The sequence below is a fragment of the Parabacteroides sp. ZJ-118 genome, from assembly GCF_011038785.1.
Lineage (GTDB): Bacteria > Bacteroidota > Bacteroidia > Bacteroidales > Tannerellaceae > Parabacteroides.
The window spans coordinates 1-43,715 of record NZ_JAAKDT010000029.1; the positions used below are offsets into that span (position 1 = coordinate 1).

Consider the following 43,715-nt stretch of genomic DNA (forward strand, 5'->3'; position numbering starts at 1 on the left):
TAAACAGGAGAACATGATCTGAATCCTGTCAAGGTCACCCTTGTGATATTTAATCTTTATCAATTATTAAAATAAGTGGTGCAGGCTGTTTGTGATACAAACAAGTCGGCTTTCACCGAACGCTTACAATATTTGTGGATCAGATAATTGATAACTTTTATTAACTCTTTAAAGTTGCCTGATTCGCGGAATTTCGGTATCTTTATACTATGAAAAAGGAAGATAACAGGGACATACAATTCCGCCATTTGGTGATGGAAAACGTCAGGCTCACGAACGAGAACGCGCGTTTGAGGGCCCATGTCGACTTCCTTACGGAGGAGAACAGGTCCGTCGAGGATGAAACCCGTGAAGAGTACAAGGCAGAGATCGAACATTGGAAATCCCTGTACGAATCCGCGCTGCAATCTGTCAAGGAGGCCAATGAGCGTGCGGACCGGTTCGAACAGTCTTCCAAGGGTAAGCAACGTGGATTACAAGAGCGTCATTGACTTGATACGTCACCGGCAGTTTAACCATAACAGTGACGCCTCCCGTTTCCTCAATGGCGAGCTTGACCCGGACATCCCTATCTGAAAGAGATGGGTTTTGAGGAAGTGATCCGGCAGATAATGAGGGAGACGGGGGACGTGCCCGATCCTTCCCGTGAATCCGGGGAGGGTACAGACGGAAAGAGGGAGAAAGCCGTGAATCTTCCTTCTGGATGGTCGCATCGAGATGCACAACAACGCCATAGAGCGTATGTTTCGGCACATCGCCATCGGCAGGCGCAACTGGTTGCATACCGGCAGCCACTTTGCGGTCGAAAACATAGCTTTCATGTATTCGTTGCTTGAAAGCTGCAAGCTCAACGCTGTAAATTTCGGAGAGTACATCGAGGATATACTCACCCGGCTGATGAAGGGTGAGAAAGCGGATGCATCTTTCCTTCCCAATAAATATGTTCCCCGTCCAAAACAGGGACAGGAGAAAGCTGCCTGACAGGGCAAAACATGAAATCAAAAAGTTTTTTTATTTTATCATGGACGTAACTTGTTGATTGACAAGAGTACGCTGTAGTGGTGGCTTACAGATGAAGAAGGTGGTTATAACTGTTGAGATTCTTTGCATGCCAGTCTCCTTTGTATTGCCTTGCAAGTTTATCTAACTGGTAACGCGGTATAAACTCGATGATCTGGGAGAACACATATTTACCCTGATTCATTATCTTGATGCTTTTGAACAGCAAGACTAATAAATCAATTTCAAATCAAAAAATCAATGTACTCTTGTATTTGACTAAATACTAATATTTTAATAACAGTGGATGGATTTTTATCGCACCACTGCTAAAACTTAAATAGAAATCGCCTCTTTAGATTCTTGACAGGTCTAAAGTGACTGCTTATATACAATAATCATTATGTCAGAGGAAATCAAAATAGCCGTAGCCGGAACAGGATATGTCGGTCTAAGTATTGCGACTTTGTTGGCACAGCACAACCATGTGACCGTTGTTGATGTCATCCCCGAAAAGGTGGAGAAGATCAACAAGCGGATTTCGCCGATTCAAGATGAGTATATCGAGAAATATCTTGCCGAAAAGGAACTTGACTTGACCGCAACGCTCGATGGCGCAGCGGCATATAAGGACGCCGATTTTGTAGTCATAGCTGCTCCAACCAACTATGACCCGGTAAAGAATTTCTTCGATACCCATTGCATCGAGGATGTGATTGACCTCGTGTTGAGCGTCAATCCCGATGCTGTTATGGTCATCAAATCGACCATTCCCGTCGGTTACTGCCGCAATCTCTACGTGAAGTATGCCGCCAAGGGAGTCAAGCAATTCAATCTGCTTTTCTTCCCGGAATTCCTGCGCGAAAGCAAGGCATTGTACGACAATCTATATCCGAGCCGCATTATTGCCGGCGTACCGAAAGTTATCGACAAGCCGGAGTTTGCCGATGAGAATGCTACAATACGATCAGTAACCGACATTGGAAAACTTGACGAAGCGGCGCGTACATTCGTCAGCCTGCTTCAACAAGGCGCAATCAAAGAGGATATACCGGTGCTATATATGGGTATAAAGGAGGCGGAGGCCGTGAAACTCTTTGCCAATACTTATCTTGCCCTGCGTGTCAGTTACTTCAATGAGCTGGATACCTACGCTGAAGTCAAAGGTCTGGATTCGCAGGCTATCATCGAGGGCGTAGGTCTTGACCCGCGCATCGGTACACATTACAATAATCCCTCTTTCGGTTACGGTGGTTATTGCTTGCCCAAAGATACAAAACAGCTCCTTGCCAATTATGCCGAAGTACCGCAGAATATGATGTCGGCTATTGTCGAGAGCAACCGCACCCGCAAGGACTTCATCGCCGACCAAATACTGCGCATAGCGGGCTGGTATGACTACTCTCGGCAGAACGCCTTTGCCTCCACACACGAAGGAGACTGCGTGATTGGCGTCTACCGACTGACGATGAAGAGCAACTCCGACAACTTCCGTCAGTCTTCAATCCAGGGCGTGATGAAGCGCATCAAGGCCAAGGGAGCCACCGTCATCATCTATGAGCCTACCCTCGAGGACGGCTCAACATTCTTCGGCTCGCGAGTGGTCAACGACCTCGCCGAATTCAAACGCCTTTCCAAGGCTATTCTTGCCAACCGCTATTCGGAGGAATTGAAAGACGTGGATGCCAAAGTATATACCCGCGACATTTTCTCCCGTGACTGAGCCGATGGTCGGTGCAACAAATTTGTCGCCTAAAATGTTAGGCTATAAATAATAATCATTATCTTTGCCGATATGACAAGCAAACAGAGTATAATCATACACGAGCTTACGCGCCTCGCCAGGCTGATGTTCAGCAATGGTGGCGGTACGGTGTATCTTTACGGCTCACAGGCCCGTGGCGACAGTTCGCTCCGTTCCGACTGGGACATACTTGTCATCACCGACGACTCGATAGCCACCGATGACGATTTCCTGCGTTTCGCTTTCCCCTATGCTGAGCTGGGATGGCGTTTCGGAGAGCAGATTACCCCCGTTCACTTCACGCGCAGCGAGTGGAATGCCGAACAAGGCACTGCATTTTACAGCAACGTACTCGCCGAAGCCATAAAGCTATGCCAATGAACTCTGAACTGCGAGACATAGCCGTGGAACAGCTTATAGAAAAGTCACGACGCAACATGGAACAGGCCGTTCGCAACTCTGAAATGGGATATTGGGACCTCGTAGCCAACAGACTTTACTATTCAGTGTTTCACGCAGTGACGGCTTTGATGCTTTTCGACGGCATAAGGACAGCTACCCATAAAGGCACATCGGCCATGTTCGGACAGCACTACGTACTGACCGGGAAGTTCAGCCGCGAAGACGGCGTACTCTACAGCCGACTACAGACCATGAGAGAAAAAGCCGACTATCAGAATACGTTTTCTCTCACTGCCGAACAAGGTGCGACGCTGATTGCCGATGCCCACGCTCTGCATACGCGCATCTGCCAGGCCATATCTATCAAAGCGTAACAACTCTCCGACAATCATACGACAAGCGATCTACGTCGACTTTTGTCCCACCGCAACGACGCGGCCCCCAAAGTCTATACCCGCGACCGACAACAACTATGCCGTCAGAAGACAATAAACGTATCGCAAAGAATACGATATATCTTTATATTCGCATGGCAGTCATTATGATTGTCAAGCTCTATACAGCTCGAGTCCTGTTACAAGTCCTTGGGATTATCGCAACCGGCACGATTCCTCGCTTGACGATGTGAAAGAGAAGGTTTATACACGTGATATTTTCCAAAGAGATTAAGGCCCTATGGTAACATATAATGTAAATCTCAATGACAAGGTCGTTCTCGTAACAGGAGCAGCTGGCTTTATCGGCGCGAACTTGGTCAAGCGGCTGCTGATTGATTTCGAGAGTATTAAGGTTATAGGTATAGACAGCCTTACAGACTATTACGATGTGCGTCTGAAGCATGAGCGTCTGGAGGAGCTGTATGCCTGTGGCGACAGGTTCGTTTTTGTAAAGGACAGCACTGCCGATAAGCAGACCGTTGACAGTCTCTTTGCAGAATATAAGCCGCAAGTTGTCGTAAACCTTGCGGCACAGGCGGGAGTACGCTATTCGATTACCAACCCTGATGCTTACATTGAGAGTAACCTGATTGGCTTCTATAACATATTGGAGGCCTGTCGCCATCATGAGGTCGAACATTTGGTATATGCTTCGTCATCAAGCGTATACGGCAGCAATAAAAAGGTGCCGTATTCTACAGATGACAAGGTGGATAGCCCTGTGTCGCTATACGCCGCCACAAAGAAAAGTAATGAACTGATGGCCCATGCATACAGCAAGTTGTACAACATTCCGAGCACAGGATTGCGGTTCTTCACAGTTTACGGTCCTTGCGGCCGTCCGGACATGGCGTACTTCGGATTTACAGACAAGTTGCTCAAAGGCGAGAAGATCCGGATTTTCAACTATGGCAATTGCAAACGCGATTTTACCTATGTTGACGATATCGTGGAAGGCGTTGTAAGGGTTATGCAACATGCCCCCGAAAAGAAGATTGGCGAGGATGGTCTGCCGATACCGCCATACAAAATATACAACATAGGAAATAACAGTCCCGAAAATTTGCTGGACTTTGTGCAGATACTCCAGGAGGAGCTGTTGGCAGCAGGTGTATTGCCTGCCGGTTATGACTTCGAGGCGCACAAGGAACTTGTTCCGATGCAGCCCGGAGACGTCCCTGTAACATTTGCGGATACGAGCGCATTGGAGCAAGACTTCGGATTTAAGCCCCACACTTCTTTGCGCGAAGGGCTCCGCAAGTTCGCTATATGGTATAAGCAGTTTTATTCTGATAAATAATTCTAAACAATATAAGTTATGAAGGGAATCAGTAAACAGTTAATGCCTATTTATGACAAACCGATGGTCTATTACCCCATCTCGGTGCTGATGCTGGCAGGGATTCGGTAGATATTAATTATCTCTACACCTTATGACTTGCCAGGCTTCAAACGCCTGCTGGGTGATGGCAGTGACTATGGTGTAAAATTCGAGTATGCTGAGCAACCTTCACCAGATGGTTTGGCACAGGCTTTTACTATCGGAGCGGATTTTATCGGAGATGATTGCGCGTGCTTGGTATTGGGTGATGACAACATTTTCCATGGTGTCGGTTTCACTGGCATGCTCAAAGAGGCGGTTCGCGCTGCAGAAGAGGACAAGAAGGCTACTGTCTTCGGTTATTGGTAAGTGTTCGGTGAAAGCCGACTTTCCCCATTAAATATCGTCCATTATTTTTGCTGCGAAATAGAAACCAATCAAAATTGCAGTAAAATGGAAACATCAAAGAAGACAAAGGAGCCGGGTTTTAGCAGGATGTCTGTGGGCCCCAAGCCACAAGTGACTCGCGAACGTGACACTCATCCCGAAGATATGCTTTACATGAAGAAGGGGCGGAATTAGAACAACTTTCTGATATCCATCGAAAGGAAGTCTTCTACATTGATACCGCCGTCACCTATGATGAACGAAGTCTGTGGTGCGAACCGTTCCCTGAATTTGTCCAGTCCGTCCGTCCTTTTCTCGGCATTGCTTTTTACCTCTATTGCTACTGTAATCCCTTTTTTGCGAAGTATGAAGTCTACTTCATCATTCCGCTCTCTCCAATAGAGCACCTCAATACGGTGTATAAATGCCTGGCTTACGAGGTAGGCTCCGATGCCCGATTCAAATATATGCCCCCATTCCTTGCGGTCAAGCAGTGTCTGTTTGAAAGATATGGGGTTATATACCGTCTTCAGCGCATTGTTGAATACCTGAAACTTCGGAATGCTTGCTTTTTTCCTCGCTGTGTCTATGCTGTACTTCTGGAGTCCGCAGAGCAGTCCGCTTTCCTCCAGCAGATGGATGTACCCGGCCAGTGTTGCCGTGTTTCCGGCATCCTGCAAGGAACCGAGCATCTTGTTCAGTGACAGAAGGTTTCCCGAGTAGGCCGCCCCCAGTTCGAACGTCTGACGCAGCAGTGCCGGCTTGCTTATAGGTGTGTCCATCAGGATATCTTTGTTGATGGTCGCTTCAATAATGGCCGATTGAATATATTGCTGGAAACGGTCTTCGTCACCGATAAGTGTGGCTGCCCCCGGATAACCTCCATAATAGAGATACTGGTCAACCGTAAAGCCGAAGCTCTCCCTCATTTCCCTATAGCTCCAGTGGCTCATGCGGATCTCTTCAAATCTTCCGGCAAGAGATTCCGACAGTCCCTTTTCCAGCAGTACACGGCTGCTGCCCAACAGCAGTACCATGATATTGCGGTCATGGAATGTATCATCGTCCCATTCCTTTTTCACTACCTCGCTCCAGTTGGCTATCTTCTGTATTTCATCTATTACCAGGATGGCCTTTTGCCATCCGTTATTCTCTTTCAGGCTGCGCACGGCACTCCAGCAGTTGGATATCCATGCGCTGTTTGTAGCCGGTACATTATCGGCGGAGAATAGTTGGAACGGTACGGATATATCCTTCAATACCTGTTTTACTACCGTAGATTTTCCAATCTGACGGGCACCCATTACGACCTGAATGAACTTCCTCTGCTCTTCAAGCCTGCTTTTAATTATTTGATATTCACCTCTTTTATACATGTTTCTACATTTTACGCAGTGGAGTGCGTACTTTTATGCAGTGCAAATATAATACATGCGCCGGATTATATCAATCTGTTGAAGAACAATATTTTGCACTTGCTTTATTTCCCCTTGCCTTCCTCCCGTTCGAGGAACTCCCGGATGTCTTCTTTCAACCATTGATAAAGATAAAGGTTCTTGTAGTCGCTGTTCTTTTTCAGCATCACGGACACACTGACTTGACTGTTCTCATATCCCGTCAGCTCGTTGCGAAACTGTTCTCTGTGCCCCGCCAGGCGCTTTATCTCCTGCTCCCGTTCGCGGCGCAACGCCGTGCACACCGGGACGAGGATTTTTAGTACCACACCATCCATGATGTGGTGCCCTTGGATGTAGAGGTAGGTCGTGTCCGGGGTCAGTCCCAGCCGTTCCAGCTCTGTTCCCAACCGCTCCACCCGCCCGACGTATTGCGGGAAACGGGCTCGCAGTCCGGACAACCTTGCCGACACCCTCTTTTGCATACCGTCCAGGCAGCGGTAAGGGTGGCGCAGGCTTATCTCCTGCAGGCGCACACACTCATTGAACGCGTGCATCGGAAAGGTATGCGTGTCATATTGGCAGTAGAACCAGACGTTCCACAGGAACAGCGGATAGGCAATCTGCGAATAGCGCTTTAGGAAAGTCGGGAAGTCCAGGATATGCCGGTCGTTCAGCGTGGCCTGCACACAGACCTCATGCAGGCTGTCGGCAAAGCAGTGGAAGTTCTCGATGGCATAGCCGTAAGTCTGGAAGATGTAAGGATTCCTGTTTATCATATGCGACACCTTGGTGGCGCCTTGCAGCAGGAAGTCATAGTCGCTGTCCACACACGCTATCAGGCTGCGCCCCAGCTCGGCGGTATTCAGCGTGTTCATCAGCACCATCTTCTTCCCTTTAGCCAGAGAGGTGGAGGATGGGAGCATCACCTGGAAATAGCGTTCCTCGTTCTCGAACTCGGAGAGCAGTGTCCGCCAGAAAGCGATGTCGTCATAGCTCTCCACATACGCCACGATGCGCCTGCGGGCCCTCTTCGGCGAAAGCTTGCGGGCGGCGTCCAGATAGGCGGAAGTCAAATTATGTCTCAAAGAAGTCGCCATAGTCATCCCTCCGGTCACTTTACCGCCTTGTCACCCTCGCCTATGCCGGTTGAAATATCGCTGACCTCCGTCACGGCATCCAGCCAGCCCTCCATGATGACCGCCGGAGAATGCGTCGTAAGAACTAGCTGGACGTTCGGATTCAGGCTGCGTATCATGCCTATCAGCTTCTGCTGCCATTCGATGTGCAGGGAGGCTTCCGGCTCGTCCATGAAAAGGACGCAGTGCTCGCCGTCGCGCACCAGCACGGTCAGCAGGATGACCAGCATCTGTTTCTCGCCGGATGAGAGTTTATAGGAAGAAAGGCGTTCGCCGTCCTGGTAGAAAACGATGTCATTGCTCTTGCGGTCTATCTTCTTGCGGGTATAGCCGAAAAGCTCGTCCACGATATCCTGGAACTTCCGCTTGGAAGCGGAGAGCGAGGGAGCCTGCCTCCGTTGCTCCTCATCACCGCTGAGCAGCTCTATCATCCTGTTGCCGACATTCACCTGATAATCCAGGTAACGGCGTTGGAGCAGGTAGAGCTGCCAGTCCAGCTCCGACCTCACCTCCGGATCGGCCATGCGTGCCGTAAAGTCGCCCATAATGAGCGGACGGTCATAGCTGTGAATCACATCGTAGGGGATGAAGGTAGCTTCCGGGTTATCAAAAAAGACATGTACCCCGTTCTTTTCACCGCTTTTCACCTCTCCGGAAGTCTGTTCCAGGTAGTTGACCGACCGGTTCAGGATGGTGGTCTTCCCTACACCGTTGATGCCGGAAAGTATGTTGACGTCGGGGCGCAGGTCCCAGGCGATGTCGTACCGGTGCCACAGCCCGTGTATCTCGATACGCTTGATGTAATTGGCTTGTACTTCCATGTTCTTTTGCTTTTATCAAGAGCAAATATACACGACAATCTCCTATTTCCGCACCCATAAGCTAAAAAATTCCACATCAAGTTCTTTTAGTTTTCGCGAAACTACTATCATACTATCCTAATTCCTCTTCAAGCGTTGATTTTTAACCTTTTGAGATATGATAGAGGCGGTTTTTATCTATCATGTGTTTGGTTTGATGTTTTTTCTTTCCTTATTTCTTGTCCTTTAAATGAAAAACGCTATCTTTGCGGTCGATTTTCCGCAGAGGGTAAACAAGTGGAGCCGGAGACGGAACCCACCCCCGGGACCTAACCTGTTTAAAAGATTTAAGACAGATGTACGTAATCGTAGAAATTAACGGACAACAATTCAAGGCTGAGCAAGGCAAGAAATTGTTCGTTCATCACATTCAGAACGCGGAAAGCGGTGCTGTTGTGGAGTTTGACAAGGTGTTGTTAGTGGATAACAACGGTGAGGTGACAGTGGGTGTTCCTACTGTAGAGGGCGCGAAGGTAGTATGCGAGGTGTTATCTCCGCTGGTAAAAGGTGACAAGGTGCTGGTGTTCCACAAGAAGAGAAGAAAAGGGTACCGGAAATTGAACGGTCACCGTCAGCAGTTCACTGAGGTAAGTATTAAAGAAATTATTGCTTAACGTTTAAAGGAGAAGAAAAGAAATGGCACATAAGAAAGGTGTGGGTAGTTCTAAGAACGGCCGTGAATCACAAAGTAAAAGATTAGGTGTTAAGCTTTTTGGCGGTGAGGTCGCTAAAGCCGGCAACATCATCGTTCGTCAAAGAGGTACGGTGCATCATCCGGGCAAGAACGTAGGTATCGGCAAGGATCATACGTTGTATGCGTTGATAGATGGAGTCGTTACTTTCCATAAGGGAAAAGAGAACAGGTCGTTCGTTTCCGTAAAAGAGATTGTCGCTGAGGCGTAAGCTTCCGCGACCGAAAAATAAGGAGAAGGATATCCCGTTGCCGGGGTATCCTTTTTTATTGCCGACGCGGATAAACGTTGTGAAGTAAATTTTGGAACATTTATAGATAAACTTATAACTTTGCGATCTCAAACATAAATACAAACAGAAGAAACAATGGGTGGCTTTTTCGGAACTATTTCTAATGGATCCTGTATCACGGATTTATTCTACGGTACGGACTACAATTCCCATCTGGGAACCCGCAGAGGCGGTATGGCTACGTACGATAAGGAGGAAGGATTCACGCGTTCAATCCACAATCTGGAGAATTCTTATTTCCGCACCAAGTTTGAGCCGGGGCTTCCTAAATTCAAGGGAAATGCCGGGGTCGGCATCATCAGCGATACGGATGCGCAGCCGATCGTTATCAACTCTCACTTAGGAAAATTCGCGATCGTGACGGTGGCGAAGATCAATAACTTGGACGAATTGGAGAATGAGTTGTTGGCGGCGAATATGCACTTCTCGGAATTGAGCTCGGGGAAAACGAATCAGACGGAGTTGGTCGCTTTGCTGATTACACAGGGCAAGGACTTCGTGGAGGGCATTGAGAATGTTTACAACAGGATAAAGGGCTCTTGCTCCCTGTTGCTCCTGACGGAGGATGGTATCATCGCCGCCCGCGATAAATGGGGGCGTACGCCGGTCGTGATCGGGAGGAAAGAGGGGGCTTACGCGGCGACCAGCGAGTCCAGCAGTCTTCCGAACCTGGATTATGAGATCGAGAGATTTATAGGCCCGGGCGAGATCGTCCGTTTGCGAGCCGATGGCGTGGAGCAGATGCGTAAACCGAATGAAGGGATGCAGATCTGCTCTTTTCTTTGGGTATATTATGGCTTCCCCGTCTCGTGCTATGAGGGCAAGAACGTGGAGGAGGTCCGCTTCATGAGCGGCTATAAGATGGGGCAGAAGGACGACTCGGTAGTGGACTGTGCCTGTGGCATTCCGGACTCCGGTGTGGGCATGGCCTTGGGATACGCGGAAGGGAAGGGGGTGCCTTACCACCGGGCGATCGCCAAGTACACGCCGACGTGGCCCCGTAGTTTCACCCCGGCCAACCAAGAGATACGTTCTTTGGTGGCCAAGATGAAATTGATACCGAACCGCGCGATGCTGGAGGGCAAACGTATCCTTTTCTGCGACGACTCGATCGTGCGCGGCACGCAGCTGCGCGATAACGTGAAGATCTTGTACGATTACGGCGCGCGCGAGGTCCATATGCGTATCGCTTGCCCTCCCTTGATTTACAGTTGTCCGTTTATCGGTTTCACCTCGTCCAAGAGCTCCCTGGAGCTGATAACCCGCCGGATTATCAAGGAGCTGGAGGGGGATGAGAATAAGAACCTGGATAAATACGCCACGACGGACTCTCCGGAATATAAGCGGATGGTCGGGATTATCGCCGGGCGTTTCGGGCTGACCTCCCTGAAGTTTAATACGCTGGAGACCCTGGTGGAGGCGATCGGCCTGCCCAAGTGTAAGGTTTGTACGCATTGCTTCGATGGTTCCAGCTGCTTTTGATGACATTTTTTTTGGCGAAACAGGAATAGCGAGACGATTTGTCTCGCCGTTTTTTTGCCATGTAACTTGCTTTGCCTACTTTTATGGCTGTTTTAAAAACGTGGGTTATGACAGTTTTAGATAGATTCTTAAAATACGTCACGTTCGATACCCGGTCGAGCGAGGAGACGGGGACGACTCCCAGTACGCCGGGACAACGTGTATTTGCCGAGGCTTTGGTGAAAGAGCTGGAAGCGATCGGACTGGAGGAGATCTCCTTGGATGAGAACAGTTACGTGATGGCGACCCTGCCGGCTAATACGGACGGGGAAATCCCCGCGATCGGGTTTATCGCCCATTTGGATACGAGCCCGGACCTGTCGGGCAAGGACGTGCGGCCCCGCGTCGTGACGTATACGGGTGGGGATATCGTCCTGGACGCGGAGGCGGGCATCGTGCTCTCCCAGGCGATGTTCCCGGAGCTTTCCGACTACAAGGGGCAGGAGATCGTCGTGACGGATGGCCGGACCTTGCTGGGCGCCGACGACAAGGCCGGAGTGGCCGCGATCGTCGCCGCCATGCGCTATCTGAGAGAGCATCCGCGGATCCGGCACGGCAAGGTCCGTATCGCCTTTACCCCGGATGAGGAGATCGGGCAGGGCGCCGATCATTTCGACGTGGAGAAATTCGGTTGTGATTGGGGCTATACGATCGACGGCGGGCAGATCGGCGAGCTGGAGTACGAGAACTTCAACGCCGCCGGCGCCAAGATCAGCTTCAAGGGCTTGAACGTACACCCGGGATACGCCAAGGACAAGATGCGAAACGCGGCCTTGCGCGCGATCGAGTTCGCCTCCTGGCTGCCGGCCGGGCAGCGTCCGGAGCATACGGCCGGCTATGAGGGCTTCTTCCACCTGACCGGCATGACCGGCTCGGTCGAGGAGGCGACGCTCTCTTACATCATCCGCGACCATGACCGGGAGCGGTTCGAGGAGAAGAAAGAGCTGCTTCGCACGCTGGTGGTCCGGATGAATGAGGCGTATCCCGGATGCGCGCGCCTGGAGCTCCGGGATCAATATTACAACATGCGCGAGGTCGTGGAGCCGCGGAAGCGGATCGTCGACCTGGCGTTCGAGGCGATGACCGCCGTCGGGGTAACGCCGGTCGTGCGGCCGATCCGGGGCGGCACGGATGGCGCCCGCCTGTCGTTCATGGGGCTGCCTTGCCCGAACCTGTTCGCGGGCGGCCTGAATTTCCACGGGCGCTATGAGTTCTTGCCCGTCCGGTCGCTGGAGAAGAGTATGGAGACAATTATCAAAATCATAGAGCTATCGGCTCGTAAATCTTTAATGCAATAATTACATGAAAACAACTCCGTTTACCGACGTGCATATCGCGTTGGGTGCAAAGATGCACGAATTCGCAGGTTTTAACATGCCTATCGAATACTCCGGAATTATCAAGGAACACATGGCTGTCGTGAGGAGCGTAGGCGTGTTCGATGTTTCCCACATGGGTGAGTTTTGGGTAAAAGGCCCGAACGCTTTGGCTTTCATCCAGAGCGTGACCTCCAACGATGCCTCGGTCTTGCCGGTCGGCAAGGCCCAGTATACGTGCTTCCCGAACGACAAGGGCGGCATCGTGGACGACCTGTTGGTATACCATTACGAGCCGGAGAAGTATCTGCTGGTCGTGAACGCCGGCAATATCGACAAGGACTGGGAGTGGTGCGTGAGCCACAACACGGTGGGCGCCGAGCTGGAGAATGCCTCCGACCGCATAGCCCAATTGGCCGTCCAGGGGCCGAACGCGCAGGACGTGCTCCAGCGCCTTACGCCGGTCGACCTCTCCGCGATCCCTTACTACGCATTCACGACGGGCGAGTTCGCCGGCTGTGAGCGCATGATTATCTCCAACACGGGGTATACCGGCGCGGGGGGCTTCGAGCTCTATTTCCGCCCGGACGATGCGCTGAAGATCTGGGACGCGATCTTCGAGGCCGGTAAGCCGGAAGGCATCAAGCCGGTCGGCCTAGGCGCACGCGACACGCTCCGGCTGGAGATGGGCTTCTGCCTGTATGGGAACGACCTGGACGATACGACCTCGCCGCTCGAGGCCGGACTGGGATGGATCACGAAGTTCACCGAGGGGAAGGACTTCCCGAGCCGCGCGGAACTGGAGCGCCAGAAGGAGAAGGGCGTGAGACGCAAGTTGTGCGCCTTCGAGCTGCGGGAAAAGGGAATCCCCCGCCGCGGCTACGAGATCGTCGACGGCGACGGGCACTACGTGATCGGGAAGGTTACCTCCGGTACGATATCGCCGGTATTGAAGCGGGGCATCGGCATGGGATACCTGAACCCCTCCTTCGCGAAAGTGGGCGAGGATATCTTTATCAAGGTGCGCGACAAGTACATGAGGGCGCGGCTGGTAAAGACGCCTTTCCGCAGATAAGGGAGCGGGTGGCGCGGCGCGCGTCCGGCGGAAATCGTACCTTCGCGGGCGAAGAACTTAATACGATAGCATATGGATAAAGTACGTTTTGGTATAGTCGGCACCCATTTCATAAGTGACTGGGTCGTCGCCGGTGCCCGGCAGGACGAGCGTTTCGAGCCGGTGGCCGTATGTTCGAGGGCGCGGGAGACGGCGGAAGCCTTTGCCGCGAGGCATCAGATTCCCTATACGTTTACCTCCCTGGAGGAGATGGCGAGAAGCCCGCTGATCGACGCCGTGTATATCGCCTCACCGAACTTCCTGCACGCCTCCCAGAGCATACGCTGCATGCGCCATGGCAAGCATGTGCTCTGCGAGAAGCCCCTCGCCTCCAACGCATGCGAGGCGCGGGCGATGATCGAGGCCTCCCGTACCTACAAGGTCGCGCTGATGGAGGCGATGAAGCCCACGCTCACGCCGAATTTCCTCGCCGTGCGGGAGCACCTGGGGCGCGTGGGCACGGTCCGGCGTTATTTCTCCTGCTACTGCCAGTATTCCTCCCGTTACGACTCGTTCAAGGAGGGGATCGTGCTGAACGCCTTCAATCCGGAGCTCTCCAACGGGGCCTTGATGGACATCGGCGTCTATACGATCTATCCGATGGTCGTCTTGTTCGGACGTCCCAAGCGGATCGATGCCTCGGGCATCCTCCTCTCCTCGGGCGCGGACGGGCAGGGGGCCGTGAATTTCCAGTATGAGGGCATGAACGCCACGGTGCTTTACTCCAAGATCGCCAATTCCTCGTTGCCCACCGAGATACAGGGGGAGGCGGGGAACCTGACCCTGGACCGGATCAACACCATCCGCAGGGTGACCTATTCCCCCCGCTTGGCCCCGGCGATGGGAAAAGGTCCGGAACCGGTACCGGAGGATATCAGTGCGGGCGCCGACAAGGATGAGTATTACTACGAGGTGGCCGAGTTTATCGACCTGGTGCTGTCCGGCCGGCGGGAGTCCGGGATCAACAGCCATGCGCACTCCCGGATCACGCTGGAGATCCTCGACGAGGTACGCCGTCAGCTGGGGATCGTGTATCCGGCGGATCGGAACCCCTTGCTCCTTTGAGCCTCCCGAGGCCTCCGGAGGGATGGCTACGGCCGTCGCGAAGGTTTCCGAGGCCTCCGGAGCCCTCGCGGCAGGCGTAGGCCCTTTTTCTTACAGCGCCTCGATCTCCTTCAGCCAGAGCGTGGCCATTGCGTCGCTCGGCATCCGCCAGTCTCCGCGCGGGGAGAGGCTGATGGAGCCTACCTTCGGGCCGTCCGGCAGGCAGCTGCGCTTGAACTGCTGCTGGAAGAAGCGGCGGAAGAAGGTATGGAGCCATTTCTTGAGGGTGGCCTCGTCGTAGCTCCCTTCGAAAGCCCTCCGCGCCAGGAAGTAGATCTTCGCAGGGGAGGCCCCGAAGCGCAGGAAGTGATAGAGGAAGAAATCGTGCAGCTCGTACGGGCCTACCAGGTCCTCCGTCTTCTGCTTGATATTGCCATGCTCGTCGGCGGGGATCAATTCCGGGCTGATCGGGGTGTCCGCTATGTCCAGTAACGTGGCGCGGGAGGCCTCGTCCACCTTGTTGTCGGCCACCCATTCCACTAGGTACTTGACCAGGGTCTTGGGGATGCTGCCGTTGACGCCGTACATCGACATGTGGTCGCCGTTGTAAGTGGCCCAGCCCAAGGCAAGCTCCGAGAGATCCCCCGTGCCGATCACGAGGCCGTTCGCCTGGTTAGCCACGTCCATGAGCAGCTGGGTGCGCTCGCGGGCCTGGCTGTTCTCGTACGTCACGTCGTGTACGCAGGAGTCGTGACCGATATCCTCGAAATGCCGCAGGCAGGCCTCCTTGATGGAGATCTCCCGGAGGGTCGCGCCCAGGGAGCGGATCAGGGCGCAGGCGTTGGTATAGGTGCGGTCCGTCGTCCCGAAGCCGGGCATGGTGATGCCGATGATCCGCTCGCGGGGCAGCTTCAGGGCATCGAAGGTCATGACGGTGACCAGCAGCGCCAGCGTGGAGTCCAGCCCCCCGGAGATGCCGACCACGGCGCTCTCGGCGTGGGCGTGGAGGAGCCGTTTGGCGAGGCCGGCCACCTGGATGTGGAAGATCTCCTCGCAACGCTCCCTCAGGGCCTCGCCGGAGGGGATGAAGGGACGCGGGTCGATCGCACGGGTCAGGTCCGGTGTCCGGTAGGGCAGGCTGAAGGGGACTACGACGCCGTTGTCCATCTCCTGGTTGAGGTAGCCTTGCAGGAAGCTGGTGTTGACGCGCCGGTCGTTCTGCAGGTTCTGGATATCGATCTCGCTGATGACGAGCTGCTCCTCTAGGGAGAACCGCTCGGATTCCCGCAGCAGCGTGCCGTTCTCTGCGATGAGCCCGTTGCCGGCGAACACGAGGTCGGTACTGGACTCCCCGAAGCCGGCGGAGGCGTAGACGTATCCGGCGATGCAGCGTGCGGACTGCTGGCAGACCAACGTGCGCAGGTAGGCATGCTTGCCGATCAGCTCGTTGCTGGCGGACAGGTTGACGATCAGGTTCGCCCCCTGCATGGCCAGCTCGGAGCTGGGCGGGATGGGGACCCACAGGTCCTCGCAGATCTCGATGCCCACGCGTACCTCCTCGTACTCGAGGATCAGGGCGCGGTCCAGCGGCACCTCCCGGTTGCCGATCGCGATCCGGGTTTGTTGCAGGTGGAAGGAGGGCGTGAACCAGCGCGCCTCCTGGAACTCCTTGTAGCCGGGCAGGTAGCTCTTGGGCACGACCCCCAGTATCTCGCCCCGTTGAAAGGCGACGGCGGCGTTGATCAGTTGGCTCCCGCTGACGAGCGGGCAGCCCACGATCGCCAGCAGATCCAGGTCGGCCGTATCGCCCACCAGCTCCAGCAAGGCTTTCGCGGCGTTCCTGAGCAGGGTCTCCTGCGAGAACAGGTCCATGCAGGTGTAAGACGTGACCGACAGCTCGGGGAAGGCGATGATCTGGACCCCCCTCCGGGACGCCTGGCGCATCAATCCCTCGATCTGCCGGATGTTATAAAAGCAGTCAGCCACCTTGACACGCGGTATGGCTGCCGCTACTTTGACAAATCCGTAACTCATAGCTGTTATTGTTTTATCTGATAGATGTCTTTAATGTATCTTACTGAGATACCTCTCCACGAAGCTCTCCCTCCATTGTTGTAACTCGATTGTCGTCATATCCATTTTCCTTCTCTGGGTTTATGCCCCAAAGGTATGCATTTTGCGTGGGATAAAAAAGAAGGAGAGGCCTGCTTCGCTGCATCCTCTCCTCGTTAACACAAAACAGGCGACAAAAAAACAACTGCCCGGATAAGACTACCGGATGAACAGAAGCTCGCGGTATTTCGGCAAGGTCCAGAGCCGGTCGTCGACGATCCGTTCCAGCTTGTCGATCGGGTAGCGGATGGCCTCCATCAGCGGGACGATCCGGTCGTGGTAGGCGATCGCCTTCTCCCGCTCGCTCCCGATCCGGTTGGCTATCTTGCGGGCCTCGACCATCTCGTCCACCTTCTCCTTGATGAAGATCGTGCGGTTGGCTATCTCCTCGATGATCTCCATGTTCTTGGCGGACAGGCGGGCGGCCTTATCGGCGGGGAACAACGCGCGCGTCTTGTAGACGTTGTCGATCAGGGAGGACTGGTACTTGATGGCCGTCGGGATGATCTGGTTCATCGCCAGCTCTCCCAGCACGCGGGCCTCGATCTGGATCTTCTTCGTGTACATCTCCCATTTGACCTCGTTGCGCGCCTCCAGCTCCTTGCGGGTCATGACGCCCGTGGACTCGAACATGCGGACGCTGCTCTCCCTCAGGTAGGCATCGAAGATCAAGGGCACGCTGGTCTCGCAGTCCAAGCCCCGGCGCGCGGCCTCGGCCTTCCAGTCCTCGCTGTAGCCGTTGCCGTCGAAATGGACCGCCTCGCAGGCCTTGATATCCGCGCGGATCACCTCGATGATGGCGGCGAACGTCTCCTTCCCGGCGGCGATCCGGGCGTCCACCTCGGCCTTGAACTGCCTCAGCTGATCCGCCACAGCGGCGTTCAACACCAGCATGGCGGCGGCGCAGTTGGCGGAGGATCCCACGGCGCGGAACTCGAAGCGGTTGCCGGTGAAGGCGAAGGGAGAGGTGCGGTTACGGTCCGTGTTGTCGATCAGCAGCTCGGGGATCCGGGCGATGCCGAGCTTCATGCCCTGCTTGCCCGCCAGGTTGAAATCCTCCGCGTCGCGGTTCTCCAGATGCTCCAATACCCTGGACAGCTGTGCCCCCAGGAAGCAGGAGATGATCGCCGGGGGCGCCTCGTTCGCGCCCAGCCGATGCGCGTTGGTCGCGCTGGCGATGCTGGCCTTCAGCAGTGCGTTGTGGGTGTACACGGCTTTCAGCACGTTGACCGCGAAGGCCACGAAGCGCAGGTTCTCTTCCGGCGTCTTGCCCGGTGCCATCAACAAGACGCCGGTGTCGGTGCCCAGCGACCAGTTGTTGTGCTTGCCGGAGCCGTTGACGCCCTTGAAGGGCTTCTCGTGCAACAAGACGCGGAACCCATGCTTGCGGGAGATCTTGCGCATCAAGGCCATGATCAGCAGGTTGTGGTCGTTGGCGAGGTTGCACTCCTCGAAGATGGGAGCCAGCTCGAATTGGTTCGGGGCCACCTCGTTGTGGCGGGTCTTCACGGGGATGCCGAGCCTCAAGGCCTCCACCTCGAGCTCTTTCATGAACGCCATGACACGGGTGGGGATGGCCCCGAAGTAATGATCCTCCAGCTGTTGGTTCTTGGCGCTCTCGTGCCCGATCAGGGTGCGGCCGGTCATCAATAAATCGGGACGCGCGGCGTACAGGCCCTCGTCCACCAGGAAGTATTCCTGCTCCCAGCCGAGGTAGGCGCATACTTTCCTCACCTCCGGGTTGAAATAGTGGCAGACATCGACCGCCGCCTTGTTTACGGCCTCCAAGGCTTTCAGCAGGGGGGCCTTGTAGTCGAGCGACTCGCCCGTGTAGGCGATGAAGACCGTCGGGACGCACAGGGTGTCGCCTACGATAAAAGCGGGGGAGGAGGGGTCCCAGGCCGAGTAGCCGCGGGCCTCGAACGTGTTGCGGATACCGCCGTTCGGGAAGCTGGAGGCGTCCGGCTCCTGCTGGATCAGCAGCTTGCCGTCGAACTCCTCCAGCACGCCGCCCTTGCCATCCTGCTCGATGAAGGCGTCGTGCTTCTCGGCGGTACCTTCCGTCAAGGGGTGGAACCAGTGGGTGTAATGGGTGGCGCCTTTCTCCATCGCCCATTTCTTCATGCCGGAGGCCACGGCGTCCGCCGTCTCGCGGTCCAGCGGGGTACCGTTGTCGATGGAGTCCACCAGTCTCCTGTATGCGCTCCCGGGAAGATACTTGAACATCTTCTCGCGGTTGAATACCAACTCTCCGTAATACGCGGAGGGCCTCTCGGCGGGGGCGACCGGCTCGGCCGCCTGTTTCTCGAACGCCGATTCTACGACTCTGAATCTTAACTGTGACATACTCTGATTATCGATCGAATGATTAGAATTGTTGTTTATCGTAAAGGACTTACCGCAGCCAATCCCTCAGCCGGGCCAGGGCCTCCAGCGTCTCGTCCCTGTCGCCGAAGGCGGTGAGGCGCAGATACCCCTCCCCGCCCGGCCCGAAGCCCACCCCGGGGGTCCCGACGATCTTGACTTCATAAAGCAGCTTGTCAAAGAACTTCCAGGAGGAGAGGCCGTCCGGGGTCTTTAGCCAGAGGTAGGGGGCGTTATCGCCTCCGTACACCGTGAGGCCGCAGTCTCGCAGGCCCTCTCTCATGAGCTTCGCGTTGGTCATATAGTAATTGATCGTGGCGGCCACTTGCTGCTTCCCGGCGGCGGAATAGACCGCCTCCGCGCCCCGCTGGGTGATGTAGCCGGTCCCGTTGAATTTCGTGCATTGGCGGCGGTTCCATAATTTGTTCAACTGGACCCGTTGCCCGTCCAGCGTGAAAGCGTTCAGCTCCTTCGGCACGACGGTGTATCCGCAGCGTACCCCCGTGAACCCGGCCGTTTTGGAGAAGCTCCGGAATTCGATGGCTACCTTCTTCGCGCCCTTGATCTCGTAGATGGAGTGGGGGATGTTCGGGTCCTGTATATAAGCCTCGTAGGCCGAGTCGTACATGATAAGCGCGTCGTTGGCGAGGGCGTAGTTTACCCATTTCTTCAATTCGTCCTTGGTCAAGGTCGTCCCGGTCGGGTTGTTGGGATAGCAGAGGTAAAGGATGTCCACCCTGCGGCCGGGCAGATCCGGCACGAAGCGGTTCTCCTCCGTGCAGGGGATGTATACGATGTCGCTCCATTTCCCGTTTTCCAATACCCCGGTACGTCCGCTCATCACGTTCGAGTCGATGTAGACCGGATAGACGGGGTCTGTCACCCCGATGCTGTTGTCGTGGCGGAGCATGTCGCCGATATTCCCGCAATCGCTTTTCGCTCCATCGCTGATGAATACCTCGCCCGGCTCGATAAAGACTCCCCGGCTGGCATAATCGTTCTTGATGATCGCGTCGATCAGGAAAGGATAGCCCTGCTCGGGGCCATAGCCGCGGAACGTATCCGGGCTCGCCATCTCTTCCACGGCTTTATGCATCGCCTCGATGACGGCGGGGGCAAGCGGTCGCGTGACGTCGCCGATGCCCATTCGAATGATCTTATCCTTGGGATGGGTCACCTTGAAGCTGTTTACCTTTTTCGCGATGTCGGAGAAAAGGTAATTGTTCTGCAGCTTCAGGAAGTGTTCATTAATTAGTGCCATACTCAGTTCTTTTGTTTTTAGGTTGTTGTTTTCGTTGTTTTGCCTCGTTCCCCGCGTTGTCAGACGTCGATGAATCCCTCGAATACCTTGACCGCCCCGCCGGTCATGAAGACCTTACCGCTTCGCTCGTCCCACTCGACGGTTAAGGGGCCCCCATCCATGATGACCTTCGTCTTCCGCCGGGTCTTCCCGCGCACGACCCCGGCCACGGCGGTGGCGCAAGCTCCGGTCCCGCAGGCTTGGGTGATGCCGGAGCCGCGCTCCCATACCCTCATCCGTACCTCGTCCGGCTTTAGCACCTGTGCGAACTCCACGTTTGTCCGGTCCGGAAAGAGCGGGTGGCGTTCCAGTAACGGGCCTATGCTTGCCAGATCGACCTTGTCCATCTCGTCCACGAAGAGCACCCAATGAGGATTTCCCATGGAGATGACGGTGCCGGTGTAAATCGCTCCTCCGGCCTCAACCTCCAGGGCGACCTCGCCTACGGCAGGCATTCCCATATCCACCGTGACCTCGGTGACCGCCTCATCCCGAATTTTCAATCGCAGCTCCTTGATGCCGGATAAGGTCTCTAAGGTAACCCTGTCCTTTCGCGTCAGGCCGGCCTCGTAGACATATTTGCCAATGCATCTGGACGCATTTCCGCACATCTTCGCCTCGGAGCCGTCCGCGTTATAGATATGCATGCTGAAATCGGCGATGTCCGAGGGACCGATCAAGACCAATCCGTCAGATCCTATACCTGTGTGCGGCTTGCTCCATGCGATGGATAGTTCCTCGGGACGGTCTATCGGATAAACCATCGTGTTTACATAGATGTAATCATTTCCGGCGCCGTGCATCTTCGTGAATCGTATTGATTTTGTCATTTTGGTGATATTGCTCTTTGTATTATTTCTTTTTGTCTTATTGTAATACAAATATATAGCGTTTTGACAAGCGTGTGACGGGGAAGAGGCAGGAATGTTTTATAAATACGTGGCTTGTGATAGATTGAAATTATAATGGCCGCTTTTGGTTGCGAATAATAACAAGAAGTATATGTGTTGGTTTTATATCGTAATAGATCCTTCGCGGATGTGATCATCTCTCCGGGAGTTCGGTTTACAAATCGACAAACAGAAAGGAGCTACCCGGTCTTGTTTCCGGATAGCTCCTTTTATCGGATTAAAATCGTCCGGATGATTTATTTCACGAACTTAACCGTTGTCTTATGAGCAGACTGCGAAGCCTTAGGCTGATCGATAGACATCATGTAAATACCGTTCGGCATATTCGGCGTGCGGATGTATTGCTCGTCGCCGGTGATAACACCTGTGCTTATGACTTTGCCGACCATGTTAACGATTACGTAATTGCCCTTGCCGTTCTTTACATAAAGACCGCCGGCGGCTTTAGAGACCCTAACATTCTGAACTTCGTCACGGATCGTCTCGTTATCGGTGACGATGCCGATCGCGTTGGATTTCACGTACATGGTTCCCACAGGGGCTGTATAATCCGCCGGTGTAAAATCAACCGTGATCGTTTGATTTTTCAATGGCATGGTTACATCGATATTCATGCTTGCTTTCAACGCGTTTGCTTCATCGTCGTACGAACTTATTTTAACAGTCGCTTTAGCAGCTTGCGTGCCTACCATAGATGGAACAACTTCCAATGTAAATGTGGTGATACCTTTGCTGTCCACTTCAGACTCAAACTCAGTTGTACTCATGTTGAAAGAAGTAGGACTTCCTGAAACCAAATCGGTAAAGACACCATTCAATATAGAAGATGCCAGATGTTGAGGATCAATTTCCTGGTTACCCTGTATCGTTGTCATGCTGGCCTCTTTCCAACCCCAAGCGGCATCTACTGTCTTTTTCTCATACGTTGTGTAATGTGTCTGGATTTTCTTTCCATCTACGACATTGACATTCTGTACAAGTTTTTTGTATTTATCCACGTTGACAGTCCCGGAAACGTAGGAGGTCAAGATGATAGAGTCAGGCGTTATCGTACCTGCTACCGCCGCCTGTGGATTTAAATAAACCGCCGCGTCCCCCATCGGCAATTCTGCATTGGGCATGACACCCTTCAAAGACGCGTTGATCGTCGGCGCTTGACTCTGCATTTTAGTCATATCAACGGATATCTGGAAGTCCGGAAGGTTGCTTATCGCTGCTATCCCGCGTAAGCTTTCTCCAATTTTAATCTCATAATCATAAACGGCATTGGAGCCTGTTTCTGTCATGGAAACCAGCGTGCCACTCTTTATACTGGTCATGCCTACGGATGGTAATACGGTTTCAAGACTTCCAAGATCAAGACTGGCCGTGAAGGAACTAAACGGAAGTAATCCTTTCTTTTCTCCTACAGCAAAATTTACATCGCAAGAGATAAAACCATCAAAAGCACTGGCCGTGACTTTCAAAGGTACGCTGATTTCGATGGTCCGCCCGTTCGCGGTTGTCATCGTATAATCTTTGTAATCCGCGAATGTTAATTTGATATTGGCCAACATCGGCTTTACCGCAGCCGGTATACCATTGATATCTACCTCGCTTAGATTAATAGTCATACTGTCCGGCTGAATACTAATCGGTGTCGATGTAGCCGCGCGTAACATACCTTGTGTGCCGAAAAGCGGAGAGTTCAGTACAGTCTCAATATCGGGATTTGTCAATCCCATGAAATCTATACCACTGATTTGTTTTACTTGGTCAAATATCGCCGGTACCGTAGCTTTTACGAAAGCCACCTTTTCTTGGTCTGATATTTGTTTTTGTTGTTGTGCCATCACCGGGGTGGCAGTCATGAATGTAGCGGCTGCCAAACTAATGCATGTAAAGATTTTCTTCATATAAATTTATTTTAAAGTGTTTTATGACTCCAGCCGGCAAAGTTATTATAAAAATTAAATGCACCAGCGTTTATTATTCATAAAAGTTGGTGCGTTTTGCTAGTAAAGAAAAGAAACATTCGTTAATAGGCGGATTCTTGTATGCCTTTTACGACCCTGCCGCTTGGCTCGTTCCTGTTTTTGAAAGCCGAGCCTTAGGCTAAAGCCTCTGCGGTGGAACATGCGGAATGAAAGCTTCTGTTTTATCTATCGGGATATTCCCGGATGAAATAGCGGGATAGGAATTTCCAATTATCTTGTATGATCGCCTTGCCGCGTTCCGGGCCGGTAAGGCTTTTCGTTTGCGCGTCGGCCAGCATGCCTCGCTTTACCAGCTCAGGCAGGAAGTAAACGCTGCAATGTTTCACGATGAAGAAAGAGAGCGCTTGCTTGGCGGCACGGTCGGCGTCGTAGAAGGGGTTGTTCTCATCCTTGATCAACTCCACGTCGCGGGTAATGACTTGGGCGCCTTCCTCGGGCGTGGCGTAGATCGCCAGTTTCTTGCCTCGCCAGTCCTCGGGGAGATGGAAGTTCTCGGCGGGGATAAGGCCGGAAGTTTCCGTGATAAATGTTTGCGCGTCCTTGGCCTTTTCGAAATAAAGAAGCGGTTTGTCACCGGCAGCTTTGCGGAAAGTTTCGTATTCCTGGCGGTTTTCCTCCAGCATATCGTCGGGCAGGGTGGCTACAGATTCGTCGGCTGTGTTCTGGAATACCGCATGGTCGGGATGTTCGGCGGGCAATATCTTTGCCAGCCATTGCGGGGAGGTCAGACCTAGCAGGGAGGTCTTGCTGGTGTAGGCCATCATGCCGTGGCTGTTGACGAGCAGGTTGTTGAGTTGCTCTCGGTTGAGATCGGGCTGCTCTTTCCAGCGGTCGTGGGCGAAGTCGCTCAGTTCCCGGGCCGACTCGGGCAGGATATAAGAATCGTAATGAAACCATTGCAACAGGCGGTCGTAGTCCTCTTGCCGCTCGTAGCGGGTATCAAGGGCAAAAAGCTGGGCCATGCGGGTATTCTCCGGCGCCGTAGTCCATTCTTTGCAGAACAGGTCATAGATAAGCATGCCGGTGGACTCGTTGGCAGGGTTGTCCGGATTGACAAACGTACCTTTACGGTAGCCGTGATACTGCTGGGTATAGTGCCAAAGGAGGAAGCGCACGTCCTCGAGGTTCACCTCGTCGTCGTAATAATAATCGTCCGGGGTGTAGAAGGGGAGGTATTTGCCGTATAGCTCCTTGTGCGTAAGGATGAAGGTGCGCCAAATTCCCATGCCGGAGATCACGTCCTCGAAGTAGGCGGCCATGCGGATACAGATCTGCTTTGTCTCCTCGCTCTCGAAGGAGTTTACCAACTCGGTCTTCTCCAGGATGTCGTAAATACGGTTCGCTATTCCCGTATAATAGGAATCCACGGGAGTGCTTTGTTTATAGGGATGCAACTGCAACCAGTCTTTCGGGAAAATTTTTATGTTCTTCATATTATTGATATGTCTTTATGAATTTCGGAGTGCAAATGTAATAAAAATACGTCAGGCTATGTCAAACGATAAGGAAAAGTCGCCGTCTTGAAAATGTAACACTTGTTGTCTTCATTGTTATCGGATCTAAACATCTTTGAAATATCGCCCCTGTACTTTCGCGTCGAAATCAAAGATGAAACAATAAGTAGTAAGATAATGGGAAAAAGTGTAAGAGGCAAAAGATTGAGAAAGTTAGGGCTTTTCTGGATGGGAGTTTTCTTGTCATTCTCTCTGTGGGCACAGACTGGGGTTATCTGCGGTACGGTTACGGACGCTAAGATGAAAGAGCCGCTGATCGGCGCCTCGGTCGTGATCGAGGGGACTACGACTGGCGCCATCACGGATATAGACGGTAATTTCCGTATCGAGAACGTGAAGCCGGGTACCTATACGGTGGCCGCATCTTACGTGTCGTATCAAACACAAACGGTAAAGGATGTACCGGTGGTCGCACGTCAAGAGGCGGTGTTGAATATCGAGCTTTCAGATGCCGATCTTCAGTTACAGAATGTCGTGGTGGTTGCCCAACGAAAACTGGGTACCGAGATGGCCGTGCTGAACACGGTGCGTAAGAGCCTTCCGGTGGTGAACGGTATCTCCGCACAGCAAATCGGCAAGACACAAGATAGCGACGCCGCCGAGGTGCTTCGCCGTATTCCGGGCATCACGATCGTGGACGAGCGTTTTATCGTGGTCCGAGGGCTTGCGCAACGCTATAATAATGTGTGGCTGAACAATGCCACGACTCCTTCCAGCGAGACGGACAGTCGTGCCTTCTCATTTGATGTGCTTCCCTCTTCCCTGATCGATAATATGATGATCTATAAAAGCCCATCGGCGGAATTGCCGGCGGATTTCTCCGGAGGTTTCGTGCGGGTGCTGACAAAGAATATCCCCGAGGGGAATACGTTCAATGTCTCCTATCAAATCGGTTTTAATACGAACTCCGCTTTCCGGGACTTCCAACTGACGAAAGGTTCCGCCTTGGATTATCTGGGCTTTGGCGCTGGCTCCAGGATGTTGCCCTCGAACGCCCCATCTCATTTGAACGATGTATCGGCGGCGGATGCGGTGGCGTTTACGAAGCGGGTGAATACGGGGTGGAACGTGCGTCATTTCACGGCGATGCCGGAACAGAAGCTGACGTTCACGATGAATCGTACCTTTGACATCGGTGACATGAAGATCGGTAATATCACCAGCGTGAACTATAGCACGGGCTATGATTATTACGAGATGAAAAACAACAATTACCTCTCGTACGATATGGCCAAGGATCAATCCTCGTACCGTTACCGCTACTATGATGTACAATACAAGAATACGACAAAATTAGGAGCCTTGTTCAACTGGTCGCTGATGAAGGGAACGAACAAATACGAGTTCCGGAATTTCTTCAACCAGCGTGGGACCTCTTCCCTATCGCAACGGGAGGGAACGGATTTCTACTCCGACCAGAATATCCAGAAATGGGAATCCCTTTATACCGGACGCACCACCTATTCCGGCCAGCTGAGCGGAGATCATAAATTGAGAGAAGATATGAATAAATTGGATTGGACGCTGGGCTATGCCTTCGCCGCATACAAGGAACCGGATCGCAAGGTGGTAAAATCCTTGGCGGGCGCGACAGATGGCGACTCTCGTTATTACGTGTCCGACCCGACTCGTTATTATCAGGACCTGAAAGATAACAGCGCTTCCGCCGCCTTGAATTACGAGCATAAGTTCGCCGTCTCGGAAATGTTTGCCCCTGTCTTGAACACGGGTGTATATGGCGAGTTCAAGAAACGGAATTTCGATGCCCGTCGTTTTGTCTATAACATGCTGGGAAGCGGTTATGACCGTTTCGCCGAATGGGACTATAGCTCGGTCTTCTCGGACGCGAATATATCGACCGATCGTATCTATATGAAAGAGAGTACGAACAAGAGCGACTCTTATACTTCCGATAACCTGCTGGGTGCCGCTTACGTAGCCGCTAAGCTGAACTGGGGGGAGAAACTGAACGCAAATGTGGGGGTACGTATGGAGTACTATCAATTGAAGTTAGACGGTTATGAGTCGGACGGTATAAAACCGGTGCATCTGGATCAGAATTCTACGGATTTCTTTCCTTCCGTCAACATCGCCTATCATTTGAATGAGAAGCACCAAGTACGCTTGGCTTATGGACGTTCCGTGAATAGGGCGGAGTTCCGGGAGATCGTACCTTATGTGTATTATGATTTCGCCTTGGATGCGAATATCACGGGTAACGTAAACTTGAAGAACGCTTCCGCGAATAATGTGGACCTGCGCTACGAGTTTTACCCGACTCCGGGAGAGACGGTGACGATCGGCGGTTTCTACAAACGGTTCGATAATCCGATCGAGCAAACCTATATGGAAGCGGGTTCCGGATTGCAGTACACGTATCATAACGCCGATCATGCGAACGCTTTCGGCGTGGAGCTGGATATCAAGAAGAATCTGGACTTTATCGGTCTGAAAGGCCTGAGCTTCGTGTTCAACGGGGCTTATATTCATAGCAAGGTGTATTTCGCCGAAGGTTCTTTCGAGCGGGATCGTGCGATGCAAGGGCAATCCCCTTACCTGATCAATACGGGTTTATTCTATCAGAACGACAACGCCGGTATTTCGGCCTCAGTCCTGTATAACCGGATCGGCAAACGTATCGAGACGGTAGGCGTACCGAAGCAAAACCCGAATGATGATATTCCCGATATTTATGAGATGCCCCGTAACGCCTTGGATTTGAGCTTTTCGAAGAAGATCGGTAAATATGTGGAGATCAAGGGAGGCGTAAAAGATCTGTTAAACTCAAAAATAGAATATAAGCAATTCCTGGAATTAACGGAGGCTTCCGGTGAGAAACGGGAGGTAGAGCAACTGATCCGGAGCTATCGTCCGGGCATGACCGTGAATCTGGGTGTAGCCGTGAAGTTTTAAATTTGAATTCACTCATATAAACTAAATTCGTTTACTTATGAACAAGTTTTTATTAAAAGGTGTGGCCGCCGCTTTCTGTATGGCCACGATGTTTGGAACAACCGCTTGTGGCGACGACGATGATCCTGTAATTGTAAATCCGCCTGTAGTAGAGGAGGAAACTCAAGATGTTATATTGGAGGGTGAGATTACCTCGGATATGACCTTGAAGGCTGCTGATAACAACCTGTTGAGAGGTTTCGTATATGTGACGGACGGCGCGACCTTGACGATCGAACCGGGAACGGTAATCAAAGGGGAGAAATCATCTAAAGGCTCCTTGATCATTGAGCGTGGCGGAAAGATCATCGCCGAGGGTACGGCAGAGAAACCGATCGTGTTCACTTCCGATCAACCGAAATCGTCTCGTACCTATGGTGATTGGGGAGGCTTGGTGCTTTGTGGTAAGTCTATCGTGAATAATACAGCCGGTGAGGCTCAGATAGAGGGCGGACCTCGCTCTTTTTATGGCGGCAAGGACCCGGAGGACAACTCCGGTATCGTGAAATATGTCCGTATCGAGTTCGCCGGTTATCCATTGGAGCCGAACAAGGAGATCAACGGCTTGACTTTCGGTGGCGTTGGCCGCGGTACCACAATCGAATATGTCCAGGTGTCTTTCTGTGGCGACGACTCGTTCGAGTGGTTTGGCGGTACGGTAAACGCAAAACACTTGATCGCTTACAAAGGCTGGGATGATGAGTTTGACACGGACTATGGGTTCCAAGGTAAATTGCAGTTCTTGTTAGGCGTTCGCGACCCGAAGCACGCTGACACGTCCAAGTCTAATGGCTTTGAGTCTGATAACGACGCTGATGGCTCCAATAATACGCCACTTACTACTCCGGTCTTCTCCAACGTGACCTTGATCGGTCCGTTCTATGGTGAATCAGCCGGTAAAGCGGAGAATGATATCTTCTATGTCACGGAAGACGCGGCCAATGGCGCCAAGGGCGGATCCTTCCAAGCCGCTATGCACATCCGTCGGAACTCTTCCCTGAATGTGTATAACTCGATCTTCACGGGCTGGCCATACGGTTTGTACCTGCAAAAAGCAAACGCGGGCGCGGTCGTTAAGAACGTGATCTTCGCCGGTATGTGGAAGGATTTCAAGGATGAGGCCAGCCAAGCTTACTTTCAGACGGCGGACTTGAGCAACCTTACTTACGCTTCCGGCAATGATATCATCGCTAAAGACGGCGATTATACATCGATCGTAGCGGATAAGGTTGACGGGGCGAGTTTCTCCGACGCGGCTTTGAACGATGCTTTCTTCGAGAAGGTATCTTATAAGGGCGCTTTTGATGGCAAGAATGACTGGGCCGCCGGCTGGGCTAACTACGATCCGAATAACACTGAATATTAATTTAGCTTGACTTTGAATAGGTTGTAGATTCGTTTGGGACACTGAGGTATCTGGAAAGATCCCTCGGTGTCTTTTCGCGTATAATTTAGATAAAGAATGTATCATGAATAAAAAGCTGTTGTTATTATCCGCGTTTATGGCGGGAGCCTCATGGACCGTGCGAGCGCAAGACTTGGTTTTAAGTGAAGGGCAGTATTATACCGATGACACACAAACCACTCCGTATACGGGTCGTTATACGGAATTTTACGACGATGGTATGCTTAAGATGGAGCTATATCTGAAAGATGGCCGTCCGGAGGGAACGTACGTGATTTATTATCCAAGTGGCAAGATCGCCGAGGTGCGTTCCTATTATCATGGGATCTTTCACGGAGAATGGCGTACGTATAACGAGAACGGGCAGTTGGTCGGCTTGGCTTCCTATAAGGATGGGCATAAGGACGGCCCTTGGCGTATCTGGAGCGATAAGGGGAGATTGCTGTATGAGATGTTCTACGCGAAGGGGAAGAAATCCGGTGTTTGGCGTAGCTGGGATGAGGAGGGTAATCTGCTTTCCGAGGAGAAACAATAGGGGGGATAACGGCTGTTTACATACTGTTGTGACGCCGTTTACCGCTCTGGTGGTAAATGGCGTCGCGCCAGTATGTAGACGCGTTCTTATTCCTCTTCCTCTTCTTCTCCAAAGTCGAACTCGAAATCGAACCCGTCATCCATGTGCTCCGGCCCGGTGAATTGCTCCAGCTCGCGACGGTCTTTCTTGGTAGGACGTCCGAGACCTTTCGTGCGATTCACGAAACCGGAGATGCGGTTCATCTCCAGTATCTCATACTGATCCGGGGGAGTCACGTTCTCCATATAATTCGGGACGAGCTTCGCGCCCACACGATTCTCGATCAACCCGATTACCTTAAACGAGAAGGTGATCGGCGGCTTGCGCACTTGTATCACGTCGCCAACCTTGATCATGCGGGAAGGCTTGATCGTCACTCCACCTATCATGATACGCCCCTTCTTGCAAGCTTCCGCGGCTATCGTGCGGGTCTTGAAGATACGGGTCGCCCACATCCATTTATCGATTCGTACCTCGTTCATGTTTGTATCCTCAGTCTCTTTTTATTTGTTATTAAATTGATTCATCGTGATTTGAATGCCGGCGAGGCAGAAGCTTTTGATGATCTCTGTCGCACGATCCAATATCTCCGGCATCAGTCGCGACTCCTCCGGGGGGAATTTCCCAAGCACGTAATCGATCTGTCCTCCCCGCGGGAAATCGCTACCTATGCCGAAACGAAGGCGGGAATATTCCTGCGTATTCAATAATTGGGCGATGTTCTTCAACCCGTTATGCCCGGCGTCGCTACCTTTTGGCCTCAGTCGTAAGGTCCCGAATGGCAGTGCCAGATCATCTACGACGATCAATAGATTTTCCACGGGAATGTTCTCTTTCTGCAACCAGTACCGGACGGCGTTGCCGCTGAGGTTCATAAAGGTATTCGGTTTTAGTACGATCAGGTCGCGGTTTTTCACCCGTACGCGCGCGATTGCCCCGTATCGTTCCTCCGTGAAATTGCCTCCTACGCGCTCTACCAAATGGTTGACAACCCGGAAACCTATATTATGGCGGGTTCCCCAATATTCGGAACCGATATTGCCAAGTCCTGTTATTAAATATTTCATGATCCTCGAATCTATAAAAGAAAGGGGAAGAACATTCGATGAATATCCTCCCCTTCATGTATCGCAGTAATGTTTTTTACCTCGGATTATCCTTTGGCCTGAGCTCCGCGAGCGGCACGGGTCAATTGAACGGCGCAAACGACAGCGTTCTTGGCGTTCATCAACTCAAGGCCCTCGAAGTGCAAAGCCCCTACCTGCATGGTCTTACCTAAACCAAGGTGGTCTACATTAATTGTCAACTTTTCAGGGATTTGATCGTACACGGCTTTCACTTTCAGTTTCCTCATTTGAAGGGATAACTTACCGCCGGCCTTGACACCTTCCGCGTGACCTTCCAGGACAACCGGGACTTCCATCACCACGGCTTTCTCCTTGGATACTTCCAGGAAGTCCATGTGGAGGATCTCGTCGGTTACGGGTTGGAATTGCAAGTCCTTAACGATCGCCATCGTCTTGTTGCCGTCAATGCTTAACTCAACAACGAAAATCTCGGGAGTGTAGACCAACTTGCGAACGGCCTCTTTCGTGACCGAGAAGTGAGTCACTTTTTCGCCACCGTATAACACGGCGGGAATCTCATGGTTCTTACGCATCGCCTTCAAGGCTCTTTTCTGATCGGCCGAACGAGCGGCGATCTCTCTTCCTTTTCCTTCTAACTCAAATGTCTTCATTTTCTTGTTTTTTTGTGTTACTCAAAATTAGTTGTTTCGCTTCCTAATTTCCCATCACACGGTGCGGGGCTAAAAAGCGGTGCAAATATACGATTTTTGTTTTACGCGACAACTATTTCGTGTTTTAATTTGCGAACGCGCCTTGATGTTATCCGATTCATGATCGGGATAACGTTTATCCGGATTTTTATTTACGCGTTCGCGTATGGGTTAACGATAAATCGAATTTACGTTATCCCTTTGGTTTTAGGGATACTAAAAATTGGAATAAATGATAACCGATTGGCGATCGGGTTAACAAATATTCCCCGGGAAAGCGAGGAGAAGCTCTTGTCGGCTCAACTTTCGCGCTCCGTGTCTTAACTCAGGACCGGTCTAGCTTCACCATTCCCGCGGTTCGCATGATCCAGCGGACAAGGCCGTGGGGGAGGAGCATCACCAGGGGCGTGGCTATTTTGTTAAAGAGACCCGGCAGTAGGGAAGCCCGTTGGCGAAACAGGGCATTAATCCCTTTTTCAGCTAGTTTCTCCGGGCGCGTCATGATACCCAGGCGGATCGCTAAAGTCCTTAAGTCGTCGCTTAGCTGATACAAGTTCGTGGCGACGGCGCCGGGGCAAAGTACGGTTACGCTGACCCCATAATCCAATAACTCTGAGCGCAAGCCTCGGGAGAAGCTTTTCAGGTATCGCTTGGTGGAAGCGTACAGCGCGATTCCCGGATAAGGCAGCCAACAAGATAGGGATGACATATTGAGGATATATCCATGGCGCCGTCTCTTCATCTCCTGCCCGAAATAATAGCAGAGCTGGGTGGGAGTGGTCACGTGGAGGTAAAGCATTTTCCCGACGATGTCGGCCTTGGCTTGCAAGGTCTCGCTGAAAAAGAACATGCCGGCGTTATTGATCAACACCTCTACGGGGATGTTTTTCTCCTGGCAAGTATCGTATAGTTCCTTGGCCGCCCCGGGGATCGCCAGATTGCGATAAAGCGGCAAGACCTCTACGCCATATCTCTCGGAGAGAGAGACTCCTTTCTCCCGGATCGCCTGCTCCTCGTTGCTGACGATCACCAACGCGTAGCCTCGTGAGGCTAGTTCCCCGGCGTACGCGAGACCTATCCCGGAACTGGCCCCTGTGACTAAAGCCCATTTCTTTTCCATCACTTGTATTCGAGTCGTTTGATTTCACGTACGATACATTCCGGAAGGCCTCTCACCTTCTTATGGCAGGCCATGTCCTCGCTATACATACGGGCGATGCAATAGTTGCTGTGCCCGCAATCGCAACGGGCGTGCTCGTCTTCTTTCATGCGGTTGACGAAACCCGGCTCGTTCACCAGGGCACGGGCCATGGCCACGAACTCGAATCCATCGTTCAGTACCTCCTCGATCTTGTCTCTGCTGACCAATCCCCCCACGTAGACAAGAGGGAGACGCAAGGCCTCGCGGAATTTCAACGCGTCTTCGAGGAAGTAAGCTTCCTTGAACGGTTCCGCGGGGATCATGTATTTACCCACCGCGCGGATCCCGATCGGCAGATAACCCCTGGGCATATAATACGCCATCGTACGGATCGGCATTTCTCCCCGCATTACATACATGGGGGCGCGGCTCACGAATCCGCCGCTCAATACCAAGGCATGCGCCCCGCATTGGTCTTGGAGCGTACGGGCGATCTCCAGGCATTCGTCTATTTCAAGTCCTCCCTTGAATCCGTCCCGCATATTGGTCTTCACGGTCACGGCCATGTCGGAACCGGCTGCCTTCATCACCTCCTCCATACACATTCTCATGAAGCGCGTGCGGTTCTCAAGGCTTCCTCCATATTCGTCTTTCCGGTGGTTGGTGTACGGGGAAAGGAACTGGCTGATCAGATAACCATGCCCGGCATGGATCTCGACGGCGTCCATGCCGGCCTCGCGCGCCAATCGCACGGCCTCGCCGTAGGCACGGGCCATGGAGGTGATCTCGGATGGTCTCATGCCTCGTACGATCGTGGGAGAGTAGAGGTTGAAACCGCCGGACGCCGAGATAGGCGTGCATCCGCAAATCCGTTTATGCGACATGTTACCGCAATGGCCTAACTGGATGGAAGCGGCGGCTCCCTCTTTGTGGATGGCGTCGGTGAGCTTGCGGAGGCCGGGGATAATATCCGGGCGTATCCACAGCTGACGCTCGAACGACAGGCCGCTTCGCGTCACGGCGGCATACGCTATGTTCGTCATGCCGATCCCGCCGGCGGCTACGGATGTGTGGTAGTTGAGTAACTGCTCCGAGGGCGCGTTCCCCGGGCACATGCTCTCGAACGCGGCGGCCCGGATCGTGCGGTTCCTGAGTGTCAGCGGACCGATCTTACCGGGCGTGAACAAGATTGATTTGTCCATATCGATAGATGAATAGTGTTGTTTCGAAAAATCGCTTCAGATGGTTCGTTCAATGTTCCAGACGAAGGCCCGGAGCCCTTGCGCTTCCGTCTGCTTGTCGAGGTCGTGCAGGAGCTCCAAGAAATGGTCGGCCTTCTCGTCTTCTACCATCGTGAGGATCGCTGAATTCAAAGTCGGCCAAGCGTGGTTGCCGTAATGCGGATCGCCTGTCTTGCTTCCCCGTCCTTGCACGACATCCCAATAGGTAAAACCCTTGAGGTTGTTACGGTCCATGATACTGAGGATGGTCTCGTAATACGCTTGATTGAAAGATATAAATATCGCTTTCATATAGTTGTTTGGATGAGATCGCGTATCCGCGGGGAGAAGCCTCGCCCCTGGCCTTGGCTTCCCCGCCGTACGCGAAGATGATTAATGATTTCGTAATGCCTTCCTTATTTTCCGACGTCTTCGTTTCACGCCATTGGCGGCGAATACGGCATAGACCGTCGGGACGATAATCAGGGTGATCAGGGTGGATACGGAAAGCCCCCAGGCCACGGTCATACCCATCGAGCGCCACATCTCGGAGCCCTCGCCGGTTCCCACCGCCATCGGGATCATGCCCAATACGGTCGTCAACGTTGTCATCAATACCGGGCGAAGGCGGGATTTCCCGGCAGTCACCACCGACGTGATGATACCCATGCCGCGCTCCCGGCACAAGATCGTATAGTCGATCAGCACGATACCGTTCTTGACCACGATACCCATCAACATGATCACGCCGATCAAGGCCATAACGCCCAGCGGTGTCTGCGTGACCGCCAATCCAAATACGATACCCGTGAAGGCGAACGGGATGGAGAACATGATCACGAACGGGTCTACCAACGACTCGAACTGGGCGGCCATCACGATGAATACCAAGATGATGATCAATACCATCAAGATGCCCAAATCGGTAAATGTGTCCTGCTGATCCTCGAATGTTCCAGCCAGCTGCCAACTCACGTCCGACGGGATGTTCATTTGTCCCAACTCGTTGCGGGCGGCGGCGACCAAGTCGCTCAACGCCGCTCCCTTGCCCGCTACGGCGGTCACGGTGATCACGCGCTCCCGGTCTTTACGCTCGATGGTCGGGGGAGTCATACGTTCCACCACCTTGCCTAGATCACGGATGCGGATGCCTTTGCCCTCATTGTTGTAGATCAGGATATTCTCAAGATCCTCCACGGACTCGCGGAACTCCGGGGCGTAACGTACCTTGATATCATACTCGTCTCCATCCTCCCGATATTTCGAGGCGGTGGAACCATTTACGCGGTTCCGGAGATACATGGAGGCGGTTGTTATGTTCAGCCCGTTGATGGCCAGCTTCTCCCGGTCGAAATCGATCTGGTATTCCGGGATATAATCCTCGCGGCTGATATTTACTTGCGAGCATCCTTTCACGGTTCTCATACGGCGGGCGACCTCATTCGCCACGGCGTCCGTCTGGGTGAAGTCGAAACCGTAGATCTCGATGTTGACCGAGGTCTCTCCACCCATAGAGCCTTCCTGCCCGCCGGCGAGCACCTCGAATTTCTTGATCTCGCTGTATTGGGCCAAGTCCTGCCGCATCAACTCGCAAATCTCGGTAAGGCCTCTCTCGCGGTCGCCCACGCTGGCCAGGTTTATATTGAACTCGATAATATGCGTGCCGTTATTGCTCAGCTGGGCGAAGGTGTTATCCGTATCCGCCGTACCTTCCGTGAAGTTGCTGATCAGGATCTCCGGATATTTCTCGCGGAACTTCTTGTCGATGTCGAGGGCCAGCTCGCGGGTGATATTCTGCCGTGTACCGATCGGCAACTCAATCGTTATACCGATGCGTGCGTTATCTTGCGTCGGGAAAAATTCCGTCTTGATGACCGGGATCAGCATCATACTGCCGGCGAAGATCAGCATAGCGCCCGCGATCACCGTCTTCCGGTTGCGTACGGCCCAGTTCAAGAAGCGTCCGTAACCCCGGTCCAAGGCGTTCAAGCCCTTCTCGATCGGGGTGAAGAACATCCGGTACAATTTCCCCTTCTCCGGTTGCTGGCGTAATAACTGAGAGCAAAGCATCGGGGTCAATGTCAAGGCGCCTGTCGTAGAAACGATCATGATGATACTGACGATCCAGCCCAGCTGCTTGAACAAGATACCTGCCATACCCGTCACCATGGTCAACGGCAAGAACACCGCCAACATCGTGAGGGTGGAGGCGATAACCGAGATAGCCACCTCGTTCGTGGCGTGTACGGCGGCCTGTTTCGGCCGGCTGCCCCGCTCGATATGGGTCGTCACGTTCTCCAATACCACGATAGCGTCGTCCACCACCATGCCGATAGCGATGGAAAGTGAGCTCAACGAGATAATGTTTAACGTATTGCCCGAGGCGAGCAAATAGGCGAAAGAGGCGATCAGGGAGATCGGGATGGTCAAGATAATGATAAACGTAGCCCTCCAACGTCCCAAGAACACGAATACCACCAGCATAACGATGATAAAGGTGATCATGATCGTCTCTTTCAAGCTGTCGATCGTATTCAAGATATTCGTGGACGTATCCATGATTATATCCAGTTTCACGTCGGAAGGTAAACTGGCCTGTATCTCCGGAAGTTCCTGGTGCACCTTCTCGGCGATGTTTACCGAGTTCGCGCCGGATTGTTTCTGGATGACGATCATACCACCTTTCGTACCGTTGTTGAATGTCTCTTGCGTACGCTCCTCGATACTGTCCTCTACACGGGCCACGTCACGCAGATATACGTTCTTCCCGTTTTGGCTGCCGATCACCAGGTCCAGCATCTGCTTGGCGTCCGTGAATTCTCCTTGAACACGCAAGGAGTAGGTGTTCGAGCCGATATCTACGCTACCTCCCGGTGTGTTCCGGTTCTCTTGCGCGATGATGGTGGAGATTCCTTCGATGGTCTGCCCGTAAGCTTCCAGCTTGTACGGGTCGCAATACACTTGCAACTCGCGGATCGGCGTGCCGGAGATAGAGACGGCGCCCACGCCGCTGATACGGGCCAATGGGTTGGATACCTTATCATCCAAGATCTTGTAAAGAGCGTTCGTGCTCTCCTTCGCGGTCACGGAAAGGATCAAGATGGGGATATCATCCGTGCCGAACTTGAAGATGGTCGGATTCTCCACGTCGTCGGGTAGGGAAGACTCCACCATGTCCAGTTTGTCGCGGACATCGTTCGTCGCGACATCGATATCGATGCCATAATTAAATTCCAAGGTCACGATCGAGATATTCTCGCGGGATTGCGACGTGATATGCTTTAAGTCGCTTACGCTGTTCAACACGTTCTCCAGGGGCTTCGAAACATTCATCTCGATATCCGAAGCGCTGGCGCCGGGATAGGCCGTCATCACCATGATGGTGTTCGTCTCTATCTCCGGAAGCAAGTCCACTGATAACCTGCTTAAGGAAAAAAGTCCGAAGATCACGATCGCCACAAATACAAGGGCGGTCGACACGGGCTTTCTTACCGCTGTTCCATATAAACTCATAGCCTGTGTTATTCGTTTTCGATTTCAACTTCCATACCGTTCGTCAGGCGGCTTTGCCCGGTGATGACCACTAGGTCGCCACCCTCCACTCCGGATAAGATCTCATATTTGTCACCTATACGGCGTCCTAGCTCCACCTTTTGGTAGGAGACCTTGCCGTCTTTGCATACATAGATATACCGGTCGCCGGCGCCTGATTGTTTCACGATAGAGCGATCCGGGGCCACCACGTGATCCATATGCCCGAAACTCATCGTCACCCGGGCGAACATACCCGGTCGCACCCGCTCATCCGAGTTGGCGATCTTGATCTCCACGGGGAACGTGCGGGTAGCGGGATCGATCGTCGGGTAGACCAAGTTGACTTTACCCTTGAAAACCTCGTCTCCGTACACATCTAGCCGGATATCTGCCTCATGGCCTTTCTTCACTTTCGTGAAAAGACTCTCGGAGACATTCACCATTAATTTGACCGGACGGATTCCCTCTACCGTATAGATGGGGTCCCCGCCGCTGTACATATCGCCGCTATCGTAGTTGCGGGCGGTTACGACTCCGCTGATCGGGCTTAGCAATTGGGTATTCTCCACCAAGTTCTTATACGTCTCGCGAGCCACTTCCAAGGAAGTCTTTTGGGCGTCCCAAGCGGATTTGGAGGCACCGCCCACCTTATACAACTCATCGATACGTTTAAACTCGATCTCTTGGTTATCCAATTGTATCTTCGCTTGCTTCAAGCTGGTAGCGTCCATCTTGGCCAATAACTGTCCGGCTTTTACATGATCGCCTACCTCGGCGAAGATTTTCTCGATACGGAACGGTGCTTGGGGAGCGATATGATTCTTGATATTCGCTTCCACCGTGGCGGTAAATTCACTGAGTTGCTCCACGTCTTGAACAGAGACCGTCTCCACTTTCACCTTTACTTTCTCATCCTGTGTTCCCGCGGCTTCCTCACGCTTGTTACCCGAGCAAGACACCAGCAATGCCAACGTGACTACCGGTATTCCTCTCAACATTTGACTTGTCTTCATATGATTGTTCCTGATTATTAGCTGTTATACTTTCAATTTTTAATTCTCAATTCATCTGTCCGTTACCCAATACCTTCTCCAGATCCGCCTTCGCTACCATATAGTCGTAGATAGATTGGTTGAAGTTCAACCGGGCCTGCGTCAAGGCAAGTTCGGCATCGTTCATCTCCAGCCATGTGCCGGCTCCGGTGTCGTACCGTTTTTGCGATATCCGATATCCCCGTTCCGCTTGCTCGACTCCCTTTTGGGCGGCGTCGAACTTCTTGATACAGGTATTCATGTTATCAATGTACTGCTTCACGGCCAGCTGCAGATTACGCTTGGTGTCGTCCCGCTGCAGGTTCAATTGGTCGATGGAGACTTTTGTCTGCTTCACTTTATAAAATTTACTGCCTCCGGAGAAGATAGGAACCGATAACGTGATACCGATCATCGAATAGGGGTTCCATCTGTAATTCTTGAACTTGAAGTCATTGTTCATCGCGCTCCATTGATATAGGCCGGTCAACGACAAGGTCGGCAGATAATCGAATTTCTGCATGACCAGCGTCTTTTCCAGCTGCTCCGCCTGAAGGTCTAATTGTTTCAAGTCCGTATTCTCGGATAAGGTTGTATCCATGGACAGATAGTCAGCGAAGAGGTTGGACTTGAAATCTGTCAGTTGCCCCTCGCAATCGATATTTAAATCCAGATCCATACCCAATAACGCTTTTAACTGCCATTTGGCCAAAGTAAGGGAGTTCTCTGCCTGCAACAGGTTAGGCTCCGTATTTTTTACCGTCACATCGGCACGTATCAGGTCGTATTCAGCTACGGTCCCCTGTTCGTATTTTCGTTTGATATCCAGATAATTCTCCACGGCATTGTCGTAGCTCTGCTTGAATACCCGGTAAGAGTCGTTTGCCAGAAGGACGGCGTAAAAGCCCTTTTTTACTTGGTTCACCATCGCTATCTTAGAAGAGCGGGCTTGCTCCACCGCCAATTCCACGTCTAGGGCCGAAATGCTCAGGCTTTTCCATAGGGAGGCGTTCACCAGCGGCATGGAAGCGTTGAAGCCCAAGCCCCAGTTATTGCTACGTCCTACCTCGAAACCCTCGTCCATACTCGGCATGTCCGTGCCTTCGGGCATGCCTCCTCCTCCCATGTCTCCCATGTCGAAGTCCATATACATCACCTGTTTCTTCAAGGTACGGTTGTAATCCCCCGTAAAATTGATCTGCGGAAATAGAGAAGCATACGATCCTTTACGTGCGTACTTTTTCTTCTGTATCTCTTTATCGGCAACCTTTACGGTCGGGTTCTCGCTCAAAGCGATCTCTAGCGCTTTCCCAAGATCCAGTTTCAAGGTGTCTTGAGCCAGGACCGGTCTCGCCGCCAGAGAAGGCAATACCATAAATGTGACCAGCATCAATTTTCTACTCATCAATAATCGTTTCATTTAGGATAGATTTTGTCTGTGATTAAACTCATTAAGTGCTCGCTATAAATCATAGGATTGTTTGAGGTCGAATCGGTCTAGGATCTCTCTTCCCTTCTCGGTACTGATTCCTTTTAGGAATGTGAGGAGGATCGTGTTGTATACCTCGGTGATGGAATGCTTGCAGAAGACGTTGGAAGGTCGCAACATCTTCGTCTGCTCTTTCACCAGCAAGGCCATGATCTCGAAGTTGATCCCTGCTTGGAATACGCCCTCTTTAACACCCTGCGTGAATAAGTCCATACACCTCTTACCCATTCTCGCCTTATTCATCTCTATTTTTTGTTGGGCTTTCGGATATTTCTTCAAGTCCTCGTAAAACTTCTCGTTGAACCATCTCGGGTTTTTCATCATCTCCACATAAAAGAGCAGGATTACCTCCAAAGCATTGAAAGACCCTTTTCCCAGTCCAGTCAGATATTGTCCGAGCGATTCGAAATTATGATCGATCCCCTCGATCAGCAAGGTTTCCTTGTCCTCGAACGACTCATAAAGTGTGCGCTTGGAGATGCCGGCCGCTTTCGCTACGTCATCCATACTCACGCTCTTGATGCCATATTGAGAAAAAAGATCGAACGCCGTATCAATAATCTGTTGCTTTATCATATTCGTTTTTTGTTACGTCAAAAGTAGCCGGGATAATCCCCGTGTACAAGTAAAAAGCGATGATTCGTTCGTTAGAATCGACCAATGACCGGATATTTCCGTCGAATCCACTCGCAAAGGTCTGATATATTTAGAAAACCGCAAAGGTTTATACTGTTACGGTATTGGCATGGAATGAAACAGGATATCGTCGAAAATTCTTGTTGCTCGTCCGATTCTAGATGAAAATTGGTTAAAAACGAAATAATGGTCGGCCGTTGGCTTTTTATTTCTATCTTTGTCCGAGGTGATAATAAAAATCAACAGATAAATATGAGAAATTTACCTTTAATTGAAGTCACTGAATTAATCAAAGGAATTGAGTCCAGTGATAGCTTTCAAGATGATCTATCGATAGCGGATCTGAACGGAGAATTGATTAATTACGAGGAGAAAAGGCTGGAGCATTCCACCCCGATGCGTTTAAATGCTTTGTTGATGATCTTGGTACAGGAAGGTACCGCCGATATTTCGGTAGATTATATTCCATATAAGATAGAGAAAAATACGTTTATAACCTTGATGCCGACTCATATTATACAGGTATCGAAAGTGAGCAAAGACTTAAGAGGGCGTTTGTTGATCGTGTCCAGATCTTTTCTGGATGGATATACTGCCCCGGCAAGGAAAAAGAACCCCATGGTGCTTTATATGCAGATCCGCAAGAATCCATGTGCCGCGATGAGTGCCGGGGAGACTGAGCATATCTCCGGTCAATTCTCCATCCTGCGGGAAAAGATGAAGCTACGTACTCATTTTTTCCAGAAGGAGGCGCTTCAGAACGCTTTGATCGGCTTCTTTATCGAGCTGGCTAATATCTTTATGGGTAAGAAGGAGCTGATGACAACGCCTACGCTCTCCCGGAAGGAGGAGCTTTTCGAGCAGTTCCTGCAATTGCTTTTCGAGCATTGCAAGGAGCAGCACGTCGTTACCTTCTATGCCGAGAAATTATTTATTACCCCACAGTATCTTTCGCTTATCTTAAAGGAGCTGACGGGTAAATCGGCGAATAAATGGATTGACGACGCCTTGATCGTCGAGGCTAAGATGCTGTTGAAGGCCCCGCAAGCCACGGTCCAGCAAGTAGCGGATATACTCCACTTCTCCGACCAATCCACTTTTGGCAAGTTTTTCAAGAAGCATATGGGGGTATCACCCATGGAATACCGGAAATCATAATCCGGTATTCTCGATACGCTTGTGGAATTTATACCAGTTGATCAGCTCGCAAGCCCCGTAGAAAATGCTGGCTACGCCGAAGATTACGAATGTATTCGCCGCCGCCCCGAACGGGTAGGCGAGAATCATTACCCCGGTTATCAGGATCAAAGCCGGCATCAGGTAGAACCCCCATGGTACATCGCTCCATCTCCTCGCGGATATCAATGAAACCAATTGCTGTACGCCGGCAATTACCAATAGGGCGCCAAGTATGTACATTAATATGTTCACGAAGAACTCGGGCATGATTACCAACCACGCCCCGAACAGTACGCTTCCCGCCGCCTCGATAGGAAACATAGCTTTCTCCCCGTTCTCGTTTCCCGGTCGGGTGAAATAGCTGAGGATAGCGAATAATCCCGGTAAAATGAATAGTACGCCGATCGTGATAACCAGATAAGTTATGGCTGCTTCCGGCCATAATACCGAAACAAACCCCAATACCATCGCGAATGCGCTACGTAAAACCGTGCCATTAATAGATCTCATATATTTTTATTTTAGTATTTCATCGATTTGATATAATCGTTTGAAGAATAAACACTTGAAGTTGTTTTGAAAAGAGCGAGGTAACGATCCGGGAATCGTGCGAATTTCTGCAGTTTGCGGTAGTAATACCCTCAAATAACTCTTGTACGACAAAGGTATAACATTTTTCTCATATAGAGCTAAGTCTCTCAAAATTTATTTCGCATATACAGAAACACTCCCGATCGATTATTCTTCGGGAGTGTTGTTTTCTTGTTGCAATCTGTCGGATATCTGTAGGAGGTTGACTAACCCGACTTCTATTTCAAGTATTCTCTGAAAAAATCCTCCAGTTTGTCGAACGGAATAATATCCGTCCGGTCATATAAATCCGTATGCACGGCACCAGGAACTATGAGCAGCTGTTTGTTGTCGCCTTTCAGCTTTTTGAAAGCCTCCTCGCCCATGTAGCGAGAATGTGCCTTCTCGCCATGAATCACCAACACGGCGCTGCGGATTTCATCGGCATACGCAAGGATAGGTGCGTTGAGAAATGCGAGATTGGAGGTCTTGTTCCAACCTAAACCGGAGTTGATGGAACGGGGATGATAGCCTCGTTCGGTCTTGTAATAGTCGTAACTCAAGTTTCGGATTTAGTATGATGCCATAAAAATGGTCATGAAAAAGGCTTTGAGAATTTCCGTATATGACGGAAATTTAGTAATTTAGAGGTGTTCAAACAGCTAAATACCATACTCAAAGCCATGAGCAAAATTACAAATATTCCGTCGGAAATCAAGAGTTTTTTCAGTGAAAAGCGCAAAAGTTCAGTTATGGATACATTTTCGAGTCTTCTTTCCTCATTCCATTTTGACAGCCGTTGTCTTGGTGGCAAAAAGAGGGCGAACTGCCAACTGACCAATCTACAGATTTTTCAGATTATCGTGTTGATGCCGTTCTTTGCAATAAAAGGGTTCTCCCATTATCCCGAATCGGTGCTCAACCGCATGTTTGGAGGTAAGAAAGATGTATTCTACTCCTTTATGGCGCAAGACAACATAGACTGGCGCAATCTGATTTACCGCATGGCAGTCAGGCTCATCTCCTGCGTGACTTGCCGTAAGGATTTCAAGAAGAGCCATCTTCCCACTGTCCTCATAGCCGATGACTCGGATCTGCCGAAATCCGGAATGCGCATGGAGGCGATAGGCAAGATTTTCTCTCATGTCCACCAAAAGTGCATCCTCGGATATAAGGCGCTTATGTTGTGCTGGAGCGATGGGCGCACACAGTTTACGCTTGACGTCTCCCTTCATGGCGAAAAAGGGAAAGTCGACGGCAAGGAACAAGGATTGACGGCAGAACAACGTCAAAGACGATATGCACGTCAGCGCGATGCGGAATCTCATGCAGCCAAACGCAAGGAGGAATATTTCATGGGCAAAGGTG

General features: G+C 51.9%; 38 protein-coding genes and 3 pseudogenes. 19 read left to right on the forward strand and 22 right to left on the reverse strand.

The features are described 5' to 3' along the window. The first annotated feature begins 209 nt into the window (after positions 1–209). Together G7Y39_RS08960 and G7Y39_RS08965 are read left to right on the forward strand one after the other, a co-directional pair. Positions 210–491, forward strand: coding sequence for a hypothetical protein (locus G7Y39_RS08960; RefSeq protein WP_165157072.1), 282 nt, complete (start codon positions 210–212; stop codon positions 489–491). A gap of 208 nt (positions 492–699) precedes the next feature. Beyond that, on the forward strand, positions 700–981 hold the full coding sequence (locus tag G7Y39_RS08965) for a transposase (RefSeq protein WP_255453019.1): 282 nt from the start codon (positions 700–702) through the stop codon (positions 979–981). An 85-nt stretch (positions 982–1,066) separates the two neighbouring features. On the opposite strand, the gene G7Y39_RS08970 is transcribed toward G7Y39_RS08965, so the two are convergent. Continuing rightward, positions 1,067–1,204, reverse strand: a complete 138-nt coding sequence (locus G7Y39_RS08970) for a DUF4372 domain-containing protein (RefSeq protein ID WP_241159992.1) — start codon at positions 1,202–1,204, stop codon at positions 1,067–1,069. Positions 1,205–1,402: 198 nt separating this feature from the next. Between G7Y39_RS08970 and G7Y39_RS08975 the strand changes: the two genes are divergently transcribed. The 6 genes and pseudogenes from G7Y39_RS08975 to G7Y39_RS13805 all read left to right on the forward strand — a co-directional run bounded on the left by G7Y39_RS08975 (position 1,403) and on the right by G7Y39_RS13805 (position 5,485). Then, positions 1,403–2,722, forward strand: a complete 1,320-nt coding sequence (locus tag G7Y39_RS08975; protein ID WP_165157076.1) for a UDP binding domain-containing protein — start codon at positions 1,403–1,405, stop codon at positions 2,720–2,722. A 72-nt stretch (positions 2,723–2,794) separates the two neighbouring features. Next, the gene (locus tag G7Y39_RS08980; protein WP_165157078.1) at positions 2,795–3,124 is read left to right on the forward strand and encodes a nucleotidyltransferase domain-containing protein; all 330 of its coding nucleotides are present in this window, start codon (positions 2,795–2,797) and stop codon (positions 3,122–3,124) included. Beyond that, entirely contained in the window at positions 3,121–3,519 is a 399-nt protein-coding gene (locus G7Y39_RS08985) for a HEPN domain-containing protein (protein ID WP_165157080.1), read from the forward strand. Before G7Y39_RS08980 ends, G7Y39_RS08985 begins: the two co-directional genes overlap by 4 nt. Positions 3,520–3,820: 301 nt before the next feature. Further along, entirely contained in the window at positions 3,821–4,882 is a 1,062-nt protein-coding gene (locus G7Y39_RS08995) for an NAD-dependent epimerase/dehydratase family protein (protein WP_165157082.1), read from the forward strand. An 18-nt stretch (positions 4,883–4,900) separates the two neighbouring features. Then, positions 4,901–5,269 (forward strand): annotated as a pseudogene (locus G7Y39_RS09000) (sugar phosphate nucleotidyltransferase); the annotation flags it as partial. A gap of 87 nt (positions 5,270–5,356) precedes the next feature. Beyond that, positions 5,357–5,485 (forward strand): hypothetical protein, encoded by a 129-nt coding sequence (locus tag G7Y39_RS13805; RefSeq protein ID WP_255453016.1) that lies wholly within the window; start codon positions 5,357–5,359, stop codon positions 5,483–5,485. On the opposite strand, the gene G7Y39_RS09005 is transcribed toward G7Y39_RS13805, so the two are convergent. The 3 genes from G7Y39_RS09005 to G7Y39_RS09015 form a co-directional block, all read right to left on the reverse strand. Continuing rightward, positions 5,482–6,666 (reverse strand): ATP-binding protein, encoded by a 1,185-nt coding sequence (locus G7Y39_RS09005; RefSeq protein ID WP_165157084.1) that lies wholly within the window; start codon positions 6,664–6,666, stop codon positions 5,482–5,484. The two genes, G7Y39_RS13805 and G7Y39_RS09005, sit on opposite strands and share 4 nt — an antisense overlap. Positions 6,667–6,770: 104 nt before the next feature. Further along, positions 6,771–7,784 (reverse strand): DUF4435 domain-containing protein, encoded by a 1,014-nt coding sequence (locus G7Y39_RS09010; RefSeq protein WP_165157137.1) that lies wholly within the window; start codon positions 7,782–7,784, stop codon positions 6,771–6,773. Between the two features lie 14 nt (positions 7,785–7,798). After that, complete coding sequence (locus G7Y39_RS09015) at positions 7,799–8,644, reverse strand: AAA family ATPase (protein ID WP_165157086.1); 846 nt, start codon at positions 8,642–8,644, stop codon at positions 7,799–7,801. Positions 8,645–8,979: 335 nt separating this feature from the next. Between G7Y39_RS09015 and rplU the strand changes: the two genes are divergently transcribed. The 6 genes from rplU to G7Y39_RS09045 all read left to right on the forward strand — a co-directional run bounded on the left by rplU (position 8,980) and on the right by G7Y39_RS09045 (position 14,683). Further along, a complete protein-coding gene (gene rplU, locus G7Y39_RS09020; protein WP_165157088.1) occupies positions 8,980–9,297 on the forward strand; it encodes a 50S ribosomal protein L21 in 318 nt (105 codons plus the stop codon). Between the two features lie 22 nt (positions 9,298–9,319). Beyond that, positions 9,320–9,586: a 50S ribosomal protein L27 gene (rpmA, locus tag G7Y39_RS09025; protein ID WP_165157090.1), complete on the forward strand. Its 267-nt coding sequence runs from the start codon at positions 9,320–9,322 to the stop codon at positions 9,584–9,586. A 156-nt stretch (positions 9,587–9,742) separates the two neighbouring features. After that, a complete protein-coding gene (locus G7Y39_RS09030; RefSeq protein WP_165157092.1) occupies positions 9,743–11,149 on the forward strand; it encodes an amidophosphoribosyltransferase in 1,407 nt (468 codons plus the stop codon). A 107-nt stretch (positions 11,150–11,256) separates the two neighbouring features. Further along, positions 11,257–12,486 carry a peptidase T gene (gene pepT, locus G7Y39_RS09035; protein WP_165157094.1) on the forward strand — a complete coding sequence of 410 codons (1,230 nt, stop codon included), beginning with the start codon at positions 11,257–11,259 and terminating at the stop codon, positions 12,484–12,486. Between the two features lie 4 nt (positions 12,487–12,490). After that, on the forward strand, positions 12,491–13,579 hold the full coding sequence (gene gcvT, locus G7Y39_RS09040) for a glycine cleavage system aminomethyltransferase GcvT (RefSeq protein WP_165157096.1): 1,089 nt from the start codon (positions 12,491–12,493) through the stop codon (positions 13,577–13,579). A gap of 72 nt (positions 13,580–13,651) precedes the next feature. Next, positions 13,652–14,683 (forward strand): Gfo/Idh/MocA family protein, encoded by a 1,032-nt coding sequence (locus tag G7Y39_RS09045; protein ID WP_165157098.1) that lies wholly within the window; start codon positions 13,652–13,654, stop codon positions 14,681–14,683. Between the two features lie 90 nt (positions 14,684–14,773). On the opposite strand, the gene G7Y39_RS09050 is transcribed toward G7Y39_RS09045, so the two are convergent. From G7Y39_RS09050 to G7Y39_RS09075, 6 genes are all read right to left on the reverse strand, one after another. Beyond that, on the reverse strand, positions 14,774–16,696 hold the full coding sequence (locus G7Y39_RS09050) for an NAD(+) synthase (protein ID WP_165157099.1): 1,923 nt from the start codon (positions 16,694–16,696) through the stop codon (positions 14,774–14,776). A 237-nt stretch (positions 16,697–16,933) separates the two neighbouring features. Next, a complete protein-coding gene (locus G7Y39_RS09055) occupies positions 16,934–19,120 on the reverse strand; it encodes a glutamine synthetase III (protein WP_165157101.1) in 2,187 nt (728 codons plus the stop codon). Between the two features lie 49 nt (positions 19,121–19,169). Next, the gene (locus G7Y39_RS09060; protein ID WP_165157103.1) at positions 19,170–20,399 is read right to left on the reverse strand and encodes an LL-diaminopimelate aminotransferase; all 1,230 of its coding nucleotides are present in this window, start codon (positions 20,397–20,399) and stop codon (positions 19,170–19,172) included. 59 nt (positions 20,400–20,458) lie between these two features. Then, positions 20,459–21,268 carry a diaminopimelate epimerase gene (gene dapF, locus G7Y39_RS09065; RefSeq protein WP_165157104.1) on the reverse strand — a complete coding sequence of 270 codons (810 nt, stop codon included), beginning with the start codon at positions 21,266–21,268 and terminating at the stop codon, positions 20,459–20,461. Positions 21,269–21,585: 317 nt separating this feature from the next. After that, on the reverse strand, positions 21,586–23,244 hold the full coding sequence (locus G7Y39_RS09070; protein WP_165157106.1) for a DUF6383 domain-containing protein: 1,659 nt from the start codon (positions 23,242–23,244) through the stop codon (positions 21,586–21,588). Positions 23,245–23,486: 242 nt separating this feature from the next. Further along, positions 23,487–24,758 carry a DUF3843 family protein gene (locus G7Y39_RS09075; protein ID WP_165157108.1) on the reverse strand — a complete coding sequence of 424 codons (1,272 nt, stop codon included), beginning with the start codon at positions 24,756–24,758 and terminating at the stop codon, positions 23,487–23,489. Positions 24,759–24,956: 198 nt separating this feature from the next. Here G7Y39_RS09075 and G7Y39_RS09080 point away from each other — a divergent pair, with 198 nt between their 5' ends. The 3 genes from G7Y39_RS09080 (at position 24,957) to G7Y39_RS09090 (ending at position 29,731) form a co-directional block, all read left to right on the forward strand. Beyond that, the gene (locus tag G7Y39_RS09080) at positions 24,957–27,752 is read left to right on the forward strand and encodes a TonB-dependent receptor (RefSeq protein ID WP_165157110.1); all 2,796 of its coding nucleotides are present in this window, start codon (positions 24,957–24,959) and stop codon (positions 27,750–27,752) included. A gap of 37 nt (positions 27,753–27,789) precedes the next feature. Next, positions 27,790–29,157 carry a hypothetical protein gene (locus G7Y39_RS09085; protein WP_165157112.1) on the forward strand — a complete coding sequence of 456 codons (1,368 nt, stop codon included), beginning with the start codon at positions 27,790–27,792 and terminating at the stop codon, positions 29,155–29,157. 103 nt (positions 29,158–29,260) lie between these two features. Beyond that, positions 29,261–29,731, forward strand: coding sequence for a toxin-antitoxin system YwqK family antitoxin (locus tag G7Y39_RS09090; protein WP_165157114.1), 471 nt, complete (start codon positions 29,261–29,263; stop codon positions 29,729–29,731). A gap of 86 nt (positions 29,732–29,817) precedes the next feature. On the opposite strand, the gene G7Y39_RS09095 is transcribed toward G7Y39_RS09090, so the two are convergent. The 10 genes from G7Y39_RS09095 to G7Y39_RS09140 all read right to left on the reverse strand — a co-directional run bounded on the left by G7Y39_RS09095 (position 29,818) and on the right by G7Y39_RS09140 (position 40,538). Then, the gene (locus tag G7Y39_RS09095; protein ID WP_165157116.1) at positions 29,818–30,252 is read right to left on the reverse strand and encodes an RNA-binding S4 domain-containing protein; all 435 of its coding nucleotides are present in this window, start codon (positions 30,250–30,252) and stop codon (positions 29,818–29,820) included. A gap of 21 nt (positions 30,253–30,273) precedes the next feature. Next, a complete protein-coding gene (gene pth / locus G7Y39_RS09100) occupies positions 30,274–30,837 on the reverse strand; it encodes an aminoacyl-tRNA hydrolase (RefSeq protein WP_165157118.1) in 564 nt (187 codons plus the stop codon). Between the two features lie 86 nt (positions 30,838–30,923). Next, a complete protein-coding gene (locus G7Y39_RS09105) occupies positions 30,924–31,508 on the reverse strand; it encodes a 50S ribosomal protein L25/general stress protein Ctc (RefSeq protein ID WP_165157120.1) in 585 nt (194 codons plus the stop codon). 364 nt (positions 31,509–31,872) lie between these two features. Then, positions 31,873–32,667, reverse strand: a complete 795-nt coding sequence (locus tag G7Y39_RS09110; RefSeq protein WP_165157121.1) for an SDR family oxidoreductase — start codon at positions 32,665–32,667, stop codon at positions 31,873–31,875. Then, positions 32,667–33,890, reverse strand: coding sequence for an NADH:flavin oxidoreductase (locus G7Y39_RS09115; RefSeq protein WP_165157123.1), 1,224 nt, complete (start codon positions 33,888–33,890; stop codon positions 32,667–32,669). Before G7Y39_RS09115 ends, G7Y39_RS09110 begins: the two co-directional genes overlap by 1 nt. Positions 33,891–33,926: 36 nt before the next feature. Further along, the gene (locus G7Y39_RS09120) at positions 33,927–34,220 is read right to left on the reverse strand and encodes a PG0541 family transporter-associated protein (protein ID WP_165157124.1); all 294 of its coding nucleotides are present in this window, start codon (positions 34,218–34,220) and stop codon (positions 33,927–33,929) included. 81 nt (positions 34,221–34,301) lie between these two features. Continuing rightward, on the reverse strand, positions 34,302–37,421 hold the full coding sequence (locus G7Y39_RS09125) for an efflux RND transporter permease subunit (RefSeq protein WP_165157125.1): 3,120 nt from the start codon (positions 37,419–37,421) through the stop codon (positions 34,302–34,304). Between the two features lie 8 nt (positions 37,422–37,429). Further along, positions 37,430–38,455, reverse strand: coding sequence for an efflux RND transporter periplasmic adaptor subunit (locus tag G7Y39_RS09130; protein ID WP_165157127.1), 1,026 nt, complete (start codon positions 38,453–38,455; stop codon positions 37,430–37,432). A gap of 46 nt (positions 38,456–38,501) precedes the next feature. After that, complete coding sequence (locus tag G7Y39_RS09135) at positions 38,502–39,893, reverse strand: TolC family protein (protein WP_165157129.1); 1,392 nt, start codon at positions 39,891–39,893, stop codon at positions 38,502–38,504. Positions 39,894–39,935: 42 nt separating this feature from the next. Further along, positions 39,936–40,538 (reverse strand): TetR/AcrR family transcriptional regulator, encoded by a 603-nt coding sequence (locus tag G7Y39_RS09140; protein ID WP_165157131.1) that lies wholly within the window; start codon positions 40,536–40,538, stop codon positions 39,936–39,938. Between the two features lie 312 nt (positions 40,539–40,850). Between G7Y39_RS09140 and G7Y39_RS09145 the strand changes: the two genes are divergently transcribed. Continuing rightward, a complete protein-coding gene (locus tag G7Y39_RS09145; RefSeq protein ID WP_165157133.1) occupies positions 40,851–41,756 on the forward strand; it encodes an AraC family transcriptional regulator in 906 nt (301 codons plus the stop codon). On the opposite strand, the gene G7Y39_RS09150 is transcribed toward G7Y39_RS09145, so the two are convergent. Both G7Y39_RS09150 and G7Y39_RS09155 read right to left on the reverse strand, forming a co-directional pair. After that, positions 41,751–42,287 (reverse strand): HdeD family acid-resistance protein, encoded by a 537-nt coding sequence (locus G7Y39_RS09150; RefSeq protein WP_165157135.1) that lies wholly within the window; start codon positions 42,285–42,287, stop codon positions 41,751–41,753. The genes G7Y39_RS09145 and G7Y39_RS09150 overlap by 6 nt on opposite strands. A 299-nt stretch (positions 42,288–42,586) precedes the next feature. Continuing rightward, positions 42,587–42,904, reverse strand: a pseudogene (locus G7Y39_RS09155) (alpha/beta hydrolase); the annotation flags it as partial. A 126-nt stretch (positions 42,905–43,030) separates the two neighbouring features. Here G7Y39_RS09155 and G7Y39_RS09160 point away from each other — a divergent pair. After that, positions 43,031–43,715: pseudogene (locus tag G7Y39_RS09160) on the forward strand (IS4 family transposase); the annotation flags it as partial.

Coding starts and splice junctions, on each gene's coding strand:
- G7Y39_RS08970 (WP_241159992.1), bottom strand. CDS start 1,204: ATGAATCAGGGTAAATATGTGTTCTCCCAGATCATCGAGTTTATACCG.
- G7Y39_RS09110 (WP_165157121.1), bottom strand. CDS start 32,667: ATGGAAAAGAAATGGGCTTTAGTCACAGGGGCCAGTTCCGGGATAGGT.
- G7Y39_RS09145 (WP_165157133.1), top strand. CDS start 40,851: ATGAGAAATTTACCTTTAATTGAAGTCACTGAATTAATCAAAGGAATT.
- pepT (WP_165157094.1), top strand. CDS start 11,257: ATGACAGTTTTAGATAGATTCTTAAAATACGTCACGTTCGATACCCGG.
- pth (WP_165157118.1), bottom strand. CDS start 30,837: ATGAAATATTTAATAACAGGACTTGGCAATATCGGTTCCGAATATTGG.
- G7Y39_RS09090 (WP_165157114.1), top strand. CDS start 29,261: ATGAATAAAAAGCTGTTGTTATTATCCGCGTTTATGGCGGGAGCCTCA.
- rpmA (WP_165157090.1), top strand. CDS start 9,320: ATGGCACATAAGAAAGGTGTGGGTAGTTCTAAGAACGGCCGTGAATCA.
- G7Y39_RS09075 (WP_165157108.1), bottom strand. CDS start 24,758: ATGAAGAACATAAAAATTTTCCCGAAAGACTGGTTGCAGTTGCATCCC.
- G7Y39_RS09125 (WP_165157125.1), bottom strand. CDS start 37,421: ATGAGTTTATATGGAACAGCGGTAAGAAAGCCCGTGTCGACCGCCCTT.
- G7Y39_RS08995 (WP_165157082.1), top strand. CDS start 3,821: ATGGTAACATATAATGTAAATCTCAATGACAAGGTCGTTCTCGTAACA.
- G7Y39_RS13805 (WP_255453016.1), top strand. CDS start 5,357: ATGGAAACATCAAAGAAGACAAAGGAGCCGGGTTTTAGCAGGATGTCT.
- G7Y39_RS09120 (WP_165157124.1), bottom strand. CDS start 34,220: ATGAAAGCGATATTTATATCTTTCAATCAAGCGTATTACGAGACCATC.
- dapF (WP_165157104.1), bottom strand. CDS start 21,268: ATGACAAAATCAATACGATTCACGAAGATGCACGGCGCCGGAAATGAT.
- G7Y39_RS09060 (WP_165157103.1), bottom strand. CDS start 20,399: ATGGCACTAATTAATGAACACTTCCTGAAGCTGCAGAACAATTACCTT.
- G7Y39_RS09050 (WP_165157099.1), bottom strand. CDS start 16,696: ATGAGTTACGGATTTGTCAAAGTAGCGGCAGCCATACCGCGTGTCAAG.
- G7Y39_RS09135 (WP_165157129.1), bottom strand. CDS start 39,893: ATGAAACGATTATTGATGAGTAGAAAATTGATGCTGGTCACATTTATG.
- G7Y39_RS09150 (WP_165157135.1), bottom strand. CDS start 42,287: ATGAGATCTATTAATGGCACGGTTTTACGTAGCGCATTCGCGATGGTA.
- G7Y39_RS09080 (WP_165157110.1), top strand. CDS start 24,957: ATGGGAAAAAGTGTAAGAGGCAAAAGATTGAGAAAGTTAGGGCTTTTC.
- G7Y39_RS09115 (WP_165157123.1), bottom strand. CDS start 33,890: ATGGACAAATCAATCTTGTTCACGCCCGGTAAGATCGGTCCGCTGACA.
- G7Y39_RS09055 (WP_165157101.1), bottom strand. CDS start 19,120: ATGTCACAGTTAAGATTCAGAGTCGTAGAATCGGCGTTCGAGAAACAG.
- G7Y39_RS09130 (WP_165157127.1), bottom strand. CDS start 38,455: ATGAAGACAAGTCAAATGTTGAGAGGAATACCGGTAGTCACGTTGGCA.
- G7Y39_RS09010 (WP_165157137.1), bottom strand. CDS start 7,784: ATGGCGACTTCTTTGAGACATAATTTGACTTCCGCCTATCTGGACGCC.
- gcvT (WP_165157096.1), top strand. CDS start 12,491: ATGAAAACAACTCCGTTTACCGACGTGCATATCGCGTTGGGTGCAAAG.
- G7Y39_RS09140 (WP_165157131.1), bottom strand. CDS start 40,538: ATGATAAAGCAACAGATTATTGATACGGCGTTCGATCTTTTTTCTCAA.
- G7Y39_RS09030 (WP_165157092.1), top strand. CDS start 9,743: ATGGGTGGCTTTTTCGGAACTATTTCTAATGGATCCTGTATCACGGAT.
- G7Y39_RS08975 (WP_165157076.1), top strand. CDS start 1,403: ATGTCAGAGGAAATCAAAATAGCCGTAGCCGGAACAGGATATGTCGGT.
- G7Y39_RS08980 (WP_165157078.1), top strand. CDS start 2,795: ATGACAAGCAAACAGAGTATAATCATACACGAGCTTACGCGCCTCGCC.
- rplU (WP_165157088.1), top strand. CDS start 8,980: ATGTACGTAATCGTAGAAATTAACGGACAACAATTCAAGGCTGAGCAA.
- G7Y39_RS08985 (WP_165157080.1), top strand. CDS start 3,121: ATGAACTCTGAACTGCGAGACATAGCCGTGGAACAGCTTATAGAAAAG.
- G7Y39_RS09095 (WP_165157116.1), bottom strand. CDS start 30,252: ATGAACGAGGTACGAATCGATAAATGGATGTGGGCGACCCGTATCTTC.
- G7Y39_RS08960 (WP_165157072.1), top strand. CDS start 210: ATGAAAAAGGAAGATAACAGGGACATACAATTCCGCCATTTGGTGATG.
- G7Y39_RS09045 (WP_165157098.1), top strand. CDS start 13,652: ATGGATAAAGTACGTTTTGGTATAGTCGGCACCCATTTCATAAGTGAC.
- G7Y39_RS09005 (WP_165157084.1), bottom strand. CDS start 6,666: ATGTATAAAAGAGGTGAATATCAAATAATTAAAAGCAGGCTTGAAGAG.
- G7Y39_RS09085 (WP_165157112.1), top strand. CDS start 27,790: ATGAACAAGTTTTTATTAAAAGGTGTGGCCGCCGCTTTCTGTATGGCC.
- G7Y39_RS09070 (WP_165157106.1), bottom strand. CDS start 23,244: ATGAAGAAAATCTTTACATGCATTAGTTTGGCAGCCGCTACATTCATG.
- G7Y39_RS09105 (WP_165157120.1), bottom strand. CDS start 31,508: ATGAAGACATTTGAGTTAGAAGGAAAAGGAAGAGAGATCGCCGCTCGT.
- G7Y39_RS09015 (WP_165157086.1), bottom strand. CDS start 8,644: ATGGAAGTACAAGCCAATTACATCAAGCGTATCGAGATACACGGGCTG.